The organism is Streptomyces sp. NPDC087845, from assembly GCF_044742755.1.
In the GTDB taxonomy this organism is placed as follows: domain Bacteria; phylum Actinomycetota; class Actinomycetes; order Streptomycetales; family Streptomycetaceae; genus Streptomyces.
Genome location: NZ_JBIUVC010000002.1, coordinates 170099 through 227616 on the forward strand (window position 1 = coordinate 170099; position 57518 = coordinate 227616).

Sequence of the window (57518 nt, forward strand, 5' to 3'; positions counted from 1 at the left end):
CGGAGACGGAGCTCGATCCCGGCCCCACCCGCAGCATCAGCAGCATTCCGGCCGCGGCCACCAAGGGGCCCGCGGTGAGCGGGATGCGGGGCCCGATGCGCTGCCCCAGCTCGCCCGAGGAGGCCGAGAACAGCAGCATCAGCACGGTCGTGGGCAGCAGGGCCGTGCCCGCGCCGAGGGCCGAGTACCCGGCCACGACCTGGAGCTGGATCGCGGACAGGAAGAAGTAGCCGCCGAGTGCCGCGTACACGCAGAGGGTGATGATGTTGACGACGGTGAACTGCCGGGACGCGAACACCGACGGCGGCAGCATCGGGTCCGGCCGCCGCCGCTCCAACCGCACGAACGCCACCGCGAGCGCGACCCCGCCGACGGCCGCCCCGATCACCGCGCCGGACGCCCCCTGTCCCGGCGCCTCGATCAGCGCGTAGGTCACCAGGGCGAGGGCGAGCGCGCCGAACACGGCGCCCAGCACGTCGAAGCGCCCGTGCGCGTGCGGGTCACGCGATTCCGGTACGTGGCGCAGCGCGACCGGCAGACAGACCGCGGCGAGCGGCACATTGAGCAGGAACACCCACCGCCAGCCGGGCCCGTCGACGAGCCACCCGCCGACGAACGGACCGACGGCGGCACCGATCCCGCCGAACCCCGACCACAGCCCGACGGCGCGGGCCCGGTCGTCCGGATGGAAACTTGCCTGGATCAGCGCCAGCGAACCGGGGGTGAGGAGCGCCCCGCCGATTCCCTGGAGAGCACGGGCGGAGATCAGGACGGCCGCGTTCGGCGCGATGCCGCACAGCACGGACGCGGTGGCGAACCAGACGACTCCGACGACGAAGACCCGCCGCCGCCCGTACCGGTCGCCGAGGGCGCCCCCGAGCAGGATCAGCCCGGCGAGGGTCAGCATGTAGGCGTTGACGGTCCACTGGAGGGCGGCCAGATCGGTGCCCAGGTCCTTGCCGATGCGGGGCAGGGCGACGTTGATGACGGTGGAGTCCAGCATGGCCATGCTGGAGCCGAGGACGGTGGTGAGGACGACCCAGCGTCCGGCCGGGGAGGCGACCCGGATGGCTCCTGTCTCTGCGTCAGGCATACGAGCAGCATCCCCGCTCCCCGCCGCCCGGGCCATCGGGACGGCGGGTGCTTTTCGAGGGGGTGCTTTCGAGGGGGTGCTTTCGAAGGGGTGCGGTCAGCCGGTCAGCGCGAGGGACGGGCGGCTGTCCCCCGCGCCGTCCCATTCCACGGGGAACCCGGCCTCACGGAACGCCCGGACGACGAGTCCACCGGCGTGTTCCATCGCCCGGGTGCTGCCGTCCGGGGCGCCCCAGAACGCCAGGGAGAGCCGGCCCGTGGCCCGTGCGCGTGCGGCGTCCTGCCGTATGTAGAAGCAGAACCCGACGAGCCGGGCCGGGCCGCCGCCGCGTGTCCGGGCGGCTTCGGAGCAGTCGTCGAAGCCGTCGGACTGGGTGGTGCCCGCGTCGGCCAGCGCGACGAACCCGGCCGCGTCCAGCCCGTCCAGGACCCGGCCGACCCGCTTCTCGGCGTCCCGCCATTCCGCCCGCGACAGCTTCCGCCCGGACGCCGTCGTGGTGACCCCGGCCGGTGCCGGCGGCTCGATTCCGGCGGCGGCCGCCAGGAGCGCGGCGACCTCCGGAACCCGCACGTTGACGGTGACATGGACGCCGTGGTCCTCGGTGACGTCGGGATCCGCCCCACGGGCGAGCAGCAGCTCGACGGCTTCCGGGGCCGGTGAGAACTCGGCGGCGAGGTAGAGGGCCGTACGCCCGTCGGGGCCCCGCTGCTCGACGGGAGCTCCGGCGTCGAGCAGCACGGCGAGTGCGGCGGCCGCCCGCACCGGATCCGCCTCCGCCCCCATCGCGGCCAGGTGCAGGGCGGTCCAGCCGTACTCGCCGGTCGCGGTGACATCGGCCCCGGCGGCCAGCGCGGCCCGCAGCGCGGCGGCGTCACCGGCGCGCGCGGCTTCGAAGACATCCATCGGCAGCTGCCCCAGACCTGCGGGATCACGGAAAAGCCCCTGGTCCGGGCAGGCCCCGGGCCGGAGCAGGCGCCGGGGCGGCCCGAGTCGGAGCCGGCCGGCACCACGCACCCCCTGTGCGCAGAGCCCGGGCGGCCTCGGTCCAAAGGCGGAGTCCGACCCTACGACACGGCTTCCCCTACGACACGGCTTCTCTACGAAACGGCTCCCCCACGACGCGGCTTCCCTACGAAACGGCTTCCGCACGACACGGCTTCCCTTACGACGCGGCTTCCGCAACGGCCCGGACGCCCCGGATCAGCGCCTCCACGCCCGCCTCCGCCTTGGACCTCGGGCATCCGACGTTCAACCGCACGAAGCCCTCGGCCCCGTACACCGCCCCCGGCATCACCGCGACCTTCTCGCGCTCGATCAGCACCCGCTGCAACGCCTCGTCGTCGGCCACACCCGCCGGGCGCAGATCGATCCACGCCAGGTAACCGGCCTGCGGCGGCTCCCAGCCCAGTTCCGGGAACGCCCCGTTCAGCCGTTCCGCGACCAGCGCCAGATTCCCGGCGACATACGCGCGGACCTCGTCCAGCCACGCCCCGGCCTCCCGGTACGCGGCGATGTGCGCGGTGAGCGACAGCACGGCCGGGGAGGCGAGCCCCTCCGCCGTCTCCATCCTGCGCAGGAACTCCGCCCGGTCGGCCGGGTCGGCGATCAGACCGTACGAGCCGGTCAGCGCCGGGAAGTTGAACGCCTTCGACGCGGAGGAGATCACCGCCCAGCGCCCCTCACCGCCGACCCGCGTCCACGGCACGTGCACGCGCCCCTCGTGCACGAAGTCCGCGTGGATCTCGTCGCTGATCACCGCGACCCCGTACCGCGCGGCGAGCGCGGCCATCCCGCTCAGTTCGGCCTCCGTCCACACCCGGCCCGTCGGGTTGTGCGGCGAGCACACGAGAAGGACCTTGCTGTCGGGGCGGGCGAGCTCGCGTTCCAGCGCGGTCGTGTCTCCCACCGGCACGCCCCTCAGCTCGCGCCCGAGCCCGGTGATCGCCTTGCGGAAACCGTCGTACGTCGGGGCGTGGACGACGACGCCCTCGCCCTCGGCCGTCCACATCTGGAGCAGCTGGGAGAGCTGGCTGAGCACGGACGGCCCGTACACCAGCTGCCCGGTGTCTATGCGGGTCCCGTACCGGGTCGCGTACCAGTGGGCTATCGCCGAACGGAAGTCGTCCTGCTGCCAGGTCGTGTAGCCGAACACCCCGTGGTCGAGCCGGTCCCGCAGCGCGCTCAGCACCTCCGGTGCGGTCTCGAAGTCCATGTCGGAGATGGTGAACGGCAGCAGCCCGTCCACCCCGAACCGGTCCGCGACCCCGTCCCACTGGATGCACCAGGTGCCCCGGCGGTCGACGACGGTGTCGAAGTCATAGTGCGCACTGGAACTCACAGCGATCCCTCTTCCCCTCTCTCGGACACGCCGTGGGCCCGGCACCCCCAGGGGTACCGGGCCCACGGCCACACTTCGTACCGGCCGCTACTTCAGCTTGGTGCCGGTGGAACGCAGGTTGGCGCAGGCCTCCGTGACGCGCTTGGCCATGCCCGCCTCGGCGGACTTGCCCCAGCTGCGCGGGTCGTAGACCTTCTTGTTGCCGACCTCACCGTCGACCTTCAGCACGCCGTCGTAGTTGCGGAACATGTGGTCCACGATCGGGCGGGTGAAGGCGTACTGGGTGTCGGTGTCGAGGTTCATCTTCACGACACCGTTCTCCAGCGCGGTGGCGATCTCCTGCTCGGTGGAGCCGGAGCCGCCGTGGAAGACGAAGTCGAACGGCTGGCTACCGGCCGCCTTGCCGTACTGGGCGGCGACGCCCTCCTGGAGGTCCTTCAGCAGCTCGGGACGGAGCACGACGTTGCCCGGCTTGTAGACGCCGTGGACGTTCCCGAAGGAGGCGGCCAGCAGGTAGCGGCCCTTCTCGCCCAGGCCGAGCGCCTCGGCGGTACGCAGCGCGTCGTCGACGGTCGTGTACAGCTCGTCGTTGATCTCGTGCGTGACGCCGTCCTCCTCGCCACCGGTCGGGGTGATCTCGACCTCAAGGATGATCTTGGCGGCGGCGGCCTTGGCGAGCAGTTCCTGGCCGATGGCCAGGTTCTCGGCGAGGGTCTCGGCCGAACCGTCCCACATGTGCGACTGGAACAGCGGGTTCTGCCCCTGGGCGACGCGCTCGGCGGAGATGTCGAGGAGCGGACGTACGTAACCGTCCAGCTTGTCCTTGGGGCAGTGGTCAGTGTGCAGCGCGACCGAGATGTCGTACTTGGCGGCGACGATGTGCGCGAACTCGGCAAGGGCGACGGCGCCCGTGACCATGTCCTTCTTGTACTGGCCGCCCAGGAACTCCGCCCCACCGGTGGAGATCTGGACGATGCCGTCGCTCTCCGCCTCCGCGAAGCCGCGCAGCGCAGCGTGCAGGGTCTGGGTCGACGTCACATTGATGGCCGGGTAGGCGAACTTGCCTGCCTTCGCCCGGTCGAGCATCTCGGCGTAGACCTCGGGGGTTGCGATGGGCATCTGACCGCTCCTTGGGATGTGCGGGTGTGCGTTGCTGGTTCCCTGACCTGGGGGCGACGTCATCGTCGCCCCCATCCTCCCAGACTCTCGCTCCGGCTCCACCCGGCCTGCCGCCCCACCAGTCCTACGGGTGGTTCACGGGCATACGCCAAGGGCCGGCCGTTTCACGTGAAACAGTCGGCCCTTGACGAAAACAGCAGGTCAGCCCCTACGTCACTCCAGCTGTCAGGCCAGCCCGAGGTCGGCCACCGAGTAGACGTGGACATACGGGAGACCGGCCTCCGCGATGGCCGGAGCCGCGCCACGCTCCACGATCACGGCAACGGCGACGACCTCGCCGCCGGCCTCGCGCACCGCCTCGACGGCCGTCAGCGGCGAACCGCCGGTCGTCGAGGTGTCCTCCACCACCAGACAGCGGCGGCCCTTCACATCCGTGCCCTCGATGCGGCGCTGCATCCCGTGCGCCTTCTGCGCCTTGCGGACGACGAACGCGTCCAGCTCCTGCCCCCGCGCGGCGGAGGCGTGCAGCATCGAGGTGGCGACCGGGTCGGCGCCCAGCGTCAGCCCGCCCACGCAGTCGTAGTCCAGCTCGGCGGTGGCGTCGAGCATGACCTGACCGACCATCGGAGCGGCCTTGCCGTCCAGCGTGATGCGGCGCAGGTCGATGTACCAGTCGGCCTCAAGACCCGAGGAGAGGGTCACCTTGCCGTGTACCACGGCCTTGTCCTTGATCTGCTGGAGCAGCTCAGCACGTACGTCAGTCATGGCTACGAGCTTAAGGCGCCCGCCTCACGGCCCGTGCCGACCGGTTGTCCGGCCCCCGCCGCAGCACCCGCCCGGAGCCCGTGCCCGTGCCCGGAGCCCGTGCAGGGAGCCCTCGCCCGGAGCCCTCGCCCGGTAGCAGCTCCTGGAGGCGGGGAGACCGGCCGGATGAAGCGCCCGGAGCCCCAGCCCGGGTCGGGGCCCCGCCCGGGTCAGAGCCCCCGCCCGGGTCAGAGCCTGCGCCAGCTCCAGGTCGTCGCGATCTCCAGCGGCTCGATCGGAGTGACGTACCGGGGGTCGGTGTTCAGCCCGTTCGGCGGACCGGACTGCGGCTCCACGCAGACCGCCTCGGCCTGCTCGTCGTAGACCACGACCCACTCGGCCCGGCTCTTCACCGTCAGCTCCAGCTGATCCGGCCAGGTGAGCGTCACATCGACGCCGTCCGGCATCCCGAAGCAGTCGTCCCACGGGCCGGGCAGGGGCGGGATGCGGCGGCCGGTCGGCAGATGGTTCTCGCCCCGCTCCTCCTGCCAGGCCGGGTCGAACGCCAGCTGTACGTCCTCGCCACCGCCGCCGAGGTTGCGCAGGAACCAGGGGTGCCACCCGGCCTGCGCCGGGAACGAATCCCCGTACGTCTCGATGCCGAAGGCGAGCATGAGCGAGTCCTCGGCCAGCTCGAACGTCTGAGTCACCCGGCCCGGATACGGCCAGGGGTCGGCCAGGTCGTAATAGAAGGCGGCCTCCCGCTCACCCGTCCGGGCGGGCTGCCAGGCCGTGTCCCTGCCGGTGCCGTGGATGGCGTGCGGCGGGGAGTTCAGCGGCAACCGGTGCGGGACACCGCCGTTGTGGAAGACGCCGTTCTCGGTGCGCCCGCACCACGGCACCATCGGGAAGCAGCCGTACCGCTCCCCCTGCCGCAGCAACTCGGTACCACCGATCCGCAGGCTGCTGATGCGGCAGCCGTTGGCGGGGCTCACGGTCAACTCTGCGTCGCCGACGGACAGCCGGACGTCCTTCTCGCTGCTACTCACCGGACCGACATTACTGGCGCGGCTACCTCCGCCGCCTGAGCGCCCGGCTCACCACGACGGCCGAGGCGAGCGCGAGCGCCGCGGCGGGGGCCACCCAGCGGAGCGTGGCGCCCGCGGTGGTCGAATCGGGTGACGGCACGGGCGCGTACCGGCCGCGCGGCGGCGCGTGGTCGACCTCCTCGGCGCTGCGGCCGATCATGGTCCGCCTGGCGTGCGCGGCCTCGGCCGGCGGGCCGTCGGGGACGGTGAACTCCACCTCCGCCGCGGGGTCGAGCGACGGCGGGGGCACGGGGGCGTCGAAGACGGAGCCCGTGCCCGGGGGCTTCCCGGCGGCGGACGTCCCGTCCGTGGCGGCGTCGTCCGTGGGCGCGCCGTCGGCGTCGTCGGCAACGGCATCGGCATCGGCATCGGCATCGGCATCGTCGGCCGTGTCGTCGGCCGTGTCAGCTGCGTCGGCGATGTCCGGTCCGGCGTCACCGGCGGCCTCCGGGGCAGTGCCACGGGCGGTGGCCGCGCCGGTCGTGTCGGCCTCCTCGGCCGCCTCCTCGATGGCCTGCTCCACCGCTTCCCCGACGGACCGCTCGGCCTCGTCGAGGACCTCGCCCACCGCCTCGCCGCCGGCGGGGCCGCCCGTACCGCCACCCGCACCGCCGCCCGCCAGCGTCTCCGTCACCAGCTGCTGCGCGAAGCGGTCCAGCAGGCGGCGGGCCGCCGCGAGCGCCGCCGCCGGGTCCAGGTCCAGGAGGCGGCCGTCGCCGCTCGCCGTGCCCGTGAACCCGATCGTCGTGCCGTCGCCCTTGCGCGTCAGGCCGATCGTCAGGGCCAGCTTCGCCGCGCCGGTCCCCCGGGCCTCGACGCCCTCACCCGTCACCAGGACCGCACCCCCGTCCGGGCCGTCCGGCGGGGAAGCGGTGAACCGCAGCGCACCGCGGTACGTGATCGTGTGGCCGTCGATCCGGATCTTGAGCCGACCGGTCAGCGGGCCCGCGGACGCGTCGGCATCCTGCTGGAGCCCCGGTACGCAGCGCGCGACGCGGGCGGGATCGCCCAGCGTCCGCCGAAGGGACGGGACCGGAACCGGAACGAACACCTCATGCTCCATGGAAACCGAGCCTACTCAGCCCCGGCCATCCCGTCAGCGATTCCGCGTCGCGAGGCCGCCGGGCGGACGGCGCCCGGTCACCGGCCCTCCCAGTACCGCGGATGCACCAGCGTCGACGGCGGCAGCCCGCACGGCCGGGCGCTCTCCGCCTCCCGCCCCGCGCGCGCCAGCGAGGGCTGTGTCAGCGACCGCAGCCCCGGCGCTCCCGGGGCGAGGCGGAGCTTCGGCGCCCCGCCCCGGGCGGCCAGGACGAAGCCCCAGCCGTCCTCGGCCTGCGCCCGGTGCGTGGCCCGGTCGGGGCCGGCCGCGAAATCGGAGAGCCGGCCGCTGATCCGGTACGGGCGGGTGTGCAGGCCCGCCGCCCTCATCGACGCCTCCACCGTCCAGTACGTACGCGGCCGGGTCACCGGCGGGCCCCCGTGCACCACCAGCCGGCCGCCCGGGGCGAGGGCCTCGGCGATCAGCCCGTAGAACTCCGCCGAGTACAGCTTCGTGCTGGCGGAGATCCCGGGGTCGGGCAGATCGGAGATCACCACGTCGTAGCTGCCGTGCGCCGCCCGCAGCCAGGTGAAGGCGTCCGCGTCGACGGTCGTCAGCCGCGGGTCGCGGAACGCATGGGCGTTCAGCGCCGAGAGCGCGGAGTCGGTACGGGCCAACCGGGTGACGCCGGGGTCGAGCTCGACGAGGGTGACAGCGCGTACGTCCGGGTAGCGCAGCACCTCCCGGGCGGCGAGTCCGTCGCCGCCGCCCAGGACCAGGACGCGGGCGCGCGGCCCGTTCATCGCCGGGTGCACCAGCGCCTCGTGGTAGCGGTACTCGTCGCGCGCGCTGACCCGCAGCCGCCCGTCCAGGTACAGGTCCAGGGAGCTGCGGCCCGTCCCCGTCAGCACGATCTCCTGGACCCCGGTCTGCAGCGCGACCCGCACCCCGTCCCCGTACACGGCGCGCCGTGCCGCCCGCTCGAAGTCGTCGACGAGCGCCGTGGCGGTGGCGAGCGCCGCGATCACGGCGGCGTTGACGAGGATCAGCAGCCACCGGGAGCGCGGGGTGAGGTCCCGCCGGAACACCCACAGCACCAGCGCCCCGCCCGCCGCCGCGTTGACCGCGCCGGTGAACAGCGCCCCGGTGAGCTGTCCGAGCACCGGCAGCAGCAGAAAGGGGAACGCCAGCCCGCCGACCAGCGCGCCCACGTAGTCGGCGGCGAACAGATCCGCGACGGCCCCGCCCGGGTCCTGCCGGTCGACGCGCTGGATCAGCGTCATCAGCAGTGGAATCTCCGCCCCGATCAGGACGCCGATCGCGAGCGAGAACCCGACCAGGGCGAACCGCGACTCCCCTATCCAGGCGAACGACGCGTACAGCACGACCGCCGAGGAACCGCCGACGAGTGCGAGCGCCGCCTCGATCAGCCCGAAACCCACCGCGGCACGGCTGCGTAAACGTTTCGCGAGGAGCGAGCCGACGCCCATCGCGAACACCATCACGGAGAGCACGACGGACGCCTGGGTGACCGAATCACCGATCAAGTAGGAGGCGAGCGCCACCAGTTCGAGCTCGTATACCAGACCGCAGGCGGCACAGATGAAGACAGCGGCCAGCACGAGACATCGACCGGTCCTCGGCCGTACGGGAAGACGCGCCGCACCCCTTCGCAGCGACACATGCTGGTCGATCATGAGGCGAACGCTACGTTACGACGAGGTGGCCGCCTGTCACCCACAAGGATGTAAGTGGCGTGCTCACGACGGAGGTTGGCCCGTGTCAGAGCGCTGCCGCCGGCGTCCGCACGCCGACCCGGGTGCGCGTCACGACCAGTTGGCCCTCCTGCGGGTACGCATGCCAGGTGCGCCACCGCACCTGGCCCTCGGTCCGCTGGGCGAGCATGGCGGTGAAGGCGTGCGGGCTGCCGGGGAACGTCCCGGCGAGACCGTGGGGATGGTCGGCCACGAGCGCGAGGAGCTCCTGCGCACGACCCGCGAACGAGCCTGCCGAGAGCGTCTCGACGCGCGCCGCGAATTCGTACTCCCACTCGCCGAGCCGCTTGGCGACCCCGAGCGGCAGCGGCGTGCTGCTGCCGGGGATGCACGCGACGGTTTCGGAACAGGTGCCGCGGTCCTCCTCCAGGAGCACCTGGTGGGAGGCGCCGAGCAGGCGCATCTGGAGTCGGGCACCCGCGAGATCGAGGTCGAGCACGGCCAGGGCGGGGAGCGGTTCGCGCCCCAGCGCCCAGGCCAGATCGGCAGCGCGGGTGTCGGAATAGGCAGTCTGGAGGGTCGTGAGCATGAGTCGGCTCCGCAAACAAGCGTGGACACATGGACAGGGGACGCCTCCGACGTGATGCACGTGGGAGGTGGGAAGCGCCCGATCAGGTCCAACTCGGGTCCTAGGGCTGAATGTTCTCTCGTCCGAGGGAATCACGAAGCATGCCGCGCCCACAGCGTTTTTGCCCAACTTGAAGTGCTTTCCATCCCCTAGGGGGCCTCCCGGTTCATCTGTTCACCGGAATCGCGCGGAAAGGCCCAACAAAAAGGTGCCCGGCGGGAGTTCACCCGCCGGGCACCTGTCGGACACCGGACCGCACGGGTCCGGCACCGGGCGTGTGGCCCCGCCCGGTCGCGGATCAGCTGCCCCGTGTCAGCTGCCTCCGCCGCATCCGCCCCCGCCGCCGCAGGAGGAACCGCCGCCGCAGGAGGAGTGGCCGCCGCCGCACGAATGGCCCCCGGAGTGACCGCCCGAGTGCCCGCCGCCGCCTCCGCAGGAGGAGCCGCCGCCGCTGTCACCCCCCGCCCACCAGCTGCCGCCCGCGGCGCCGCCACCGCTCGCTCCCCGGCGCGCACTCCGTCCGTGCGCCTTCGCCCTGTTCCCCGCCCTCACGAGGACCGCTACGAACAGCACGACCACAGCGACCGCGAACACCACTCCGAAGATGACTCCCACCGACCTCACGCCCTTCCGTTCCCCCGAAGCGAGGTCCCCCGCTTCCTTGCGCTTCCCCGCGCTTCCTCGCGTTTCCTGCGTGTGTCGGGGATGCCCCCGTCCCCGTACGGCCAAAGCAGACTTGAGCAACTCCAGAGCTTCCGCGCAGGATGGCGGCCATGACACAGGGACGACCGCTGCTCAACCGCCGCCTCGCCGAGTTCGGCACGACGATCTTCGCGGAGATGTCGGCGCTTGCCGTACGGACCGGCTCCATCAACCTCGGCCAGGGCTTCCCCGACACCGACGGCCCCGAGGAAATCCGAGAAGCCGCCGTCCGCGCCCTACGAGAGGGAAAGGGCAACCAGTACCCGCCCGGCCCAGGCGTTCCGGAGCTGCGCGCGGCGATCTCCGACCACCAACAGCGCTTCTACGGTCTCTTCTTCGACCCCGACACCGAGGTCCTGGTCACCGCCGGCGCCACAGAGGCCATCGCCGCCACCATGCTGGCGCTTCTGGAGCCGGACGACGAAGTCATCGCCTTCGAGCCCTTCTACGACTCCTATGCCGCCTGCATCGCGATGGCCGGTGCGAAGCGCGTGCCGCTCACGCTGCGAGCGCCGTCCTTCCGCCCAGACCTGGATGAGCTGCGCGCCAAGATCACCCCGCGGACCCGCCTCCTTCTCCTCAACACCCCGCACAACCCCACCGGGATGGTCCTCACCGCTGAAGAGCAGAGCGCCATCGCCGCACTCGCCATCGAACGCGACCTGCTGGTCGTCACCGACGAGGTCTACGAGCACCTGGTCTACGAAGGCAGGCACCGCCCCATCGCGGCCCTGCCCGGCATGCGTGAGCGCACCGTCTCCATCTCGTCCGCCGGCAAGACCTTCTCCTTCACGGGATGGAAGGTTGGCTGGGTCACGGCAAACGGCCCGCTCGTCGCCGCCGTCCGGACAGCCAAGCAGTACCTGACCTACGTCAGCGCAGGCCCTTTCCAGTACGCGATCGCCGAGGCTCTCCGGCTACCGGACTCGTACTTCGATGGCTTCCGCGCCGACCTCCGCCGCAAGCGCGACCTGATCGGCGCCGGCCTGCGGGCGGCCGGCTTCGACGTCCACCAGCCCCAGGGCACGTACTTCATCACCACCGACATCACCCCCTTCGGTGAGAAGGACGCCTACGCCTTCTGCCGCGCCCTCCCCGAACGCTGCGGCGTCGTGGCCATCCCCAACTCCGTTTTCTACGACGACCCCGACGTCGGCCGCAGCCAGGTCCGCTTCACCTTCTGCAAGAGGGACGACATCCTCCAGGAGGCGGCCAGTCGGCTGCGGCGCCTGGCGTCTTGAACCCGCGCCCCCTTCCTCCGAAATGAAGTACGGACACCAACTCGGCCAGAGGCTTTACGTGCAACCCGGCCCGGCGCGGGCCCGAGCCGCCTGCGCCATTCGGCACCGGCCCCCACGAGAGGAGGGACCGGTGGCGAATGGCGCGGCGTCGTTTTCCGCATGTGCCGGGGCGGGGGGCGCGGAGGAGTCCGGGGGCGAAGGGCCGGGTGCCGGGGGAGCTGTTGACCACGGCGATCAGGTCGACGATCCCGGCGATGGCGAGGACACAGCCCGCGGTGATCAGGGTGCGCCGAGTCAGCCGAGCTCCTCCGCAGTAATGCCTCCGCGTCGGCGAGGCCACGCAGCGCGCGGATTCCACGGGACACACGCCGCACCCCACCGCATCCGGGGGCGGACAGGTCCGCCGTCTCACAGGCCGGTCACAACTTACCTGCACACCGAACCACTTCCGGATCGGACGCGTAATCACCAGTGACACATTTATGCCGCACCTCCTGAGGACATTCATGACGCGCAGATGGTTGCTTATCACCACGATCACCGTATTGACCGTCGCGCTGGCCTTCGTCGTCGTCCAACTGGTGCGCGGCCAGGACTCCGGGAAGGAACAGGCCGGAGCGAAACCCGCCGAGGCGAAACCGGCCGCGTCGAGCCCGACCGGCGGAAAGAGGAACAGCGACGGCCCGATCCCGGCCGGCTACCTCGGCGCCTGGTCCGGCTCCATCGACAACGCCGCAGGCCACTCCACGCGGGATCTCGTCATCAAGCAGGGCACGGTCGGCGAGACCGTCCTCACCCTCACCGCGGACGGCCCCTTGGACGGCGGCGGCTCCTACCACTGCGTCTTCCGGGCAAACCTGACCGCGGAACCGTCCCCGAACGGACCCGTCGAGGTCGGCACCTCCACAGTCGCCATCGGCGAACCCATGTCATCCTGCACCGCAGGCAAACCCACCACACTCACCCTGCTCCCCGACGGCTCCCTGCGCCGCGAAAACACAGACACCGGCGAACAGCTCACCTACACCAAGTCCCACTGATCAGCCCAACAACGCCGACACCGCACTCAGCAACAACAGGGCACCGACAAACCCGCCGGGCGCGGCCGACGCGAAATGCCACGCCCACGGCATCAAGGGCCTTCGACCGGCGCAAATCCTCGTACAGCAGCAACAGCGGTGGCCAGCGCACCGAGATCGCCACCCGCCCCCGTACCGTCCACGCCCGGGACTCCAAGGCGCCCGACGAGCCCACCCTTCACGGTCACCTCCAACGCCAGGTCATCGCTCCACACATGGGCAAACAGACGGTACGCGGGTCGGCACAACGTCGACCGGTGCGCCCGCCCGGTCCTACCACCGGCCCACCCGCAGCAGTACCTCATCCATACAACGTGACACCCACCCCCACACCCGTCACGTTCATTCCGCAGACCCTGCCACCGAGCCCATCCCCCGCCGCACCGGCAACCCCTCCATACAACGTGACACCCACCCCCACACCCGTCACGTTCATTCCGCAGACCCTGCCACCGAGCCCATCCCCCGCCGCACCGGCAACCCCTCCATACAACGTGACACCCACCCCCACACCCGTCACGTTGTGTAACAACCCCTATGAGTGGGAGCGCAGCGAAGCCGCCCGACCAGGGCAGGTTTCTGCACCAGGCTCACCCCATGCGTCCACGTTCTTCGTACAAAGCACCACCGCCACAGAGCCTGATCTACTCCGCCGTGGTGCAGAGCATGGCCGAACACGGGCCCCGCAAAATGAACATGGCCCTCGCAGCACGCATCGCCGAAACCGATCGCCAACTCCTCTACCGCAACTGGCCCGATCGGCTTCAATTCCACACCGTTCAGCAGGACCCGAGCCCCTACGCTATCGCCCTGCCGCCCGCCAAAGGCCATTACAACCACCCGATCGTGGTGGAGCCAAAAGAACTCGGAACCCCGGCCCCAAAACAAGTGCTTGCAAACAGCCCCCGGCCTGCCCGTCCCGAAGGTGCTCGGCATGCCCGCCGTACCGCTCACCAGCAGCCGTAGCGGAGTTGAGCAGATTCCACGGGACACACGCCGCACCCACCGCACACCGGTGAACGGCCACTCGGGAACGGTTGGCGGACGATGCGCCCGCGCCGCCGGAACGTCACAACTCCCCATGCTCCACTGCCCCGGACAAGGCGTCGCCACATCTCCCGCCGCACGCGCGCGCATCCAGGGGCGGACAGGTCCGCCGTCCCACAGGCCGGTCACAACTCACGTGCACACCGAACCACTTCCGGATCGGACGCGTAATCACCAGTGACACATTTATGCCGCACCTCCTGAGGAAATTCATGACGCGCAGATGGCCGCTTATCACCACGATCACCGTATTGACCGTCGCGCTGGCCTTCGTCGTCGTCCAACTGGTGCGCGGCCAGGACTCCGGGAAGGAACAGGCCGGAGCGAAACCCGCCGGGGCGAAACCGGCCGCGTCGAGCCCGGGTGACGACGCCGAGTCGCTGCAGGGCCTCGGCTGGTGGCCCCTGCACCAGTCCGGCACCGCGAAGGCCGGCGAGCACGATGCCGTGGTCAGGGGCGGCACGCAGTGGACCGACGGCCCCGAGGGCGGCGCCGTGCGGCTGGACGGCACCAGCGGATACGCGGACTCCCACACCCGGCTCGACACCGTGGGCAAGGACTACTCGGTCGCCGCGCGGGTGCGCCTCACTCCCCAGGGCATGACCGGCATCCACACCGCCCTGTCCCAGGACGGCGACCGGATCAGCACGTTCTTCCTCCAGTACTCCGGCCCGGACGGGAACTTCGCCTTCAGTTTCAGTGGTGCCCGTACAGTCGCGGAGACGCCCGAGAAGCCGCAGCCCGGCCGCTGGTACCACCTGACCGGCACGTACAGTCAGAAGGATCACCGGATGCAGGTCTACGTGGACGGTCGGCTCGCGGGAACCAGGGTGGCCTCCAGCAGCGTGAAGCCCACTGGCACCGTGGTGATCGGGCGCGGCAAGTTCGATGGAAAGGCGGCCGACCACTGGAACGGTGACATCGCCGACGTACATCTCTACGACCGGGAGTTGACGCCCCGTGAGGTGGGCTCGCTTTCCTCTCGCGAACCGGGCTGACCGGCGCTGACGGGGCGAGTTCACCGCCGCCGCAGGCTGACGGGCACCGTACGGGTGCACGGCGGCTCGCGGCGGCGCCTGCCGGCTGTGCCGCAGCCGGCGGAACCCGTCTTCCCCACAGACGACCGGAGAGGAAAGGCCCTTGTCGGCCAGCGCTTCGACCGAAGGCCTCATACCTGGCCCCCGCGCCGCGGAACCCCACCCCGACGAGTTCCTCAGAGCGCTCTACCACTTCCACGGCAGCGCGTTGCTGCAGTTCGCCGCACGGCGGCTGGAGGGCGACTGGCACCGCGCCGAGGACGTCCTCCAGGAAGTCGCGATACGCGCCTGGCGGCACGCCGAGGAACTCGACCCGACCACGGATTCGGTTCGGCCCTGGCTGTTCACCGCGCTGCGCAATCTGGTCATCGACGGCCACCGGGCCCGCCAGGCCAGACCACCGGAGACCGGTGACCCCGAACTCGCCCACCTGCCGGTGTCCGACGGCGTGGACCACATGCTCACCTCCCAGGTGCTCATCGACGCGTTGCGGGACCTGCGGCCGGCACAGCGCGAGGTCCTGCTGCACGTGCACTACCTGGGACGCAGCGTCAACCAGACGGCCAAGGTCCTCGGCGTGCCACCGGGCACCGTCAAGTCCCGGACGTTCTACGCCGCCCGCGCCCTGCGCGAGGCACTGCACAGCCGCGGGATGTACGCGGGCGGCCTGTACCGCGAGGCCGGATGACACTTATGCCAGACGTCCCGCGTGCCGGGTGATCTCCAGGCCGAGCGGCCCGGTGTCGAGCGATCCGCCCGCACCGGCACGCCAGCGCCACCCCGTGGGTGCCTCGCCGACCACCAGCAGCGCGTCCCCGCGCCGCAGACCGGCCAGTGCCCCCTCCCGTCGCGGGAGCTGCGAGGCCTCCACGACGAACAGGTGCGGCGCCTCGCCCTGGACGGCGATCCGGCTGCTGCCCTCGATCAGCCGGAAGATCTGGGTGACGTCGGGCGAGCCGGGCTCCGGCGCTCCCGAGGCCGCCGACGCCGCCACCGTGGCGAACGCCTCTTCCAGGCTGGCCGCGTTGTGCAGACGCGAGTTCCGCGGCTCGTCGCCGGAAAGAAGCCGGCCGTCGGCCAGGGATCCCACCAGGGTGACCTCGGCGAGCGCCCCCACCGGGCCGGCGAGCGCCTCGGTGACGACGGCCCGCACCAGGCTGCGCACCTCCTCGTCCGGACCCGTCACCGAGACGGGCCCCGTCGCCCGGGAGAGGTCGACCAGCACGCGGTCGGGTCCGTCCAGGCCCACCGTCACCGTCAGCGCGTAAGGCAGGGCCGGTTCGCCCTCCGGGCCGGGGCGGTGCAGATCCTCGGGCGAGATCGTCCAGCGCTCGCCGTCCGCCTCGACGGTCCAGGGCGCGGGGGCGGCCTCCTCGGCCCCTGCCAGCAGCAGTGCGAGCCGCTCCTCGGAGTAGACGACGGCGTACAGGTCGGGCAGCGACCGGCCGGAGCGCAGGCATTCGCCCGTCAGCCGGCGCAAGCCCGCGTTGACCACGTCCAGCGCCTCCCGGCCCACGACGGCCACCGAGGCGGCGACGGGCTTCGGCGGGCGGGGCCGTCGCTCGGTCACGATCAGCGCGGCCACCGCCCCGATCAGCGCCAGCCCCAGCACCACGGCCAGGACGTACCAGATCATTTTCTGACTCCTTGTCGGGACGCCCCGGCGGCGGAGCCGGGACGGTCGGGAACGAGGGCGGCACAGTGGCTGCGCCGTGCACCCGATGGCCACTACGGCGCCCGTCAGCGGATGGTTCACCGGTGCGCCGGGTGAACCATCCGCGGACGGGCGCCGTAGGTCCCGTCAGTGGCACGGAGCCGCCGAGTGCGGCTGCCGAGGCCCCCCATTCACGTCGGCTGGAGGACGTTCTCGTGTCGTTGATGTTGACCGTGGTCGAGGAGGACGGTGACGCCTTCGACGTCCACCTCGACGCCGACCCCGACACGCCCGTGCGCGCTGTCGCGGAGGCGCTGGCCGGGGCGGGAGGCGTCCACCGGCCCCCGGAGGGCCTCGGCCTGTACGCCGGCGACCGGCTGCTGCCCGCCGATATGCGGCTGCGGGACGCGCCGCTGCACCACGCGGCCATCGTGGGCCTGGGCCGCCCGGCGGGCACCGTGTCGGCCGAACCGGACGGGCTGGTGGAGGTCCGTGCGGTCGGCGGGACCGGCGCGGGCGCCGTGCACCGGCTCGACATGGGCGAGTACCGGATCGGGCTGGCCCACGACGGGACCGCCCAGGTGCTGCGCGCCGTACCGGACCGTCCGTTCGCCGTCCTGGCGGTGGGCCCCCAAGGACGCTGCCGGATCACGCCCGACGCCTCCGCGCCGGGCGGCGGCACCCTGCAACTGGACCGCGAGGACCTCGCCGAGGCGACCGCCTGGCCGGCCGGCGCACAGCTCCTCGTCGGAGACAGCCTGCTCGAACTCGCCCTCCCGCAGAAGCCGGACGCGGCCGTGCAGCCGTCGGAGGACGGCACCGGCTGGGACTACAACCGGCCGCCGCGGCTGCGGCCGGCCGAGAACGCCACCCGCTTCACCCTGCCCTCCCCGCCCGCCCCGCCCGCCGCCCGGCCGCTCCCGTGGATCACCGCGGCGGCCCCGCTGGTGATGGCGGGGGCCGGGGCGCTGATATTCGGCCGTATGTCGATGCTGCTGTTCGGGCTGCTCTCCCCGGTCGCGATCCTCGGCAACTATCTGATGAGCCGGCGCACGGGGCGCCAGACCCACTCCGGCAGTGTCGCCGCCTACGAGGAGAAGAAGGCACGCATCGAGGGCGACGCGGCGAAGGCCCTGGCGGCCGAACGCACCGCCCGGCGCCGTGGTTTCCCGGACCCGGCCGAGGTCATCCTGACCGCCGTCGGCCCCCGGCGCCGCCTGTGGGAACGCCGTACCTCCGACGCCGACTTCCTCGAACTGCGCATCGGAACCGCCGATCTGGCCTCCGACGTGGTGCTCCAGGACCCGACGAAGGACGAACACCGCCGCGAGGACCCGCGGACCGCGTACGACGTCCCGGTGACCGTTCCGCTGCGGGAGCACGACGTCCTGGGCATCGCCGGCGAGGGCCCGGCCGCGCGCGCCGTGGCGCGCTGGGCGGTCGCCCAGGCCGCCGTCCTGCACAGCCCCCGTGACCTCCAGATCCATCTGCTGACGACCGGCGAACGGGGCCGGGACGGCTGGTCCTGGCTGCGCTGGCTGCCGCATGTGCGCAAGAAGTCCGGCGACACCCCGGCCAGCATCGGCTACGGCACGGAGACCTGCGCCCGGCGGGTCGCCGAACTCACCGCGCTGATCGTCGAGCGCGCCGGACGGGAGGACCGGCGGAGCCGGCCCGCCGGGCCCGACGTGCTCGTCGTCCTCGACGGAGCCCGCAGGCTGCGTTCGCTGCCCGGCGTGGCGCAGATCCTGCGCGACGGACCGGCCGTCGGCGTCCGCGCGGTCTGCCTGGACGCCGAGGAGCGGCTGCTGCCCGAGGAGTGCCACGCCGTCGTCGCCGAGGAGCCCGGCGGAACCGTACGGGTGGGACGCTCCGGGAGGGGCACCGTCGGGGGCATCCGGCCCGACGCGGTGTCCCTGGACTGGTGCCGTTCGCTGGCCCGCGCGATGGGCCCGCTGCGGGACCCGGGCGGGGCCGACGAGGAGGCCGCGGTGCTTCCCGGCTCCGCGCGGCTGCTCGACGTCCTCGCCCTCGACCCGCCGCAGGCCGCCGGCATCCGGGCGCGCTGGACGGCCGGGGGCCGCTCGACCCGGGCGGCCGTCGGCGTCTCCCTGGACGGCCCGTTCCACCTGGACCTGCGGCGCGACGGCCCGCACGGGCTGGTCGCCGGCACCACCGGCTCCGGCAAGTCCGAACTCCTCCAGACGCTGGTCGCCTCGCTCGCGGTGGCGAACCGTCCGGACGCGATGACGTTCGTCCTGGTCGACTACAAGGGCGGTTCCGCGTTCAAGGACTGCGTCGACCTGCCGCACACCGTCGGCATGGTCACCGACCTCGACGCCCACCTCGTCGAGCGGGCCCTGGTGTCGCTGACGGCGGAACTCACCCGGCGCGAGCACATCCTCGCCGCGGCCGGCGCCAAGGACATCGAGGACTACGTCGAGCTGCTGGAGCGCAACCCGGCGGGCCGCGCGCCGATGCCCCGGCTGCTCATCGTCATCGACGAGTTCGCCTCGATGGTGCGCGACCTGCCGGACTTCGTGAAGGGTCTGGTCAACATCGCCCAGCGGGGCCGCAGCCTCGGCATCCACCTGATCCTGGCGACGCAGCGCCCCAGCGGCGTCGTCTCCTCGGAGATCCGCGCCAACACCAACCTGCGCATCGCGCTCCGGGTGACGGACGCCGGCGAGAGCCAGGACGTCCTCAACTCCGCCGAGGCCGCCGGGATCTCGCAGGGCACCCCCGGTCGCGCCTATGTGCGCCTGGGCCAGAACTCCCTCGTGCCGTTCCAGTCCGGACGGGTCGGCGGCCGCCGGCCCGGTGCCGCGGCGACCTCGCTGCCGGCACCCTGGGCGGTGACGGTCGGCTGGGAACGGCTCGGCGAGCCGCTCCCGGCGCGGCCCCGCGGCGCGGCCGTACCCGCCGAGGTGGAGACCGACCTCACCGGGCTCGTCGCGGCGATCCGCGAAGCGGACCGGGAGATGGGCATCCCCGCGCAGCACAGCCCCTGGCTCCCGCCGCTTCCCGAGGTCCTGGTCACCGGCGAACTGCCGGCGCCCCCGCCCTCGGACTACGACCTCGCGCCCGTCGCGTACGGCGTGGTGGACCTGCCCGCACAACAGGCCCGGCTGCCCCTGGTGATCGACCCGGCGACGCTCGGGCACCTGCACATCATCGGCTCGCCCCGGCAGGGCAGGTCGCAGACACTGCGCACCATCGCCGGCGCCCTGGCCTCCGCCCATTCCCCGGACCGGCTGCACATGTACGGCATCGACTGCGGCAACGGCGCGCTGCTGCCCATCGAGGGGCTGCCGCACTGCGGGGCCATCACCCAGCGCACCCAGCCCGACCGGGTGGCCCGGCTGCTCGCCCGGCTGACCGGGGAGCTGACCCGGCGCCAGGAGATGCTCGCCGCCCGCGGCAGCGCCGACCTGCCGGAGCTCCGCCGCGCCCTGCCGGAGGCCGAACGGCCGCCGCACATCGTGCTGTTCATCGACCGGTGGGAGGTCTTCGACAAGCAGCTCGGCGAGTACGACTCCGGGAACCTGCTGAACTCCGTGCTGACCCTGCTCCGGGACGGCGCGAGCGTCGGCATCCACCTGGTGATGACCGGTGACCGGGCGCTGTTCTCCAGCCGGGTCAACGGCTCCACCGAGGACAAGCTCGTGCTGAAGCTGAACGAGAAGTCCGAGTACGGGATGATCGGCATCACCCAGCGCAACGTGCCCGACGAGATCCCGCCGGGCCGCGCGTTCCGTGCCGCCGACAAGGCGGAGGTGCAGATCGCGCTCCTCACGGAGAACCCGGAAGGCCAGGCGCAGGCCGTGGCGCTCCAGCAGATCGCCGGGCACTGCCGCGAGCAGGCGGCCCAGCTGCCGGACTCCACCCGGCCGTTCCGCGTCGACACCCTGCCGGACCGGCTCACCTGGGAGGAGGCGACCGGTTACGTGCCGCAGCCGCTGCCGTCCGCACGGTGGGCCCTGTCCGGTGTCGGCGGCGACGAACTCAGCGCGTTCGGGCCGGACTTCGCCATCACGCCGACCTTCCTCGTCGCCGGACCCGCCCGCTCCGGCCGCAGCACCGTCCTGGCGACGCTGGCGCTGTCGCTGCTGTCGGCCGGGACGCCCGTCGTCGTCGGCGCGCCCGCCAGGTCGCCGTTGCGCCAACTCGCCGGACGGCCCGGGGTCCTCGCGGTCTTCGACGAGTCCGACATCGACCCCACCGCGCTGGAGGAGGCGCTGGCGTCCTCGCCGCAGGGGGCCGTGGTGATCCTGGACGACGCCGACCTGCTGCTGAAGACGAAGGCCGAGCCCGTCCTCAACCAGATCGCCAAGTCCGGTGCCGAGAACGGCCGGGGCCTGGTGATCGCCGGGCAGACCGACCGGCTCTCCTCCGGCTTCTCCGGCTGGCACACCGAGGCCCGCCGCAACCGGTGCGGTCTGCTGCTGAAGCCGCAGAACATGAGCGACGGCGAACTGATCGGCGTCAAGGTGCCCCGCAGCCGCCTGGGCGCGACCCGCCCGGGGCGGGCGATCCTGCACCTGGGCGACGGCGTGCTGCGCACCGTCCAGGTCCCGGAGACGGTGCTTCCGCCCGCCGGGAGCTGAGCGCCTGTGCGGGGGGCCCGACACCGGCTCTGAGGTTCCACGGCAGAGGGCTCCCGCCCCGGCGACGGCCGGGGCGGGAGCCCTCACGCATGACGGGACGCGGCCCGGATCAGGTCGATCCCTCCACGTAGCTGGGGTCGTGCTTGATCGTGCCCTGCGTCCCGTTGGGGACGGCGCCGTTGATGGCCCAGCCGAGGCCGGCCACTCCGATGAGGTTCGAGCTCTGGTCGATCCACCCCGCCGTCTTCGTCCAGATGTTGGTGATGTCCGGCAGCTGCTTCAGGATGTCCGGTGTCTTCCACACGCCACCGGGGATGTTCTTCAGCAGGTTCGCGACCAGGTCGCCAGGGTTCTTGAACCCGGTGAACGACTTGATGGCCGGGATCACGGTCTTGATGTTGAGCTGGATCGCCTTGAGGTCGCTCGTGACGGTCTTGAGGGTGTTCGCGATCCCGCCCAGATTGGCGATCTTGATCAGGCCGATGCCGCCGAGCACCAGCCCCAGGCCGCTCAGGACCATGTCGAGCACATCCCACTCGCCCGACTGAATACTGTCGACGATGTTCATGATGAAGGGGATGGCAGCGGTGACCAGACTGGCGATCGTCAGGATGAGCCCCAGGCCCTGCAATCCGGGGATGAGCATGGCGATGATGCCCAGGGCGGCGCTGATGAAGCCGAGCACCTTCTTGAAGATGTCCTTGATCTTCTCCCACAGGCTCTTGCCGGGGACCGCCTCGCTCGTCGCCTCGTCCAGGGCGCGGGCCGCCGTCGAGGCGTCCGTCTCGCGCAGCTCCCGCGCGTCCTCGGCGAGCATGCGGGCGGCGTCGAGATCCCGCTGGGCGCTGTCGGCGTTCCCCTGTGCCGCGGACTGGTCGTTCCGGGCATTCTCCATGGCCTGCCGCGCACTGCGCCGGGCCGCCTCGTCGTCCGGCGGGGGTGGGTCCGCCGCGTCCAGGCCGCTGATCACAGACCCCGCCGCGGCTGCGGCATCGGTGGCCCGCTGCAACCGCTCCTTGGCGTCCCGTCCGTCGACCAGGGCGTTGTCGGCCTTGCGCTGATGGTCCCCCAGCTGGTCGGCATAGGTGTCCAGCGCGCGGGCCGCCTTGTCGTACGAACTGTGCAGCTTCTCCACCTGATTGGCCAGGTCCCCGAGCTTGTGCCGGAGTTTGTCCATGGCCTTGCCCTCGCCGAGCTGGCTGTTCTTCAGGCCGCTGACGATGGGGAGCGCCTGGTCCGCGTCGTCGGCGACGGACCGGTACTGGCCCGCGAGCTTCGCGAGCATCTCCGCATCGCCCGGCGTCGGGTCGTCCGAGAACCCGAAGACCGTCTCCCAGTCGGACACCGCTGGCCGCGCCATTGCCGCGCCCTCACTTTCCGTTCTCGTCCGTGCCCTGCGGGCCCTGTGCGGCCGGCACAGCCGTGCCCTTGCTCTTGACTTCCACGAAGCGCAGCGTCCCCGCGATGGCGTCGAACACCTCGAAGAACTGGTCCTTGAGCTCCACATTGGGCGTGGAGCTGGAGACCAGCAGGTATTCCCGGCGGTCCGGGATCGGGAAGAGCGTGTGCAGCAGCGCCGTACGCACCGGCGTGCCCTTGTAGTCGATGTCCTCGATCGAGGCGATCCGCCCGACCGGTCCGACGTCCGGAAGCTCCAGCAGATCCACCTCGCGCGGCGGGTACCCGCTGCTCTGCGGGTCCCCGGCCTGCATGCTCGCCCCGAACAGCACCTCGGCCAGATCCGCCGACTGGTCCTCCGGCACGGGCATCCGCAGCACGACGGACGTGGCGCTGAGCATCGCGTCCCCGCCGGGGAACCTGGCCATCCCCGCCGCCTGGAGCGCCCCCCGGGCGTAGGCCTCGCGGGCGGTCCGGCGGGTGTCGCGGATCAGGCCGTCGACCCGCTCGCGGGAGAGCTGCGGAACCCCCTTCGCCTGGTGCTCGATACGGCGGCGGATGGACGCGTCCCGGGTGCTCGGGTCGAGGTCCAGATACCACCAGGAGCCGGGGTAGCGCAGCTTGTAGTGCGCGGGCGCCCCCGTAGCCCGGTCCGTGACCGGATGCGTCATGACGCATGTCCCTTCTGCCAGCAGGCTCTCGTCAGGTCTTCTTGGAGTCGTCCAGCGTCTTGACGGTCTCGTCGTCCGTCTGCGTGAAGGCGTCGGAGATCTTCTTCGTGTTCTCGGAGAAGACCTTCACGTTGTCCTGCACCTTCTCGTGGCCCCTGCCCCATGCGTGGTCGAAGTCGGCGAGGGAGTCGGCAAGCTTCGAATCGCCCACGTCTTCCTTCGATCCGACGTCGCTGAGCCGCGCGGTGTTGTTGATCCGCTCCCCGATGTCCTCAAGTGACTTGACCGTCTCGTTCAGGTCCCCGAGGGGGACGTTGATGCGAGTCATCGGCTCCTCCTCTCCGGCCGCCGCCCGGTCCCGCCGCAGAAGGGCGGGACCGGACACAAGGGCACGTCAGCCGATGGAGCCGGACGTCTGGTCGTCGGTGTCGACGAACGCGTCGGCGACCTGCTTGATGAACTCGCTGACGCCCTGGAGGCCCTCGATCGCCTTGTCGGTGCCGTTCTTGTACTCCTCCCAGAACGGACGGAACTTGGTCTCGGAGCCCGGCGTCGCGTAGGCCGCCTCGACCATCTCGTCCATCTTGGTGTTGGCCTCGTGGAGGCTCTGCTGCATCAGTTCCTTCTGGTGCTGCAGCCAGGTCGACGCCTCCCGCATCTCTTCCGGGCTGATCTTGATGTTGCCGCCGGGCATGTCGGTTCCTTCTCTCGTTTCGGGTCGCCGCGGTCGCTGAGCCGCGCACACCGGGCTGTACGGGGCACCCGGCGTGGCGGTTCATGTCTGTTGCGGAACAGTGACGAAAGTGGCGGGCCGACGCCCTGATCAGGCCTGCGACCAGGCCCCCACGGCCCACAACAGCCCCTCACCGGGTCCGAAGTGACGTTCCCTCACCGACCGGGACAGCAGCCCCTCACCGAACCGGACAGCAGCGCGACACGGGGAGGTGCGGTCCCGGAGAAGGCAGCGCCGGGCACAGGTACGGCGCCGGATGCCCGACCGGCACGGTGTCACACGTCACTCGTCGCCGTGGTGTCCCGGCTGAAGCGGTTGTAGCCCGAAGGGCGCCCCGTCGCGGAAGAGCCCGGCCCGGAGCGGTGGTCACGTGGACCACCGCCCGGACCGGGCTCTCGCTTCCGTGCGGGACTCAGGCGTCCGGAGCGGCCTGCTCCGTGCCGTCCGGCTTCTCCTCGGCCGGCGTCAGGCCCAGACGCTCCTGCAGCCACTTGTCGAACTCGATCGAGGCGCGCACCCAGCTGACCGTCGACGAGACGAAGTGCTCCAGGCTGACGCCCGTACCGATGAGCATCTGCGCCTCACCGATCAGACGGACCGAGACCTCGGTCTCCTCGGAACCCTCCTCGGGCTCGTGGGTGTGCGTGTAGACCTTGGGCCACAGGGTGCGGCGGTTCCAGTCGTCGATCGCGTCGAGAAGGACCGGACGCTGGTCCGCGGCGTGCGGGCGGTCGTAGAACGTACGGACCGAGAAGACCTGCTGCTCGTCCTCGCCGCGGAACATGAAGTACGTGCGGAAGTCCTCCCACGGCGCCGCGAGGTCGCCCTCGTCGTCGACGACGTACTTCAGCTCCATCTGTTCCAGGAGCTGCTTGACGAGGTCCTGGTCAGGGACGACGGGGCCCTCCGGTCCTGCGGCCTGCGGTTCGGGCTGGCCCCCGAAATTAGGAATCGAGGACGGATCGATGCTCACCGTGTTTTTCCCTTCGTGCGGTTGCCGCCATCCTCTCCCATGGCGGGCGGGGGATGGCAAGCCCGGACGGGCCCGATCCGCCACAAGCTGACACGCGGCCGGTGTGCGGACCGGGCCCGCCGGGCCCCGTACGGGGTGCCGGCGGCACGGGGCCGGGGTGATTACGCCGCGGGGCCGACGCGCAGTCCGTCCCCGGACCGGTCCACCCGGACGGTGTCCCCGTCCTTGATCTCGCCCGCGAGGATCTCCTTCGCGAGCCGGTCGCCGATCGCCGTCTGGATGAGACGGCGCAGCGGCCGTGCTCCGTAGGCCGGGTCGTTGCCCTCCTCGGCCAGCCAGGCCAGGGCGTCCGGGGTGATGTCGAGGGTGAGCCTGCGCTCGGCCAGGCGTCCGGCGAGCCGGTCGATCTGGAGCTTCGCGATGTGCGCGAGCTCGTCGCCGGACAGCGCGGAGAAGACCACCAGGTCGTCGAGCCGGTTGAGGAACTCCGGCTTGAACGAGGCCCGTACGACCTCCAGGACCTGCTCCTTCTTCACCTCGGGCTCGGTCAGCGGGTCGACCAGGAACTGGCTGCCGAGGTTGGAGGTCAGGATCAGGATGGTGTTGCGGAAGTCCACCGTCCGGCCCTGTCCGTCGGTGAGCCGGCCGTCGTCCAGGACCTGGAGCAGGATGTCGAAGACCTCGGGGTGGGCCTTCTCGACCTCGTCCAGCAGGACCACGCTGTACGGGCGGCGGCGGACCGCCTCCGTGAGCTGGCCGCCCTCCTCGTAGCCGACGTATCCGGGCGGGGCGCCGACCAGCCGCGCCACGCTGTGCTTCTCGCCGTACTCGCTCATGTCGATGCGGACCATGGCCCGCTCGTCGTCGAACAGGAAGTCGGCGAGCGCCTTCGCGAGCTCCGTCTTGCCGACACCGGTCGGTCCGAGGAAGAGGAACGAGCCGGTGGGCCGGTCGGGGTCGGCGATGCCGGCGCGGGTGCGGCGCACCGCGTCCGAGACCGCGCGCACGGCCTCGGTCTGCCCGATGAGGCGCTTGCCCAGCTCGTCCTCCATGCGGAGCAGCTTCTGGGTCTCGCCCTCCAGCAGACGTCCGGCCGGGATGCCGGTCCAGGAGCCGACGACGTCGGCGATGTCGTCCGGGCCGACCTCCTCCTTCACCATCGTGTCCTTGGCGGCCTCCTGCTCGGCCTCGGTCGCCTCCGCGAGCTCCCGCTCCAGGCCGGGGATCTCCCCGTACAGCAGCTTGGAGGCGGTGTCGAAGTCGCCGTCGCGCTGGGCGCGTTCGGCCTGGCCGTGCAGTTCGTCGAGGCGCTCCTTCAGCTCACCGACGCGGTTGAGGCCCTGCTTCTCCTTCTCCCAGCGGGCGGTGAGTCCGCGCAGCTCCTCCTCCTTGTCGGCGAGGTCGCGCCGGAGCTTCTCCAGGCGCTGCCTGGAGCCGGGGTCGGTCTCGTTCTTGAGGGCCAGCTCCTCCATGTGGAGGCGGTCGACGGCGCGCTGGAGCTCGTCGATCTCGACGGGCGAGGAGTCGATCTCCATGCGCAGCCGGGACGCCGACTCGTCGACCAGGTCGATGGCCTTGTCGGGGAGGAAGCGCGAGGTGATGTAGCGGTCGGACAGGGTCGCGGCCGCCACCAGCGCGGAGTCCGCGATGGAGACCTTGTGATGGGCCTCGTAGCGGCCCTTGAGACCGCGCAGGATCGCGATGGTGTCCTCGACGCTCGGCTCCGCCACCAGCACCTGCTGGAAGCGGCGTTCCAGGGCGGGGTCCTTCTCGATCCGCTCGCGGTACTCGTCGAGCGTGGTCGCGCCGACCATGCGGAGCTCGCCGCGGGCCAGCATCGGCTTGAGCATGTTGCCGGCGTCCATGGCGGAGTCGCCGCCGGCGCCCGCGCCGACGACGGTGTGCAGCTCGTCGATGAAGGTGATGATCTGCCCGTCGCTCTCCTTGATCTCGGAGAGGACGGTCTTCAGCCGCTCCTCGAACTCGCCGCGGTACTTCGCGCCCGCGACCATCGCGCCGAGGTCGAGCGAGACGAGGCGCTTGTTCCGCAGGGACTCGGGGACGTCGCCCTTGACGATGCGCTGGGCGAGGCCCTCGACCACGGCGGTCTTGCCGACGCCGGGCTCACCGATGAGTACGGGGTTGTTCTTCGTACGCCGCGACAGGACCTGGACGACGCGCCGGATCTCCTGGTCGCGTCCGATGACCGGGTCGAGCTTGCCTTCCCTCGCGGCGGCCGTGAAGTCCGTACCGAACTTCTCCAGGGCCTTGTACTGGCCCTCCGGGTCGGGTGTGGTCACCCGGCGCCCTCCCCTGCTCTTCTCGAATGCGTCCAGCAGCCTCTTCGCACTGGCCCCCTGACCGCTCAGGATCTCACCGGCGCGGCCGCCCTCGGCCGCGATGCCGATCAGCAGGTGTTCGGTGGAGAGGTAGTCGTCGCCCAGCTCCTTCGCGCGCTGCGCGGCATCCGCGATGACGGCGAGCAGCTCGCGGTTGGGCTGCGGAGGGGCGACGGTCGACCCGGTCACGCTGGGCTCCGCGCCCAGGAGCCGCTCCGTCTCGGTGCGTACGGCGACCTGGTCGGCCTCGACGGCGGCGAGCAGGTCGATGATGTTCTCGTTGTCCTCGCCCGCGAGCAGCGCGAGCAGCAGGTGCCCGGGGGTCAGATCGGGGTGTCCGTCCTTCACGGCCCTGCTGGTGGCCGCGTTGATGGCATCCCGGCTCTTGTTGGTCAGCTCGGCGTCCACGTGCGCTTTCTCCTCCTTGCGATGGCTGGCTCTCTCCACAACACTGACTGAGTCAACGTGTACAAAGTTGAGTCTATTCCACTCAACCCCACGGGGCACTTTTCTTCCGGGTCCGAGTCCCGCTCCAGTTCCGGGACCGGGACCGGGACCGGGTCGGATTCCGAGTCAACCGGCCGGAGAGGACCTCCGCCACCGCAGGACGATGTGCGGGCCCGCACTGCCTACGCTGTCCCCCATGGCAGCCGACATAACGAATCCGAGCCCCGAGTACCTCGCGTTCTGGCGCGAGCACCACCTGTGCACACTGACCACCCCCCGCGCCGACGGCACACCGCACGTGGTGCCGGTGGGCGTGACGTACGACCCCGGGGCCGGGCTCGCCCGCGTCATCGCCAACAAGAACAGCCGGAAGGTCGCCAACGTCCTGGCCGCGGGCCCGGACGGCGCACGGGTCGCGGTCTGCCAGGTCGACCGGCGCCGCTGGGCGACCCTGGAGGGCCGCGCGACGGTAAGCGCGGAGGCGGAGGCGGTCGCCGACGCGGTACGCCGCTACGAGGAACGCTACGCGCGCACGCCGGGGCCCAACCCGGACCGCGTCGTCATCGAGATCGCCCTGGACCGGGCGCTCGGCAGGGCGTGAGGGGAACCCGGCGGGGCGTGAGGGGAACCGGGCCGGGCCGAGCGGGGCGGGCCGGGCGGGCGGGAAACCGCGGACTCCGCCCCGGGCAGCACAACGGCGCCATCGTGTTCAGGTCACGATGGCGCCGTTGTGTGGGGGAGTGACTGAGCGACATGTAACGACGGGGGATCGCTCAGGCACTGCGGGGGGTGGCGGAAATAGTCTCTGGCTCGAACAGCTGGTGGTCCCGCCGGTCGAGGTTGACGAAAATCATGTCGTACCGAATCGCGCAGCGGACGGGCTGCGGTGCTCCCCGCGGCTTGCGGAGGCAACGGTAGGCACGTACTTCGTCGTCTTCTTCCCGTGCGACAACGATGGGGTCGCCGAACAGAGTGACCATCAACGAGTCGCCACAACGGGGGATGGCCGTGACGAGATCGATGAAATGCCAGCCTGATCGGTAGGCCGTGGCCATCTCTCGCCGGAAGGTTCGGTCGTCCGGCGGGATGGTCATGCGCTCAGCTGGGTCGGCTCGGACCAGGCGATGTCACCGGGCGCGGCCGCCGCCTCGACGTTCCACGCGATGTCGCCCGGCACGACCCAGGCAATGTCGCCCGGCGCGACCCAGGCGATGTCGTCCGACGCGGAGGCCGGCGCGACCCAGGCGATGTCGTCCGACGCGGGCGCCGCCTCAACGCTCCACGCGATGTCACCCGGCACGGATGCCGCCTCGGCGTTCCAGGCAATGTCGCCGGCGCCCACCGCTCCAAGGCCCAAAGCCGCGACGAACGAGGCGGCAAGCACCGAGCGAAGCACTCGCTTATACATAGTCAGCTTCGTCCTCACTTGTGGATTCTTCTCCCCCGCACCTAAGACGATGTCTTACCTGGGCAGGCGAACACCACCGAGTCAATGCATCATGTTCCTGCATGTTCAGGAACCTGGGGGGTGGAGGTATGACCACAAGAGACACAAAACAGGCGCATCCTCATGGGATCACCGAGCTCTGTGACGCCGGAAAACGCCTCTATGCCAGCGCACTTCGCTCCGGACGCATCGCCCGCAGTGAAGTGGACTCGGCGCCCTGCCTGATGGACTTCACCCTCCTGCACCCGGACCCCGACGACTCCGACTGGCTCCGTCCGGTCCCACCGTCCGCCGCCCTGGCTCAGCGCCTTCACCCCATAGAGCGCGAGATCCAGGAACGCCGGCGGCACTCCGTCGAACTGGCCGAATCCTTCGAACCGTTCATGGACATCAGCGCCCAGGACCCGCCGACGACCCACGCCATCACCGTGCTGGAGGGAGTCAACCGGATCAACGCGGCGCTCGATCTCGCCACGGCCGAGTGCCGTACCGAAGTCCTCACCGTCCAGCCCGGAGGCGGGCGGAGCGAGGACCGCCTCAGCGAGGCCCTGGAACGGGGCCTCTCGGTGGTGGACCGCGGCGTCAGCATCCGCACGCTCTACCAGCACACGGCCCGGCACAGCCCTGGAACCCTTGCCTACGCGGAGCGTCTGCCCGAAGGCAAGGTCGAGATCCGGACCCTCGAAGAGCTCATCGAACGCCTCATCATCTTCGACCGGACCGTCGCCTTCATCCCGGCCCAGGACGACCGCCAAGTCGCCCTGGAACTACGCCACCCCGGGCTGGTCGAGTACCTGGTGAAGGTCTTCGAGCAGCTGTGGACCCGCGCGGAGCCGTTCCTCGAAGAGATCAGGTACGAACAGACGCCCAAGGGCATCAGCGGAGTACAGCGCTCCATCGCCCAGCTCCTCGTCGAAGGAAACGTCGACGACTCCATCGCCCGCCGGCTCGGTATGAACGTACGCACCTGCCGCGCGCACATCGCCAAACTGAATGCCGCGCTCGGCAGCGGCAGCCGCGCCCAACTCGGTTACCTCATCGCACAGTCAGGAATCCTGGACCAGGGCGCCGATCGCGACACACTCTGACGCCAAGTCATGGGAATTCGCCGTTGAACCGGATTTTTCACTCTGCCGATGATCCCAACCGCCGGTGAACGTGCTTCGATGGCACTGTTCACTCGGCATCGAACCTCTGATCGGACGGAGCGATACACATGAGCGCCACACAGAGCACCCTCAGCAGCGATGACCTCCTCGTGTCGGTGGAGGTGCTGGGGAGCATGCACGACCGCTCCGACGGTGCCGACCCGCTCAGCGCCGCAGCAGGCGACATCGCCTGGGACATCGCCTGGCCGAACGTCGCGACCGACGCGCCGCACCGCGTCTGAGAGCCGGCTCCGCAGGACGGCAACGGGGCCGCGTCGTCGCAAGGTCGCGCGGCCCCTCGGCGCCACCAGGGTTTCCGCATCAGGAGGGGCAGTGGACCACGGACTGGTCGCCGGTATCGAAGAGGCACTGGGGTGGGACGGCCCGCGTCGTCTCGGCACCGGGTTCGCCCGGGGCAGCCTCCGCGACCCGGGTCTGGTCACGCGCATGCTGACTCCCGCCCGGCTCCTGGACCTGGCGATGCGCAGGCGGCTGGGAAGTCCGCAGATACGCTGCTTCCAGGACGGCCGGGAACTGCACCCCGGCGCGTACCTGGGCCAGGACACGGGCGGTGCGGGCCAGGCCGGCCTGGTGAACATGCGCCACCTCGGGAACCTCCTGCGCGAGGGGGTGACGATGGTGCTGGACCGTGCGAACGTCTTCGACCCCACGCTCGAAGTGGCCTGCCGGGCCATCCAGTGGTGGTCGGGCGAACGGGTCACGGTCAACATCTACCTCACCACGAACGGCGCCGACGGCTTCGGCCTGCACTGGGACGACCACGATGTCCTCGCCGTCCAGCTCTCGGGCGAGAAGGACTGGGAGGTACGGGGCACGTCGCGCGTCGCGCCGCTCCACCGCGACACCGCCCGGAACAACGACCCCAGCGAGGAAACGCTCTGGACCGGCACCATGAACCCCGGCGACGTCATGCACATCCCGCGCGGTCATTGGCACCGGGCCGGCCGAAGCGGTCGCGGCTCGGGGCACAGCCTGCACATGACGCTCGGGTTCACCACGCGGACCGGGGCGGACTGGCTGTCCTGGCTCGCCGACCGGTCCCGTGAGAACGAGCTCTTCCGTCGCGATCTGGACAACGCGGCCGGCTCGGAACAGCACCAGGAACTCGTCGAGGCGGCCGTCCGGCTCATCGGGTCCCGCACTCCCGCAGACTTTCTGGTGACGCGGGAGCAGGACGTCGCCCCGCCCCGGCACGTCCCCTTCCTGGAGACGTTCGGGCACCTTGCCTCCGTCGTCTGCATCAGCGAGTTCCGTCCCCGGTTCCGTGATCTGGGCCAGACGGTCGAGGTGCTCTCCTCGGGGAAGAAGCTCACGTTCAAGGCCCGGGCCCTGCCTGCCCTGCGTCTCCTGTTGAGCGGGCGGCCGGTGCATCTGGACCGGGCGGCCGGCACGGTGGGGGACGAGGTGTACCCACTGGCCGAGATCCTGACGCAGCACGAATGGTGCGCACCCCTCACACCCGAGCTGTCCTCGGGCTACTCCGGTCTCGTGGCGGACGCGGCCCCCTGACCGGGCGGATCGCACCGGAAGAAGAACCAGGGGACACCGACCCGGTGGCCGTCCCCGTCGCGACCGTTCCCCGTCCGTCACACCAGCCCACAGCCGTTCCCGGCCCGTCACACCAGTCGCAGCCGTCCCCGTCGCAGCAGCAGGCCACGCCTGCGGACGGATGCCGCCGTTCCCGGTCCAGGACGACGTACATGGCGTGCGGCCACGGGCGAGGCCCGCCACCCCGGTGAGGAACGGGTGACGGGCCTCGCTCGTCGTGCGGGTGCGAACCCGCTCAGTCCTTCGGCCGCTTCGGCCGCCAGACCACCAACGCGCTGGTCTGCTGCACGTCCTGGTACGGCACCAGATCGCGCCGGTACGAGGCGTGCACCTGGGCCTCGCGCTGCTGCATCGCCGCCGCCGCGCCGTCGAGGGACGACGAGAGCTCGGCGACGCGCTGCTGGAGGGCCGCGACCTGGTTCTCCAGCTCGATGATGCGCTTGATGCCGGCGAGGTTGATGCCCTCGTCCTGCGACAGCTGCTGCACGGTGCGCAGCAGCTCGATGTCGCGGGCCGAGTAGCGTCTGCCGCGCCCGGCCGTGCGGTCGGGAGAGACCAGGCCCAGGCGGTCGTACTGGCGCAGTGTCTGCGGATGGAGGCCCGAGAGCTGGGCCGCGATCGAGATCACGTACACCGGCGATTCATCGGTCAGTTCGTACGGATTGCGTCGTCGGCCGTCCACCTCAAGCTCCCTTCGCTGCCTGGAAGAGCTCCGCCCGCGGGTCACGGCCCGCAGTCGCCTTCCGGTAGGCCTCCAGTGCTTCCCTGGCCTCGGTGGTGAGCTCGCCGGGCACCGTCACCTCGACGGTGACCAGCAGGTCGCCCCGGGTGCCGTCCTTGCGTACGGCGCCCTTGCCCCGGGCGCGCATCGTGCGCCCGTTGGGAGTCCCGGCCGGCAGTTTCAGGGTGACCGGCGGGCCGCCGAGCGTGGGCACCTTCACCTCGCCGCCGAGCGCCGCCTCCGTGAAGTCGACGGGCACGGTGACCGTGAGGTTGTCGCCCTTGCGGCCGAACACCGGGTGGGCGTCGACATGGACCACGACGTACAGATCGCCGGCCGGTCCACCGCGCTCGCCCGGACCGCCCTTGCCGCGCAGCCGGATCCGCTGGCTGTCCGAGACGCCCGCCGGAATCCTGACCTGCATGGTCCGGGAGGACTTCGCCCGTCCGCTGCCCTTGCAGACGTCGCAGGGGTCCTGGGCGATGAGGCCCCGGCCCTTGCAGTCCACGCAGGGATCGGTGAGCGAGAAGCCGCCGCCGGTGCCGCGCGACACCTGGCCGGTGCCGAGACAGGTCGGGCAGACCCTGGGGGTGCCGTTCTTGTCACCGGTGCCGGAGCACGCCTTGCAGGGCGCCTGGCTGGACATCCGCAACGGGACCGTGGCCCCCTCGACCGCCTCGGTGAAGCTGAGCGTCACCTCGGACTCGATGTCCTGGCCGCGGCGCGGCTGCACCCGCGTCCCCGTACCGCCCCGGTTGAACAGGCCGCCGAAGACATCGCCCAGTCCGCCACCGGCGCCGCCGAAACCGCCGGGTCCGCCGCCCGCGCCCCCGCCCTGGGTGCCTCCGAAGAGGTCGCCCAGGTCGAAGTTGAAGTTGCCTCCGGCGCCGCCGGGGCCGGCCCTGAAGCCGCCGTTCCCGAAGAGGGCGCGCGCCTCGTCGTACTCCTTGCGCTTCTTGGTGTCGCCGAGGACGTCATTCGCCTCGGAGATCTCCTTGAAGCGCTCCTCCGCCTTGTCGTCGCCCTTGTTGGCGTCCGGGTGGAACTCGCGGGCGAGCTTCCGGTACGCCTTCTTGATCTCGGCGTCGGTGGCGTCCTTGGGGACGCCGAGGACCTTGTAGTAGTCCTTCTCGACGAAGTCCTTCGTGCTCATCGACGTCCCTCCTTCCGGACGATCGGCCATGCGACGGGCCCGTTGGCCGGTCGCATGGCCGGGCGGTGGGCCGCGAGGTGGTCAGACGGGATGTCAGACCTCCTCGGTGCCACCGCTCTCCTCGTCGGTTGCCTTCTCTTCCTTGGCCGCGGCCGGTGTCGCACCCGGCTGGGGTTCGGCCACCGCCACCCGCGCGGGGCGGATGGTGCGCTCGCCGATCCGATACCCCGGCTGCAGGATCGCCACGCAGGTCGTCTCGGTGACGTCCGGCGCGTACGAGTGCATCAGGGCTTCGTGGATCGTCGGGTCGAAGGGCTCGCCCTCCTTGCCGAACTGCTGCAGGCCCAGCTTGGCGACGACCGTCTCCAGTGATTCGGCCACCGACTTGAACCCGCCCACGAGCTCGCCGTGTTCCCGGGCCCGGCCGACGTCGTCGAGCACGGGCAGGAGCTCGGACAGGAGACCCGCGACTGCGATCTCCTTGACCGTGGCCCGGTCCCGCTCGACGCGGCGGCGGTAGTTCTGGTACTCGGCCTGGAGCCGCTGGAGGTCGCCCGTGCGCTCATTGAGCGCGGTGCGGACCTGGTCCAGCTGGGCCGTCAGACCGACTGTCTGTGCTGCGTCCCCGGCCGGGGACGCCTCCTCCTCCGGAGAGGAAGGGGCGTCCTTCGGCTCGGCTCCGTCGGGGGTGGCGCCGGAGGGGACGTCGGGCTTCTCCTCGAAGCCCGGAGTCTCCTCGGTCACACCGCACCGCCCTTCGCGTCCTTCTCGTCGTCCACGATCTCGGCGTCGACGACGTCGTCGTCGGCCTTGGCCTGCTGGGCGCCCGGCTGCGGGTCACCCTGCGGGCCGCCGTCGGCCTGGGCGTTGGCGTACATCGCCTGGCCCAGCTTCTGGGAGACGGCCGCGACCTTCTCGGTGGCGGTACGGATCTCGGCGCTGTCCTCGCCCTTGAGCTTCTCCTTCAGCTCGGTGAGCGCGGTCTCCACCTCCGTCTTCACGTCAGCGGGGACCTTGTCCTCGTTGTCCTTGAGGAACTTCTCCGTCTGGTAGACGAGCTGCTCGCCCTGGTTGCGGGACTCGGCGGCCTCGCGGCGGCGGTGGTCCTCCTCCGCGTACTGCTCGGCCTCCTCACGCATCCGGTTGACCTCGTCCTTCGGCAGCGAGGAGCCGCCGGTGACGGTCATCTTCTGCTCCTTGCCGGTGCCGAGGTCCTTGGCGGCGACGTGCATGATGCCGTTCGCGTCGATGTCGAAGGCGACCTCGATCTGCGGGACGCCGCGCGGGGCCGGCGGCAGGCCGGTCAGCTCGAACATGCCGAGCTTCTTGTTGTACGCCGCGATCTCGCGCTCGCCCTGGTAGACCTGGATCTGCACGGACGGCTGGTTGTCCTCGGCCGTCGTGAAGATCTCGGAGCGCTTGGTCGGGATTGTGGTGTTGCGCTCGATGAGCTTCGTCATGATGCCGCCCTTGGTCTCGATACCGAGGGACAGCGGGGTGACGTCGAGCAGCAGGACGTCCTTGACCTCGCCCTTGAGGACACCGGCCTGGAGCGAGGCGCCGATGGCGACGACCTCGTCCGGGTTCACACCCTTGTTGGCCTCCTGGCCACCGGTCAGCTCCTTGACGAGCTCGGCGACGGCCGGCATACGGGTGGAGCCACCGACGAGAACGACGTGGTCGATCTCGGAGAGCTGGATGCCCGCGTCCTTGATGACGTTGTGGAACGGGCTCTTGCAGCGGTCCAGGAGATCAGCGGTGAGCTGCTGGAACTGCGAGCGCGTGAGCTTCTCGTCCAGGTGCAGCGGGCCCTCGGCGGACGCCGTGATGTAGGGCAGGTTGATCGTGGTCTCGGTCGAGGACGAGAGCTCGATCTTCGCCTTCTCCGCGGCCTCGCGCAGACGCTGGAGAGCCATCTTGTCCTTGGACAGGTCCACACCGTGCCCGTTGGCGAACTGCTTCACCAGGTAGTCGACGACGCGCTGGTCCCAGTCGTCACCACCGAGGTGGTTGTCACCGTTGGTGGCCTTCACCTCGACGACGCCGTCACCGATCTCCAGCAGCGACACGTCGAACGTGCCGCCACCGAGGTCGAAGACGAGGATCGTCTGGTCGTCCTTGTCGAGCCCGTACGCCAGCGCGGCGGCCGTCGGCTCATTGACGATACGCAGGACGTTCAGGCCCGCGATCTCGCCGGCCTCCTTCGTCGCCTGACGCTCGGAGTCGTTGAAGTACGCGGGGACGGTGATGACCGCGTCGGTCACCTTCTCGCCCAGGTACGACTCGGCGTCCCGCTTCAGCTTCTGCAGGATGAAGGCGCTCATCTGCTGCGGGTTGAAGCTCTTGCCGTCCAGGTCGATCTTCCAGTCAGTGCCCATGTGGCGCTTGACGGAGCGGATGGTCCTGTCGACGTTGGTCACTGCCTGGCGCTTGGCGACCTCGCCGACCAGCACCTCGCCGTTCTTCGCGAAGGCGACGACGGACGGCGTGGTCCTGGCGCCCTCTGCGTTGGTGATGACGGTGGGCTCGCCGCCTTCGAGAACGCTGACGACGGAGTTAGTCGTGCCCAGGTCGATGCCGACCGCACGTGCCATTTCAATTCCTCCAGCTTGACTACTTGAGTGCAACTGACTCAAGGATGCATGACACCCGTCCCAGTGTCAACAGACTTGAGTCGACTCGACTCAAGTATCGTGCACGCACCTCGCGCGGAGCGGAAGAGCACGAACGACACCCGCCCGCCCTGCGGGCCGCGCAGCCCCCACCCATCATCGCGCCATGGGATCGTTCTGTCACAAACTGCCGCGAGTCACGCAAAACCGACAGCCGGCCCGCTCAAGCCGGCTCAACCCGGCTCGACCCGCTCGATCCGCTCGACCCCAGGCAGGTGCGAACGATGCAGAGGCAGAAACAGAGACAGAGGCAGGCGCAGCGACCGGGGCGGCGAGGACAAGGGCGGGGGCAGGGGCAGGGCCCGTGGGCACCGCGGCGGCAGTGGCGGCCCGCGCAGCGATGGGCGCGGCAACGGCAACGGCGGCGGACGCCGCAGTGGCCGTCGGCCTCTCGGCGGACCTGGCAACGGGCCCGGCAAGGGGCACGGTGGGCAGGGCAGTGGACATGGCAGTGGGCGCGACGACGGGAGAGGCCGTCGGCCAAGCGCGTACTGGATCTGGCCCTCGGCTCGATCCTGCTGACCCTGGCCGCCCCCCTGCTCGCCGCGGGCGCCCTCGCCCTCGCGGCGCGACGGCTCCCGGGCGGCGTACTGACCCGGTCGCCCCGGGTCGGCCTGGGCGGCCGCCCCTTCGTGCTGCGCTCACTGCGCACCCGGCGGCTGCGGCTGGATCTGCTCTCCCGGCTGCCGCACGTCGTACGGGGAGACCTCTCGCTGGTCGGGCCGGAGCCCCTGGCACCGGACGACCACCGGGCACGGACCGCGGGGACCCCCGCATCCGCCGCGCCCCCCGGCGCGAGACACTGGCGACAGGACCTGAAGCCGGGCCTCACCGGCCTGGCACAGGTTCGCTCCCGCTCCGGAATGCCGTGGGACGAACCCGCCCTGCTCGACCAGCACTACGCCGAGCACCACTGGGTGGGACTCGACCTGGCCATCCTGGTGCGAGCCGTGCACGCTCCGCTGCGCCGGGCGGTCCGCGGACTCACCCGGCGCGGCAAGGCACACCTGAGCGACACAGATCACCGCCGGTGCGGCTACAGCGCGGCGGAATAAGTGGATAGTGTCAGCACAGACTGATTAAGTTACTGCTTAGTAATTGCCAGTATTCGCTTGTAGACGCTGGATCCCACCCTCGCAGGCCCGAGGAGCCCCCACATGCAACTCGCCGCGATCATCGTGTCGCTGGTGCTGACTGTCGTCGGCGTTGCGCTCATCGCCCGAGCCGTCGCGCAGATCTACCGGTTCGTCACGCTCGGACAGCCGGTCCCGGCGGGCAGCCGCACCGACAACCCGAAGCAGCGCACGATCACCCTGGTCAAGGAATTCCTCGGCCACACCCGGATGAACCGGTGGGGGATCGTCGGCTTCGCGCACTGGTTCGTCGCCATCGGCTTCCTGACGCTGCCGCCGACGCTGCTCCAGGCGTACGGACAGCTCTTCAAGGCCGACTGGGTCCTGCCGATCATCGGCGACTGGCCGCCGTTCGAGATGTACACCGAGTTCATCGGTCTGATGACGACGGTCGGCATCCTCGTGCTGATCGCCATCCGGCTGCTGAACCTGCCCTCGCGGGCCGGCCGCAAGTCCCGCTTCGCGGGCTCCAAGGCCTGGCAGGCGTACTTCGTCGAGTACGTCATCCTCGTCATCGGCCTGGCGATCCTGACCCTGCGCGGCCTGGAGGGCGCGATCCACCACGTGGAGGGCTACGAGGCGTCGTACTTCATCTCGTACCCCCTGGTCCTCGCCTTCAAGGGCCTCGCGCTCGGCACGCTGCAGAACCTCATCTACTTCACCGCGATGATCAAGATCGGCACCTCGCTGATCTGGATGATCACGGTCTCGCTCAACACCAACATGGGTGTCGCCTGGCACCGCTTCCTCGGCTTCCCGAACATCTGGTTCAAGCGGAACGCGGACGGGGAGTCGGCGCTCGGTGCGCTCCAGCCCATGACGTCCGGCGGCAAGGAGATCGACTTCGAGGACCCGGGCGAGGACGACGTCTTCGGGGTCTCCCAGGTCGAGCAGTTCTCCTGGAAGGGCATCCTCGACTTCTCCACGTGCACGGAGTGCGGTCGCTGCCAGTCGCAGTGCCCGGCCTGGAACACGGGCAAGCCGCTCTCCCCGAAGCTCCTGATCATGTCCCTGCGCGACCACGCGCACGCCAAGGCCCCCTATCTGCTGGCCGGCGGCGGCAAGGACATGGAGGGCAACGAGAAGGCGTCCGAGGAGCAGCTGAAGGACGTCCCGGCGGCGGCTCTCGCGGAGGCCGAGCGCCCGCTGATCGGCACGGTCGAGGAGAACGGCGTCATCGACCCGGACGTGCTGTGGTCCTGCACCACCTGCGGTGCGTGCGTGGAGCAGTGCCCGGTCGACATCGAGCACATCGACCACATCGTCGACATGCGCCGCTACCAGGTGATGATCGAGTCCGCGTTCCCGTCCGAGGCGGGCACGATGCTCAAGAACCTGGAGAAGAAGGGCAACCCCTGGGGGCTCGCCAAGAAGCAGCGCGTCGAGTGGACCAAGGAGGTCGACTTCGAGGTCCCGATCGTCGGCAAGGACGTCGAGGACCTGTCCGAGGTCGACTACCTGTACTGGGTCGGCTGCGCGGGCGCGCTCGAAGACCGTGCCAAGAAGACCACCAAGGCCTTCGCGGAACTCCTCCACATCGCGGGCGTCAAGTTCGCGATCATGGGCGGCGACGAGAAGTGCACGGGTGACTCGGCCCGCCGCCTGGGCAACGAGCCGCTGTTCCAGCAGCTCGGCCAGGAGAACGTGGCCATGCTGAACATGGCGTTCGGCGAGGACGACGAGGACGACTCGACGAAGAAGGCGAAGGCCGCGAAGAAGATCGTCGCGACCTGCCCGCACTGCTTCAACACCATCGCCAACGAGTACCCGCAGCTCGGCGGCGAGTACGAGGTCATCCACCACACCCAGCTGCTCCAGCACCTCATCGACGAGGGCCGGCTGATCCCGGTGACGCCGGTCGAGGGCCTGATCACGTACCACGACCCGTGCTACCTGGGCCGTCACAACAAGATCTACACCCCGCCGCGCGAGATCATCGCGAAGGTCCCGGGCCTCAGGAACGAGGAGATGCACCGCCACAAGGAGCGCGGCTTCTGCTGCGGTGCCGGTGGTGCCCGGATGTGGATGGAGGAGCGGATCGGCAAGCGCATCAACAACGAGCGCGTCGACGAGGCTCTGTCGCTGAACCCCGACATCGTCTCCACCGCCTGCCCGTTCTGCCTGGTCATGCTGACCGACTCGGTCAACGGCAAGAAGAACGACGGCAAGGCGAAGGAGTCGGTCCAGGTGGTCGACGTGTCGCAGCTGCTGCTGGACTCCGTGAAGACCCCGGCCGACCCGGCCGGTGAGACGGAGTCGGCGGACGCACCGGAGCCGGAGCCGGTGAAGTAGCTCGGGCTGCCGTGCGACAGCAGCGGCCGGACCTGCCTCGGGGGCAGGACCGGCCGCTGCTGCTTTCCCGCACAGGTCCCGTGCCCCGCCCCTCGGGCCAACCCTCCGGGGCCCCCAGGATTCCCCCGGAGGTACCCCCGGGATTCCCCTAGGGGATGTCACAGCTCGGCCGCAATGGCGGGCAGGTTTCCCAGGCCCTCTCACCGCACCCGAGCGGACCAGGTACGTTCGATGACGTGGCTGGATTCAGGATCGGACGCGGCCGGGACAACCGCACCCCGCAGCAGGCGCAGCAACAACCGCGGCAGCAGCCGTACGGCACACAGGCACCACCGCCGTACGGGCAGCAGCCATGGCCACCGACGGGAGGCAACGGCGCCCCGCCCCCGTACAGCAACGGCGGGCCGAACGCCGGCTACGGCAACGGCGGCGGCTACGGCGGCAACGGCTACAACGCCGCCGGCCAGGGCGGTGGCAACCACGGCGAACCGGAGTACTTCGGCGACCCGTACCAGCAGCCCCACCACCCCCACGGATCCCCCCAGCAGGGCGACCCGTACGCCAACTCCCCGGGACACACCCAGGCGTTCAGCATCGGCGAGGACCCGTACGGCGACGGCAACACCTACCGCGCCGGCCAGGCTCCCGCCCAGCCGGCCGGCCCGCGGCTGCCGTGGAAGGACCTGCTCACCGGCATCGTGCTGCGCCCGGGACCGACGTTCTGGCAGATGCGCGACTACCCGGTCTGGGGCCCGGCGCTCATCGTCACGTTCCTGTACGGCCTGCTGGCCCTCTTCGGCTTCGACCAGGCCCGGGACGACGCGATCCACGCGACGATCTCCACGGTGGTCCCCTACGTCGTCATCACGGGCATCGGCTTCGTCATCGGCGGCCTGGTCCTGGGCGCGGTCACGCACACCCTCGCCCGCCAGCTCGGGGGCGACGGCTCCTGGCAGCCGACCGTGGGCCTCTCCATGCTGATCATGTCGATCACGGACGCCCCCCGCCTGATATTCGCGCTCTTCCTCGGCGGCGAGAACTCCCTGGTCCAGATCCTCGGCTGGATCACCTGGCTGGCCTCAGCCGCGCTCTTCACCTCGATGGTGAGCAAGTCGCACGACCTGCCGTGGCCGAAGGCGCTGGGCGCATCCGCGATCCAGCTGATCGCCCTGCTCTCGATCATCAAGCTGGGCACGATCTGACGGATCCGGTCGTCCGGGAAGAAAGTGGAGGGGCTCCGACGCGATCGCGTCGGAGCCCCTCCACTTTCGTCTTCCTGCTGTCCCTTTTCGTCCTGGTGTGACCTGGTCGTTGGCCACGGTCGTGGTCCTGGGGCCCGGCCTGCCGCCCAATCCGGCACAGGAGAACTGCGGGCGCTGGAACACGACGAAGGTCCCTCGCGTCGAGGTCCGCGCCTGCGGCCGTGTCGAGGACGACCGCCTTTACGTGATCGCCGAATGGCGCACCACGTCCGGCCCCGGACCGGTGGACGTCCATCTCTGGCTGAAGGACAACACGGGCAGGTCGGTGGTCTACCCGGAACAGGGTTCGCCCACCGGCATCGGCTTCCACGCCATGGCGGCCTGGCCGACGCCACATGACAAACCGCAGTGGCAGGAGTGGGAGGTCCGCCAGGACCTGGTCCACGGCGCCTCGTACGAAGTGTGCGTCTCCGTGCCCGAGAAGAACGGCCCGGCCCCGAACATTTACAACACGGCGATATCGGGACTCCAGTACCGCGTCATCTACCCCTGACCGCACCGCACCGCGCCAACCGCCTGGCACGGACCGCACCGCACAGGCCGCGCCCCGTCATCCGCCGGCGCCGCCCGGCGCTACGCGTCGAGGACCTGCCCAGTGCGCCGAACGACGGGCTTCTCCACGCTCCACGGGAAGTTGATCCAGCGATCGGTCTTCTTCCACACGTATTCGCACTTCACGAGCGAATGCGACTTCTCGTAGATGACCGCGCTGCGCACCTCGGCGACATGATCGATACAGAAATCACGCACCAGCTTCAGCGTCTTCCCGGTATCGGCGACGTCGTCGGCGATCAGGACCTTCTTGTCCGAGAAGTCGATGGCATTCGGCACGGGAGCCAGCATGACCGGCATTTCCAGGGTGGTACCCACCCCGGTGTAGAACTCCACGTTCACGAGGTGAATGTTCTTGCAGTCAAGGGCGTAGGCGAGCCCGCCCGCGACGAACACCCCGCCCCGCGCGATGCTCAGCACGACATCGGGCTCGAACCCGTCGTCGGCCACGGCCTGTGCCAGCTCACGCACGGCATGACCGAAACCCTCGTACGTCAGGTTCTCCCGCACATCAGCGCTCATCCGGCATCACACCTGGGTCCGGTGGAAATTCATGAACGACCGCGACGCGGTCGGCCCGCGCTGTCCCTGGTACCGGGATCCGTACCGCTCGGAACCGTACGGGAACTCCGAAGGCGAACTCAGCCGGAACATGCACAGCTGCCCGATCTTCATCCCCGGCCACAGCTTTATCGGAAGCGTCGCGAGATTCGAAAGCTCCAGGGTCACATGCCCGGAGAAACCGGGGTCGATGAACCCCGCGGTCGAATGCGTCACAAGACCGAGCCGCCCGAGCGAACTCTTTCCCTCCAGCCGCGACGCGAGATCGTCGGGCAGCGAAATGACCTCGTACGTCGAAGCGAGCACGAACTCGCCGGGATGCAGGATGAACGCCTCGTCCCCGTCGGGCTCGACCATCCGCGTCAGATCGGCCTGCTCGACGGCTGGATCAATATGTGGATAGCGGTGGTTCTCGAACACCCGGAAGTAGCGGTCGAGCCGCACATCGATGCTCGAGGGCTGCACCATCGACGCGTCGAACGGATCAATGCGTACACGTCCGGCGTCGATCTCGGCCCGGATGTCCTTATCTGAGAGAAGCACGCCCCGAGGATACGCAGAACGCGCGGGCCCGCCCCAATCCGGGACCGCCCCGCGCGCCTGTCACCGCTCCTACCGCTGCTCGAACACCACCGGCACGGCATGCCGCAGCCGCGCACAACGAGGACAGCGAATGAGCCGCCCGGGACCGATCCGCCCGGCCCCGAGCTGCTGCATCGGGAACGAAGCGGTAGCGAAAACGTGCCCTTCGGCACAGCGGACGACGGTGCGCTCCATGGAGTCCATCAAGTCCCTTCCCCAACAAACCGTGGACGAGAAAGCCACATTAGGGGATGAACAGGACGCCACTCCAGGCGGCACTCCGACCCCTACGCTACGCCTCCAACTCCCGCCCACGACACCCGCATCCACCCTCCCCCACGACAAAAAAGCCCCACGGCTCGAACGCCGGGGACCTGGCATGGGGTAGAGTGTGCAACGATGCGCAGCCGATCACATGGCGCGCTCTGCGGGTGTAGTTTAATGGTAGAACATGAGCTTCCCAAGCTCAGAGCGCGAGTTCGATTCTCGTCACCCGCTCCACGACTAAGGCCCTGGTCAGAGACCAGGGCCTTGTTTGTTGTCTAGACCGCCCAGGGTGCTCCGTGCCCTCCCCGTGCCCTAAGTCGCCATTGGGACGCTGTTTCGCGAGCCGTTCGCGGCCCACTCCAGGAAAGACTGATCCGGGCATCTCGGATCACGAGACGTAATCCTTGTGACCTGGGTCACCGTTCGGGCGGTCAAGCGGGAACTCTCCACTCGACATGGACAGCGGTTCGCACAGCCATGTACGAGCAGCCAGCGTCAGAGCGGAGGTCCCGAAGAGAAGAACGTGCTGATGCTTAGCGTCAGACGTGACGCCTCGTTGAGCCCATGCCGCGCCGCCAAAAGCACGTATGGCTTCTTTTGCACTCGCTCGGAGTGGAGACTTGCCTGCCGTCGGCCTGCGGTGTGCAGAACGTGGCCGTCCGGCCGTTCCTGATCACCTGAGACCGGTCGCAGCTTGCGACGGCCAACCCGTCATGTCTGTCTGCCGGTGCCGGGGAGGGCGGCTCCGATGTCGGTGCGGGCGAACCTCACTCACCGCACGGGGAAGCCGAAGGAGTACCCCTGCTGCTTCAGCCAGGGAAGCACCTCGCGCAGGGCGGCCAAGGTCTGGGAGCGATCCCCTCCCGCGTCGTGGAAGAGGATGGTCGGCCCGTTGGAGATCTCCCTCTTGACGGTGGCGACCATGGTGTCCACGCCGGGACGCTCGAAGTCCTTGGAGTCGACGTTCCAGCCCAGCGGCCGCATTCCCCGGGACGCGGCGAGCTGCCGGCTGTACGGGGTGAAGGCGCCGCCCGGGGCCCGGTAATACTGCGGCCGGACGCCTCCGGACGCCTTGGTGATCATGCGTTCGGCATCCAGGATCTGCTGGGACTGGTATGCCTCGGACTTGGTGTCCATGGCGGTGTCGTGCGAGATCGTGTGGTCGCACAGCCGGTGCCCGGCCGCCACGACCTCCTTGACCAGGTCCGGGTGCGCCTGGGCCTGCGTGCCCACCATGCAGAACGTAGCCTTCACACCGCTGTCCTTCAGCAGTTGCAGTATCTGAGGCGTCCAGACCGGGTCCGGTCCGTCGTCGATGGTGATGTTGACGCCCCGGGGCCCGCGGTCCGAGGCGTGCGCGATGTCCGCCGCCACCTTGGTCACGGTCCGGTCCTGAGGCTGGGCGCCCGGCGCCGAGACACGCGCTTGCGGCTGCCGCCCTCCGGTGGGGTCGGCCTGCGCGGTCCACATCGAGGCGGCAGCGGCCATCACTGTCACCCCGAGCGCCGCCGCGAGAAGCCGACCGTGCCATCCCCTTCCCTTGTGCCTTGCCATGTCCGCCCACCCCTTTGCTGTCTCCGCCGATGCCGTGCCCCTATGAAGACATACGAACGCCCGCGCAAGATCCCTCTGTTACCGATCGCTGACGAATTCGAAGGGGGTCGGCGACAAACGCAGGAGCTCCGCGACAGACGAAGGGCTGTCCCCACGATCCTGAACCATCCCACCGGGGACACGGCCCCGGCGCCCACGCACCGCGACACTCGGGCCGGCGGCCTGCCCCCACGCCCCAACAAACGAAGAAGAGCCCGTCAGCAAGCTGACGGGCTCCCGCGAATGACCGGCACTAACCTGCCATCAGGTCAGATCGTCGGTGTGTCATCGACGATCTCCTTGTGCGGTTCGACAACGAACTTCCAGCCATCGCTGGGCTCCAGGAACCGCACTCGGGTCGGGTAGATGTCCAGGGCACGGCGATCGCGGTTCTGGTTGTTCGTGTTCTTCCGCCCCCGGGCCGGCTCCTCGTACAGGTCGACCTTGACGTCCGGCACCGCGACGGTTTCCTCGCTCCAGCGCTGAACGATCCCCGCGCCGAACGCGTCCCGTGCGGCGGTGTAGAGCGAATCCAGGGATTCCTTGTTCCCGTCGGGCACGAAGAGGGCGAGGTTCAGGAGGACGCCGGCACTCTTGAGAACCTCGATTTCCTCCCCTGCCTTGTCGGCAATCCAGATCCCGCACTCTTCGGCATTGTCCGGGAGAACATGAATTTCCTCACCGAAGATCGTCCTCGCGGCGAAGGACCCTCCCTCGAAATTCTTACCCGGCTTCACAAGGAAAGCCGGGGCGTAGCAGTCGAGAGGAAGGCCATCCATCTCCGCCGAGACGAAGATGCCGTCCTGGAGGCCCAATTCCGAAACCTCTTCGGCCGTAAGACGTCGAGCCGTAACCTTCTCGGTATTCACGCCATTCCCCTTTTTTCGCGGCGTTCTGTAAATCCATGAGGACTATATCATGAAAGCGAACAGCCGGTTCCTTTACGCGCACCTTCGCGCTCACGATAGTACAGTCAACCCTCCGAGTATTTTCTTCCGACAGCACAACAGGCAAATCCTCTCGAATCGTCGGCGAAGCACAACCCCCGTAGAGAAATACGATGAGGCCCAAGAGGCGACTCACCGCTTCGGCAGGGTTTTCGGAACCGAGTCGGTCGCCAAATGAAATGCGGGCGGTCTTGGTCGAATGGCAACCCGACGACCCGGCGACCCGGCGACCCGGCGACCCGATCGAGCGAACCACGGCGGTCACCTCACCGATCAGGCCTTTCTCCTGCTGCTCACGCGCCCTCTCTCGGGCGGCCTGCACCGTCCGCCCAGCCCGCTGGCGACCTCCTTCTGCCGCTCAAGGCCGGAATGCTGGTGAATGAGTGCAGCCTTCTCGGTCGCCTGTCCGGCGCGCGCCACCGTGTCCTTGAGCGTCGCCCCGGATCGGGCCGAAAAAGTGTGCACGGTGTAGCGGAGGCCATAGAGCCGGAAATCCGGCATCCTGACCTCGGTGCGCGCCCTCTGCCACCTCCGTCCGAAGGTGGACCGGCGAAATAGCCCCTTCTCTCCCATGAAAAGCAGACCGTCCGGGCTTTTCTCCCCATACCGGTCCGGGTGACATTGAAGACCGGTCCGCAGGAATTCCGGCCGAATCACCATCCGACCTCGAAACCCGGCAAGGCGCTCCCCCTGCGGCGGCCAGAGGGCCGCCTCGCCGATGAGCGTTCCGTCATCGACGGCGTCCCGCAGGACGTACGCGATCTCCTCCGGCTTGAGGTTGATGCTGCCGATCCCGGCCACGGTCAACGGAATCTCCTCCAGGGCGTATTCGCCCCGCCCTTCGGCGCTGAACTCGGGTCCGGTTCGGTCGTCGAAGGACCATGCCTTGATGCGGGCGAGGTAGAAGAGCTGTCGCTCGTCGTCGGTCTCCAGCGTGTGCAGGAGGCGGACGATGTCGGCCTTGCCGGCGATCTCCTCGTGGATCTCCCGGTGGAGGTCGGTCTCCCGGGACTCGTCGGTGGCCTCGACGCCGCCTCCGGGCAGGGCTCAGTAGACAGGGATGCCGGGCCGGGTGCGGCGGATGACCAGCATCGTGTCGTCCGGGGTGACGGGGACAGCGCGGACTCGCTCGATCATGTGGTGCTCTCTCCTTGGTTGTCGGCGGTCCCAGTGCAGCAGCCGGCCGCCGTCGACGTGTACGGATTGCCCAGTGATGAACGACGCGGAGGGGCCGACGACGATCACCCACTCCGTGGCCTGATCGAACACCCCGAGAAACATTGGTCAAGCGGCAGTCGGGGATTCAGGCCGAGGTGGGCGATGTGGTGATCGGCATGCCGCAAAGTCACAAGCGCGGCCACGGGGAGGTGGCTACACGTGGAAAGGGACGGTGGTGATGACGATCTTCGGCAGCGGGCGCAGTGCGTGTCGCAGCCGTGGGGCGATCCTGCTGTGCAGCAGGCGGTACCGCCAGCGCATCGTGACGATCTCCGGCAGGATGACCGTCAAGGTGAGGTCCGGGCGCTTTGCGTGCAGGGCTTCGATGTAGTGGACCAGTGGTGCGACGATCGCGCGATAGGGGGAGACCACTACTTCCAGCGGGAGGTGGTCGCCCCACAGGGTCCAGTACTCGCGGAAGCGTTCGGCCTCGTCCTCTTCGGGGCTGACGTGAAGTGCGAGTACGGGCTGGTGGAGCGAGGCGGCGTAGGCCAGTGCGCGCATGCCGGCCAAGTCCATGGTCGCGATGGGGACGACCGACAGGTGGCGGATCTCCTCGGGTGTCTCCTCGTCCTCTTCTTCCGTCCGGGCGTCTTCTTCCGTCCGGGAGTCGGGGAGAGCCTCTTCTTCCGTCCGGGCGTCGGGGAGAGCCTCGGGCAGCTGCGACGTTGTCGCCGGGGACTGTGCCGCGCCGCGGCTGGGGTGTGCGGGGATGGTGGGGGTGGGCAACTCAATGGCGTGCGGGTGCAGACGAAGCGCCTTGCCGACAGACTCGTAGTGGCGCCGGATGCGCATCGTCACCACGAGAAACAGCCCGACGGCGAGCACGGCCACCCATGCGCCCTCGGTGAACTTGGTGATGCCGGCGGTGAGGAAGACGACGGCCGACAGCAGGGCACCAGTGGCATTGAAGAACAGGCTCTTGCGCCAGTGGCGGTCACGCAGGCGCCACCAGTGGACCACCATTCCGGCCTGGGACAGTGCGAAGGCCAGGAAGACACCGACGGCGTACAGCGGGATCAGGGATGCCGTCATGCCGCTGAAGGCCACGTAGACCAGCGCCGCCGCGATCGACAGCAGAATGATTCCGTTGCTGAAGGCGAGGCGGTCGCCCAGGCGCAGAAAGATCTGCGGGGCGTGTCGGTCACGGGCGAGCAGGAACAGCACGCGGGGGAAGTCGTTGTAAGCGGTGTTCGCCGCGAGCAGCAGGACCGCGGCCGTGGCGGCCTGCGTGAGGATGTACAGCGGTCCGGAGCCGAAGCTGCGGTGGGCGAGCTGGGAGAGGACCGTCTCCTGGGTGCTGGGCACGACACCGTCGAGTCGGACCATGGCGACCGTGCCGGCGAACAGCACGATGAGCAGACCGACCATCCAGGTCAGCGTGGTGCGGGCGTTGCGCCACTCCACGGGCTTGAATGCCGGCACCGCGTTGGAGATGGCCTCGATACCGGTCATCGCCGTGGACCCGGAGGCGAAGGCGCGCATCACCAGCAGTACGCCGACGCTCTCCGTGGCATTCAGGTGCGGAGTCGCAGTGGGGTGGAAACCACGGCCTGCGGCGTCGACGAGGCCCACGGCGACGAGCGCGAACACCGCGATGATGAAGGCGTAGGTCGGCGCGGCGAACAGTGCGCCGGCCTGCCGGATGCCCCGCAGGTTCCCGGCGAGCAGCAGGGCGATCACGCCGACGCCGATCGGGACGGCATCGGTGGCGAGTGAGGGAACCGCCGAGGCGATCGCCGCGACCCCGGAGGCGATCGACACGGCGACCGTGAGGATGTAATCGGTCATCAGGCCGGCGGCGGCGATCAGCCCGGGAACACGGCCCAGATTGTCGCTGGCGACGATGTACGAGCCACCGCCGTGCGGATACGCGCGGATCGTCTGGCGGTACGACACCCCCACCGCCAGCATCAGGAAGGCGATCGTTGCGGCGATCGGCACGGTGTAGGCGAGTCCCGCGGCGCCGCCGAGCACGAGGACGGCGAGCATGGCCTCGGGCCCGTAGGCGACCGAGGAAAGGGCGTCGGCGGACAGGACGGGCAACGCCACCAGCTTGCGCATCCGCTCCTGCGCGATCGCCGTGCTTTTCAGAGCGGCCCCGAGGACGACGCGCCGCACGTGGTAACCCAAGCGGCCCAGTCGGCCAGGGGGCCGCTCTCCCGCGGCCTCGTCGGGGGCGAACGGTTGTCCGCCGAGCGGCGAGACGCTGACCAGACGATCCCAACCGACAGGCTGGATCTCCGCAGGGGACGGAAATCTGCCCAGATCGGAATCCACGGGCAGTGCCCGGTGCCACGCCTCGGGAGCCGACACCCGCCCCCACTCTCGCCCCACCCGACGCAGCAGCCGCAGCTGCTCCTTGTCGAGCCCCGGCAGGACGGCCGACGTGCTCAGCGCGCCACACCGACCCGCACCACCACCATCACTCTGCGCATGCGTCACGTAACGCAGTGTCTCCTATGGGTGCCTGTCCAAGCTGCACCTTCGCGGCAACCTGGATCCCCCTCACCGAAGGAGCGCCGAAGCCTCGACGGCTTCCTCACCGCTCACCGCGTTTGCGGCCCGTCTGCGGTTCCTCCGCGGGAACCGGGTGTGCGCGGCGGGTGCCGGTACCGATGAGGATCTGCTCGGCCTGCGGGACGTTGCCGGCCCGGACGGCTCTCCCCATCGCGGCGCGGCCATGCGTGTTCGGCCGCCTTCCGGGGCCGTGCGTCCGCCCGGCGAGGTCACCTCGTCACTTCACCGCACTCCGCGTGCCGGGGAGGGGGCGGGCGCGCCGCGCGGCGGCGGAGCCGGACCCGGGTTCGCCAGGAAGGTTCCTGGTCACGCGCCCCTTACGGACCGTCGGCCGGAGTAAAGTGAAGAGACCGGGAGTACTTCGCACACCGGCTCTCACGCCGGTGTCGTTCTCGGCGAGCAACAACACCGGGACGTCGAAGACGAGCCCCGGGGACAGGTCCGCGTCATGACCGCGACCATCGACCGCACGATCGTCAGTGAGCGCGTACCTTCGTCGCAGGCCCGCCTTTCCTTCACTCCGGCAGGATCGCCTCCGGGTCTCCTGGACGGCGCCTGGTGGCCTCGCTCCCGCGATCTTTCCCGCGAACTCCCCGCTCTGACGGACGCGCTGGACGCGCGCTGGGACCGGATCACTCATGTCACGGTGAACCCGACCTACTGGCCCGTGGTGCCACGAAGGGTGCCGGTGACCGGGCACACGGTGCACGTGGGCTGGTTCGCCGAAGAGCAGGACCCGAACAAACTTCTCCTCTTCTCCTACACCGCGGGACGCTGGGACCTGCTGGTGATCCCGCCGGAGACCGACGCTGCCGCCGCCGCCCGGCTGATGTCCGCCGCAGCCACTCCCGGCGGCCTCCTGACCGCCAGCGCTCTCATGGCGAGCGAGGACGCCACCCGTGACGCACGGGAAACGCTGCGGCAGGAAGAAGGGTGGGAGACCGAAGGCGGAGCCGCCTCGGCGGCAGGGAACCCCACCGGGCTCCTGACCTCAGCCCGAGGGAAGTGAGGGGCGTGGAGACGATCACCACCGTGACCGTGATCACCGACTTGGTCATCGCGGAAAGGTTCCTGACCCATCGGCTCCCCACGCAGCAGACCGAGCCCTCTGAACCGCCCGTAGCCCCCCACCGCGAGCACCACGCCGGGGGGCCATGGAGGACACCGACCTTCTCTCTGACCGGGGGCGGTGGGTGTGGCGCGACGGCATCACACCCACCGACACGTCATCCCTGTCGTCCCTGATGAGCGAGGTCACCGTGAAATCACCAGAACTCCCCTCGGCCGGCAACGCCGACGTGCGCATCGTCGCCGAGTCCCCCGAAGTCGCCCGACAGGTCGCAGAAGCTCTCCGTCATTGCTTCGGCGCCACCGAACAGCGCAGCTACCCCGTCGACGACGCGGGCGGAACCCGCCTCCACCTCACCGTCGACACCACTCACACGCCACAGCCGGCACGGCCCTGGCTGGTGACCAGTCAAACCTCCCGGGACGCCCGCACACAGACGGACGAAATCTGAAGCGAGGGCCCGCAACGGGCGGCGGGGCAGGCAAACCTGCCGCGCCTGTCCCACAGGCTCCGCTTCGGTACCCGGCACGAGTGGGCGGCGATCATGGCAACACTGCAAGAGCGGAAGCACTACCGCGACGCGATCATAAAGGCCCTGTACGAAACCACGGAAGGGAACCGCTTCCTTGGCGTTACCGGGGCAAAGCTGCGTGACGGTCTTCAAATCCCTGAGCAGGACCTGGCAGCAGCCTGCGCATATCTGGTGGGCGAAGGGCTCGTCACCGTCGACTGGGCACAAGGAAACACACCCGTGATGGTCACACTGACGCACCAGGGAATCCGGCTCATGGAGGCCGAAGAAGAGGAACAGAGCTGACACCACGCAAAAGACGGCCCCGGGGGCCGAGGCACCCCATCGACGCGGAACGCCCACTTGTGCGTTAAATGTCCCTTGGGAATAGCATGAAAAACGGGAAGAGGTATTCGCCGTTGTCCGTACCGCCGATGGCACAGAGTTTCCGGGGGCCGTAGGGGACGGGGTGTGCCCTGCACCGCGTCCACCCACACTTGTCGCTCTTCGATTCTCGTCACCCGCGCTTGAGAGAGGGCCCGGCCGATTCGGGCCCGGACGATGGGTGATTGGGGAGGACTGGGCACACTGGTGCGGAAGTTGCGTACGAGTGAGCGAGGGGGAACCGGTGGGAAACTGGGCGTGGCGACACCGTAGGTGGCTGTGGGGTTCGGGCTGTGTGCTGGTCGTCCTGGTCATCGCCGGATTCTCGGTCCGGGCGCCGGTGAAGGACTGGTGGCTGGCGCGTGAGGCGTGCGGGGGCAGGCTGCCCCGCGGCGATCTGGACACGGTACGGACGGGCGAGCGGCTCGGGACGGAGCGGGAGTCCTTCGACAAGGACCTCGGCCAGTACCGCTGCGTGCTGAAGAACGACGAGGGCAAAGTCGTGGTCGCCGTGGACGCTTATCTCGGCGGGGCGGACCGGGCCGATGAGATGCGGTCCATCGGCAGTTCCTATGCGCCGCACGCCGTACTGCCGGGCGGGCTGCCCGGTTTCGAGGCCGAGAACAGCCGCGTCTACCTCATGCCCGAGTGCCCGCGCGGCGGCACGGGGCCTGCTCGGGAACACCGCAGACTGCTGGTGGGCACCTGGACGTACTTCGCCAAGAGCCGCGAGGAGAAGGCAGCCATGCTGCGGCTCGCGGTGCGGATGACGAACGAGGTGACCGGGAAGCTCGGCTGCGGTGGCCAGCCGCTGCCCGCGCCTGAGGACGGGGCGGTTCCGGACACGGGCAGGTATGTACCCCGCGCGGAAGCGAAGGGCACCGCCTGCAACGTTCTCGCCACCACCCGCGTCCCGGCGGAAGGACGCGACGGGGAGGTCCGCATCGCCGTCGCCGACGGCGGGGTCGTCGGACGGTGCACGCTGCACGCGCCGAAGCCGGCCGGGGAGGACGCGGACGGGAGCAGCAGGAGACCGGGCAATCCGCTCGTCGAACTGACCAGTTGGCGGGGTGACTGGGGCAGGAACATGCGCGAGATGGGCTCGGGCCCTGCCCCGCTGCCGATGGGCGAAGGCGCCGTCTGGAAGCCCGCGCTGACCGAGGACAGGGCGTGGGCCGTCGCCAAGTGCGGCGGCGAGAATGCCGGCTTCGCCGCGCACTGGGGCTACACATCCCTCTACCGGGATGCAGAAGAGGAGTCCGGGCCTTCGACGGCGGCCGAGCGGCGTGTGCTGTTGCGCGAGTACGTGGCCGCGTTCGCGAAGGACCAGGTGCGGCGCGGGAACTGTACGGGGTTGCAGCTGCCGGCAAAGCCGTGAGGCGTGCTGCCCGCGAGCGATGCTCAGGACTTGCTCGCGGGGCACGTCCACGCCTCCTCCGGCGGATGGCCGCGCACGCCGGGCGGGGGAGTGAAACCCCGCCCGGCACGGCCGTCCGGACCGCCCTCGACGCCCGCCCGGACCAGCACCGTGTCCGGTTCGCCGAGGGCGGGTCCCACGCCGCTCGCCCCGTCGGATCGCGGTGGCCGGCAGTGGCAGCAGCGGCGGCAGCAGCGGTGCGGTCTGCGCGATGTCCCCGATTCCGGCGGCGACTTCCTCGCACAGGGCGGTGATCCGGTCCGGCCTCGCGGCCGGTTCTCCCTGCCTCACGATCCCCTCGTGGTTCGAAACGGACCCGTAGGGTAATCGTGCCGCTGCAGCCCGTCTCGATCTGCCGGGGGGAACATCCAGTGAGTGCGACACCGGACCACGACCCGCTCCGTGACGAGCTGACGGCCGGTCTCCTGGCCCGTCTCCGCCGGTACGAGGAGACGGGCGACCGGCGACCGGTCCTGGCGGCCGAGGCGTGGGCGGAGGCCAGACGGCTCCTGGCGCTGGTGAAAGAGGCGCTCGCCGAGACGGACGTCCTGTACGCGGTGGGCATGCTGCACTGGCTGCGCGCCCGGCTCCTCCCCGAGAACGAGGGCGCTCAGGACCTGGAGATCGCGGTGCCGCTGCTGCGCATGGTGCACATGGTCCGGCCGGACGCCGTGCCGGCCGATCTCGCGGTCCACTTCCAGGAGGCCGACGACGGCGTCGACACTCGTTTCCGTGCCGAACACCGCCTGGGCATCGAGCAGTTGCACCGCGCGCTGGCCACCGGGGATCCTGCGGCACTGGCGGAGGCGGTGCTCCGGTTCACCGAGGCACTCCGCCTCGTGCCCGCCGGGCACGGGGACCGGGCGGGCATCCTCAGCGACCTCGGGGTGGCTCTGCGCAACACCTACGAGCGCGCGGGCGACCTGGACACCCTCGACTCGGCCATCGCGCATCTGCGCGAGGCGGTCCGCACGGCCGCCTCCGCCGCACCGGCGCGAGCCATGTTCCTGTCGAACCTCGGCGGGGCGCTGCTCAACCGGTACATGGCCTCGCGGAGCCGCGAAGATCTGACGGAAGGACTCGACGTCTGCCGGCAGGCCGTCGGCCTGACCCGCGCAGACGACCCCGAATACGCGAAACGGCTGTCCAATCTGGGCGGCGCGCTGCTGAACCAGTACCAGCGCGACCAGGAACCGGCCGCGCTGGACGAGGGGGTGGACGTCCTTCAGCGGGCGGTCGACGCCTCCGTTCCCAGCGACCCGCTCCGGCAGCGGTACGTCTTCAACCTGGCGGGGGCGCTGGCCAATCGGGGCCAGCGGGCCGGAGACATGGCCGACATGGACCGGTCGATCGGTGCGCTCCAGTCCATCGTCAGGGACGTACCGGCGGACCATCCGCTGCGGTTCCCGGCGCTCAACAACCTCTGCCAGGATCTGCGCAACCGCTACCTCCTGACGGACAGCTCCCACGATCTGGACGCCTGCATCGACGCCGGGCGGGCCGCCCTGGGCGCGATCACCCCGAGCCATCCGCTCCACGCGGTCACCGAGGGCGCGCTGGGCAGGGCGCTGTGCGACCGGTTCAACCGGGCCCGCAACTCCGCCGACCTGAAGGCCGCGATCCGGCTCCTGCGGTCCGCCGCCCACGCCCTGCCCGACAGCGCCAGGAAGTCCGACATCCGGACCCCCCTGGGCTCGGCTCTGATGGCCTGGTCCGAGATCTCGGGCGATCCGGCGGACCTGGAGGCCGCGATCCAGGCCATGGAGGAGGCGGCCGGGGGCATTCCGGCCGACCACCCGGCCCGGGAAGAGATGGCCTCCCAGCTGGAGCGGGCGCGGCTGCGCAGGCAGCAGTACGCGGACGACCTCCGCGACGCAAGCGCATGGATCGACCACTGGCGCAGGTCGGAGCAGACCCCCGTGCCCGACGATCCCCGGGACCCGGAAAAACCCAAGGTGCTCAACGACTTGGGCCTCTCCCTGTACGGCCGTTTCCAGATCACCGGCGACGCCGCCGTGCTGGACGAGGCGGTCGAGAAGGTGCGGGCGGCCGTCCGCGCCACGTCGGCCGACGCGCCCCGGCGTGCGGGGCGGCTGGCCAACCTCGCGGTGCTGCTGCGGGCCCGGCACGAGCTGACCGGCGGCATGACGGACCTGGACGCCGCCGTCGGCGCGGCACAGGAAGCCGTCGACGCCACGCCCGGGAGAGACCCCGCCCTGGTCCGCCATCTGTCCCTCCTGTCGGACATCCGGCATCTCCGGCAGACCCGCACCCAGGACCTGGGCGACCTCGGCCTGCACATCGACGCGGCCCGCGCCGCGGCACGGGCCGCCGCCCCCGACGATCCCGAACGCCCCCGCTACCAGGCGAACCTGGCGGCAGCCCTGGGGATGCGCCACGAGCGAACCTGAGCGGCGGCCGACCTGGACGCCGCCATCGAGGCCGGGCGCGCGGCGGGTGACGACCACACGCTCGCGCTGCTGAATCTCGGCGAGGCCCTGCTGAGCCGCTACGACTCGGCAGGAGACCCGGGCGACCTGAACGAAGCCGTACACATGTCCGAAAAGGCCGTCCGGTCCACCGTGCCCGGCGCATCGCACCGCGCGAACGCCCTGGCCGGCCGGAGCAGGGCCCTGCGGCGGCTCTTCGAGCACACAGGCAACCCGGACGACCTGGACGACTGCCTGCGCGTCGCCCGAGAGGCCGTGGCGGCGACGGACCCCCATGACGAGGGGCACCCCGGCGTGCTGTCCATCCTCGCCAACGCGCTGTCCCGGCGCTTCGAGCTGACCGGGGCGCTGGCCGACATCGACGAGTCCGTCGAGACGACGCGCGAGGCCATCCGCCGCGCGCCCGCACACCACCGGGACCTGCCGCTGTTCCACTCGAACCTGGCCTCGGCGCTCCTCGGGCACTACCACGCCCGCAGCGGCCGCACCGATGTACTCGACGAGGCCGTGACGCATGCCCGGCACGCCGCCCGCACGGCCGGCGGCTACCACCACAGCCTCCACCGGTTCTGGGGCAGCCTCGGCGAGGCGCTCGACGCCCGGTACCGGCGCGCCGGGGACGCCACCGACCTCGACGAGTCCGTCGACGCCCACCGCAGGGCCCTCGACGCCACCCCGCCCCTGCGCGTCGAGCGCGCACTCGCCCTGCACAAACTGGGCAGCGCCCTCGAACAGCGCTTCCGGCTGACCGCCGGCCTGCCCGACCTCGACGAGAGCCTGCACTGCCACCGTGAGGCCGCGGCACTGGCCCCGGACAGCGCCCCCGTCCGCGGGGTCGTCCTGCTCGAACTCGGCCGTGCCCTGGTGCTGCGCCATGCGGTGGCACGGGACACGTCGGCGCTCCAGGAAGCCCGCGTGGCCCTTGAGGACGCGGCGCGCAATCCCGTCCTCACACCGAGCGCACGAGTGGTCGCCGCCGAGGAACTCGCGCGCTGCCACGCGGAGACGGGCGCCTGGACCCGGGCGTGCGCCGCCTACGAGTACGCCATCGGCCTGCTGCCGGCGGTCGCGCCGCGGTACGAGGAGCGCAGGACCCAGGAGAACTGGCTGGGCAGGTTCGCCTCACTCGCCTCGGACGCGGCGGCCTGTGCCCTGCGCCTGGACGATCCGGAGCGGGCACTGCGGCTGCTGGAGGCGGGGCGCGGTCTCCTGCTCGCCCAGGCGCTGGAGATCCGTACCGATGTGACCGGACTCCGCCGCGCGGAACCGGAACTCGCCGACCGCCTCACCGCGCTGCGCCTGCGACTGGACGGACCCGGCACCGAGTTCCCCGGGGGGTCGGCGGTGCCTCCGGGCGGCCTGAGCCGGCGGGCCGCCGAGGAGCGCCGGCGCGCGGTAGCCGAGTTCGACGCGCTGCTCGACGACATCCGCCGGCTGCCGGGCTTCGAGGGGTTCCTTCGGCCGCCCACCACGGCGGAGCTGTGCGCCCAGGCCGTGGAGGGCCCCGTCGTCGTGGTCAACACCAGTGACTTCCGCTGCGACGCGCTGGTGCTGCACCACGACCGGATCCAGGTGGTGCCGCTGGCCGGCCTCACCGAGACGGCGGCCCGCACCCGCGGCGAGTCCTTCGCCCAGGCCGTCGACGCGAGCCAGGACCCCGCGCGCACGGTGCTGGAGCGGCTGACGGCCCAGAAGCCGGTGCATGAGACCTTGGGCTGGTTGTGGGACGTCGTCGCCGAACCGGTCCTGGACGCCCTGGGCCTGGTCTCGGAACCCGCACCGGGCCGGCCCTGGCCCCGGATCTGGTGGTCGCCGGGCGGGCTGCTGAGCACCCTTCCCCTGCACGCCGCCGGCCAGCACGGGGAAGGTGCCGGTCCGGCCCGCACGGTCATGGACCGGGCCGTCTCCTCGTACACCCCGACCATCCGGGCGCTCGCCCACTCCCGTGCGCGGTCGGGTCACGGCAGCGGCGGGGTTCTCGCGGTCTCGATGCCGCGGACCCCTGGGGCCGCCGCCCTCGACGGAGCCCTGCGCGAGCTCCGGCAGCTGACCTCCCACTACCCGTACGCGCTCACGCTCACCGGGCCGGAGGCCACGGCCTCCCGCGTCCTCGCGGAGCTGCCGCACCACTCCCTCGCGCACTTCGCCTGCCACGCGGTGAACGACCCCGCCGACCCCTCGGCCGGCCGCCTCCTCGTCCACGACCATCTCGAACGGCCGCTGAGCATCAGGGACATCGCCCGTCTGAACCTCACCGCCGACCTGGCCTATCTGTCGGCCTGCGAGACCGCTCGGACCGGCCCCCGGTTCGCCGCCGAGGCGATCCATCTGACCTCGGCCTTCCAGATCGCGGGC

The 57518-nt window shown here is 70.3% G+C and carries 50 protein-coding genes, 1 tRNA gene and 2 pseudogenes (2 of these 53 running past the window's edge); 23 read left to right on the forward strand and 30 right to left on the reverse strand.

What is annotated here, in order from left to right; genetic code table 11:
• The 9 genes from ACIOMQ_RS06305 to ACIOMQ_RS06345 form a co-directional block, all read right to left on the reverse strand.
• Nucleotides 1–1093, reverse strand: partial view of a DHA2 family efflux MFS transporter permease subunit gene (locus ACIOMQ_RS06305; RefSeq protein ID WP_362193177.1) — the 5' portion only. Its footprint begins 425 nt before the window's first position; only the first 1093 of its 1518 coding nucleotides appear in the window; the start codon lies at nt 1091–1093; its stop codon lies beyond the left edge, outside the window.
• Between the two features lie 96 nt (nt 1094–1189).
• On the reverse strand, nt 1190–1996 hold the full coding sequence (locus ACIOMQ_RS06310) for a DUF6891 domain-containing protein (RefSeq protein WP_402188097.1): 807 nt from the start codon (nt 1994–1996) through the stop codon (nt 1190–1192).
• A gap of 259 nt (nt 1997–2255) precedes the next feature.
• Nucleotides 2256–3431 (reverse strand): MalY/PatB family protein, encoded by a 1176-nt coding sequence (locus ACIOMQ_RS06315; RefSeq protein WP_401757218.1) that lies wholly within the window; start codon nt 3429–3431, stop codon nt 2256–2258.
• Nucleotides 3432–3518: 87 nt separating this feature from the next.
• The gene (gene fbaA, locus ACIOMQ_RS06320; RefSeq protein ID WP_362193168.1) at nt 3519–4550 is read right to left on the reverse strand and encodes a class II fructose-bisphosphate aldolase; all 1032 of its coding nucleotides are present in this window, start codon (nt 4548–4550) and stop codon (nt 3519–3521) included.
• A gap of 225 nt (nt 4551–4775) precedes the next feature.
• Nucleotides 4776–5315 carry an orotate phosphoribosyltransferase gene (pyrE, locus tag ACIOMQ_RS06325; protein WP_362193165.1) on the reverse strand — a complete coding sequence of 180 codons (540 nt, stop codon included), beginning with the start codon at nt 5313–5315 and terminating at the stop codon, nt 4776–4778.
• A 227-nt stretch (nt 5316–5542) separates the two neighbouring features.
• A complete protein-coding gene (locus tag ACIOMQ_RS06330; RefSeq protein WP_402188099.1) occupies nt 5543–6343 on the reverse strand; it encodes an aldose 1-epimerase in 801 nt (266 codons plus the stop codon).
• 22 nt (nt 6344–6365) lie between these two features.
• On the reverse strand, nt 6366–7445 hold the full coding sequence (locus tag ACIOMQ_RS06335; RefSeq protein WP_402188101.1) for a hypothetical protein: 1080 nt from the start codon (nt 7443–7445) through the stop codon (nt 6366–6368).
• Nucleotides 7446–7522: 77 nt separating this feature from the next.
• On the reverse strand, nt 7523–9121 hold the full coding sequence (locus ACIOMQ_RS06340; RefSeq protein ID WP_401986064.1) for a polyamine aminopropyltransferase: 1599 nt from the start codon (nt 9119–9121) through the stop codon (nt 7523–7525).
• An 85-nt stretch (nt 9122–9206) separates the two neighbouring features.
• Entirely contained in the window at nt 9207–9728 is a 522-nt protein-coding gene (locus ACIOMQ_RS06345; RefSeq protein ID WP_362193153.1) for a DUF2617 family protein, read from the reverse strand.
• An 803-nt stretch (nt 9729–10531) separates the two neighbouring features.
• On the opposite strand from ACIOMQ_RS06345, the gene ACIOMQ_RS06350 reads away from it, so the two are divergent.
• The 6 genes and pseudogenes from ACIOMQ_RS06350 to ACIOMQ_RS06375 all read left to right on the forward strand — a co-directional run bounded on the left by ACIOMQ_RS06350 (nt 10532) and on the right by ACIOMQ_RS06375 (nt 15561).
• Nucleotides 10532–11710 (forward strand): pyridoxal phosphate-dependent aminotransferase, encoded by a 1179-nt coding sequence (locus tag ACIOMQ_RS06350; protein ID WP_401262329.1) that lies wholly within the window; start codon nt 10532–10534, stop codon nt 11708–11710.
• Between the two features lie 506 nt (nt 11711–12216).
• Complete coding sequence (locus ACIOMQ_RS06355) at nt 12217–12750, forward strand: hypothetical protein (protein ID WP_402188103.1); 534 nt, start codon at nt 12217–12219, stop codon at nt 12748–12750.
• Nucleotides 12750–12956 (forward strand): annotated as a pseudogene (locus tag ACIOMQ_RS06360) (DUF397 domain-containing protein); the annotation flags it as partial. The gene ACIOMQ_RS06355 and the pseudogene ACIOMQ_RS06360, both read left to right, overlap by 1 nt.
• A 430-nt stretch (nt 12957–13386) precedes the next feature.
• Nucleotides 13387–13755 (forward strand): hypothetical protein, encoded by a 369-nt coding sequence (locus ACIOMQ_RS06365; RefSeq protein ID WP_401986050.1) that lies wholly within the window; start codon nt 13387–13389, stop codon nt 13753–13755.
• A 293-nt stretch (nt 13756–14048) separates the two neighbouring features.
• Nucleotides 14049–14834 (forward strand): LamG domain-containing protein, encoded by a 786-nt coding sequence (locus ACIOMQ_RS06370; RefSeq protein WP_401262324.1) that lies wholly within the window; start codon nt 14049–14051, stop codon nt 14832–14834.
• A gap of 142 nt (nt 14835–14976) precedes the next feature.
• Entirely contained in the window at nt 14977–15561 is a 585-nt protein-coding gene (locus ACIOMQ_RS06375) for a sigma-70 family RNA polymerase sigma factor (RefSeq protein ID WP_362193138.1), read from the forward strand.
• A gap of 3 nt (nt 15562–15564) precedes the next feature.
• On the opposite strand, the gene ACIOMQ_RS06380 is transcribed toward ACIOMQ_RS06375, so the two are convergent.
• Complete coding sequence (locus ACIOMQ_RS06380; RefSeq protein WP_362193134.1) at nt 15565–16509, reverse strand: hypothetical protein; 945 nt, start codon at nt 16507–16509, stop codon at nt 15565–15567.
• A gap of 1964 nt (nt 16510–18473) precedes the next feature.
• Between ACIOMQ_RS06380 and ACIOMQ_RS06385 the strand changes: the two are divergent.
• Nucleotides 18474–19133: pseudogene (locus ACIOMQ_RS06385) on the forward strand (FtsK/SpoIIIE domain-containing protein); the annotation flags it as partial.
• On the forward strand, nt 19125–21134 hold the full coding sequence (locus ACIOMQ_RS06390) for an FtsK/SpoIIIE domain-containing protein (RefSeq protein WP_401755173.1): 2010 nt from the start codon (nt 19125–19127) through the stop codon (nt 21132–21134). The pseudogene ACIOMQ_RS06385 and the gene ACIOMQ_RS06390, both read left to right, overlap by 9 nt.
• Before the next feature lie 109 nt (nt 21135–21243).
• Here the strand turns inward: ACIOMQ_RS06390 and ACIOMQ_RS06395 are convergent, their stop codons facing one another.
• The 6 genes from ACIOMQ_RS06395 to clpB form a co-directional block, all read right to left on the reverse strand.
• The gene (locus ACIOMQ_RS06395; protein ID WP_362193131.1) at nt 21244–22494 is read right to left on the reverse strand and encodes a hypothetical protein; all 1251 of its coding nucleotides are present in this window, start codon (nt 22492–22494) and stop codon (nt 21244–21246) included.
• Nucleotides 22495–22504: 10 nt separating this feature from the next.
• Nucleotides 22505–23203 (reverse strand): hypothetical protein, encoded by a 699-nt coding sequence (locus ACIOMQ_RS06400; protein WP_362193128.1) that lies wholly within the window; start codon nt 23201–23203, stop codon nt 22505–22507.
• Between the two features lie 31 nt (nt 23204–23234).
• Entirely contained in the window at nt 23235–23531 is a 297-nt protein-coding gene (locus ACIOMQ_RS06405) for a hypothetical protein (RefSeq protein ID WP_362193125.1), read from the reverse strand.
• Nucleotides 23532–23597: 66 nt separating this feature from the next.
• Nucleotides 23598–23897, reverse strand: coding sequence for a WXG100 family type VII secretion target (locus ACIOMQ_RS06410; protein ID WP_327274356.1), 300 nt, complete (start codon nt 23895–23897; stop codon nt 23598–23600).
• Nucleotides 23898–24348: 451 nt separating this feature from the next.
• Entirely contained in the window at nt 24349–24909 is a 561-nt protein-coding gene (locus ACIOMQ_RS06415; RefSeq protein ID WP_362193120.1) for a YbjN domain-containing protein, read from the reverse strand.
• A gap of 161 nt (nt 24910–25070) precedes the next feature.
• Nucleotides 25071–27656 (reverse strand): ATP-dependent chaperone ClpB, encoded by a 2586-nt coding sequence (clpB, locus tag ACIOMQ_RS06420; RefSeq protein ID WP_362193117.1) that lies wholly within the window; start codon nt 27654–27656, stop codon nt 25071–25073.
• Nucleotides 27657–27891: 235 nt separating this feature from the next.
• Here clpB and ACIOMQ_RS06425 point away from each other — a divergent pair, with 235 nt between their 5' ends.
• Entirely contained in the window at nt 27892–28296 is a 405-nt protein-coding gene (locus ACIOMQ_RS06425) for a TIGR03618 family F420-dependent PPOX class oxidoreductase (protein ID WP_362193114.1), read from the forward strand.
• Between the two features lie 172 nt (nt 28297–28468).
• Here ACIOMQ_RS06425 and ACIOMQ_RS06430 read toward each other — a convergent pair whose 3' ends face one another.
• Both ACIOMQ_RS06430 and ACIOMQ_RS06435 read right to left on the reverse strand, forming a co-directional pair.
• Entirely contained in the window at nt 28469–28789 is a 321-nt protein-coding gene (locus ACIOMQ_RS06430) for a (2Fe-2S)-binding protein (RefSeq protein ID WP_093899390.1), read from the reverse strand.
• Nucleotides 28786–29121 (reverse strand): hypothetical protein, encoded by a 336-nt coding sequence (locus tag ACIOMQ_RS06435; protein WP_362193110.1) that lies wholly within the window; start codon nt 29119–29121, stop codon nt 28786–28788. The genes ACIOMQ_RS06430 and ACIOMQ_RS06435 overlap by 4 nt, the downstream gene beginning before the upstream one ends.
• Before the next feature lie 110 nt (nt 29122–29231).
• On the opposite strand from ACIOMQ_RS06435, the gene ACIOMQ_RS06440 reads away from it, so the two are divergent.
• From ACIOMQ_RS06440 to ACIOMQ_RS06450, 3 genes are all read left to right on the forward strand, one after another.
• Complete coding sequence (locus ACIOMQ_RS06440) at nt 29232–30230, forward strand: helix-turn-helix transcriptional regulator (RefSeq protein WP_362193107.1); 999 nt, start codon at nt 29232–29234, stop codon at nt 30228–30230.
• Between the two features lie 128 nt (nt 30231–30358).
• Nucleotides 30359–30532, forward strand: coding sequence for a hypothetical protein (locus ACIOMQ_RS06445; protein ID WP_362193104.1), 174 nt, complete (start codon nt 30359–30361; stop codon nt 30530–30532).
• A gap of 91 nt (nt 30533–30623) precedes the next feature.
• On the forward strand, nt 30624–31820 hold the full coding sequence (locus ACIOMQ_RS06450; protein ID WP_362193101.1) for a JmjC domain-containing protein: 1197 nt from the start codon (nt 30624–30626) through the stop codon (nt 31818–31820).
• A 274-nt stretch (nt 31821–32094) separates the two neighbouring features.
• On the opposite strand, the gene ACIOMQ_RS06455 is transcribed toward ACIOMQ_RS06450, so the two are convergent.
• The 4 genes from ACIOMQ_RS06455 to dnaK form a co-directional block, all read right to left on the reverse strand.
• Nucleotides 32095–32541 (reverse strand): heat shock protein transcriptional repressor HspR, encoded by a 447-nt coding sequence (locus ACIOMQ_RS06455; protein ID WP_362193098.1) that lies wholly within the window; start codon nt 32539–32541, stop codon nt 32095–32097.
• Nucleotide 32542: 1 nt separating this feature from the next.
• Entirely contained in the window at nt 32543–33733 is a 1191-nt protein-coding gene (gene dnaJ, locus ACIOMQ_RS06460; RefSeq protein WP_362193095.1) for a molecular chaperone DnaJ, read from the reverse strand.
• A gap of 93 nt (nt 33734–33826) precedes the next feature.
• Nucleotides 33827–34477, reverse strand: a complete 651-nt coding sequence (grpE, locus tag ACIOMQ_RS06465; protein ID WP_362193092.1) for a nucleotide exchange factor GrpE — start codon at nt 34475–34477, stop codon at nt 33827–33829.
• Nucleotides 34474–36327: a molecular chaperone DnaK gene (gene dnaK / locus ACIOMQ_RS06470; RefSeq protein WP_362193089.1), complete on the reverse strand. Its 1854-nt coding sequence runs from the start codon at nt 36325–36327 to the stop codon at nt 34474–34476. Before dnaK ends, grpE begins: the two co-directional genes overlap by 4 nt.
• A 302-nt stretch (nt 36328–36629) precedes the next feature.
• On the opposite strand from dnaK, the gene ACIOMQ_RS06475 reads away from it, so the two are divergent.
• The 4 genes from ACIOMQ_RS06475 (at nt 36630) to ACIOMQ_RS06490 (ending at nt 41585) form a co-directional block, all read left to right on the forward strand.
• On the forward strand, nt 36630–37460 hold the full coding sequence (locus tag ACIOMQ_RS06475; RefSeq protein ID WP_402188106.1) for a sugar transferase: 831 nt from the start codon (nt 36630–36632) through the stop codon (nt 37458–37460).
• Nucleotides 37461–37562: 102 nt separating this feature from the next.
• Nucleotides 37563–39830 carry a (Fe-S)-binding protein gene (locus tag ACIOMQ_RS06480; protein ID WP_362193083.1) on the forward strand — a complete coding sequence of 756 codons (2268 nt, stop codon included), beginning with the start codon at nt 37563–37565 and terminating at the stop codon, nt 39828–39830.
• Nucleotides 39831–40066: 236 nt separating this feature from the next.
• Complete coding sequence (locus tag ACIOMQ_RS06485) at nt 40067–41032, forward strand: Yip1 family protein (protein WP_362193080.1); 966 nt, start codon at nt 40067–40069, stop codon at nt 41030–41032.
• Between the two features lie 97 nt (nt 41033–41129).
• Nucleotides 41130–41585: a hypothetical protein gene (locus tag ACIOMQ_RS06490; RefSeq protein ID WP_401939053.1), complete on the forward strand. Its 456-nt coding sequence runs from the start codon at nt 41130–41132 to the stop codon at nt 41583–41585.
• 80 nt (nt 41586–41665) lie between these two features.
• On the opposite strand, the gene ACIOMQ_RS06495 is transcribed toward ACIOMQ_RS06490, so the two are convergent.
• Nucleotides 41666–42166: a phosphoribosyltransferase gene (locus tag ACIOMQ_RS06495; protein WP_362193071.1), complete on the reverse strand. Its 501-nt coding sequence runs from the start codon at nt 42164–42166 to the stop codon at nt 41666–41668.
• A gap of 6 nt (nt 42167–42172) precedes the next feature.
• Nucleotides 42173–42748 (reverse strand): dCTP deaminase, encoded by a 576-nt coding sequence (gene dcd, locus ACIOMQ_RS06500; RefSeq protein WP_072487843.1) that lies wholly within the window; start codon nt 42746–42748, stop codon nt 42173–42175.
• A gap of 466 nt (nt 42749–43214) precedes the next feature.
• Here dcd and ACIOMQ_RS06505 point away from each other — a divergent pair.
• A tRNA-Gly gene (locus ACIOMQ_RS06505) sits at nt 43215–43288 on the forward strand.
• 537 nt (nt 43289–43825) lie between these two features.
• On the opposite strand, the gene ACIOMQ_RS06510 is transcribed toward ACIOMQ_RS06505, so the two are convergent.
• From ACIOMQ_RS06510 to ACIOMQ_RS06535, 6 genes are all read right to left on the reverse strand, one after another.
• Nucleotides 43826–44608: a polysaccharide deacetylase family protein gene (locus ACIOMQ_RS06510; RefSeq protein WP_362193044.1), complete on the reverse strand. Its 783-nt coding sequence runs from the start codon at nt 44606–44608 to the stop codon at nt 43826–43828.
• Between the two features lie 308 nt (nt 44609–44916).
• Entirely contained in the window at nt 44917–45516 is a 600-nt protein-coding gene (locus ACIOMQ_RS06515; RefSeq protein ID WP_402188108.1) for a hypothetical protein, read from the reverse strand.
• A 351-nt stretch (nt 45517–45867) separates the two neighbouring features.
• On the reverse strand, nt 45868–46401 hold the full coding sequence (locus tag ACIOMQ_RS06520) for a hypothetical protein (protein ID WP_402188110.1): 534 nt from the start codon (nt 46399–46401) through the stop codon (nt 45868–45870).
• 240 nt (nt 46402–46641) lie between these two features.
• Nucleotides 46642–46863, reverse strand: coding sequence for a hypothetical protein (locus tag ACIOMQ_RS06525; RefSeq protein ID WP_401754812.1), 222 nt, complete (start codon nt 46861–46863; stop codon nt 46642–46644).
• A gap of 102 nt (nt 46864–46965) precedes the next feature.
• Nucleotides 46966–48876, reverse strand: coding sequence for an APC family permease (locus ACIOMQ_RS06530; RefSeq protein WP_401755183.1), 1911 nt, complete (start codon nt 48874–48876; stop codon nt 46966–46968).
• A gap of 478 nt (nt 48877–49354) precedes the next feature.
• Entirely contained in the window at nt 49355–49483 is a 129-nt protein-coding gene (locus tag ACIOMQ_RS06535) for a hypothetical protein (protein ID WP_402188112.1), read from the reverse strand.
• Between the two features lie 297 nt (nt 49484–49780).
• Between ACIOMQ_RS06535 and ACIOMQ_RS06540 the strand changes: the two genes are divergently transcribed.
• The 6 genes from ACIOMQ_RS06540 to ACIOMQ_RS06565 form a co-directional block, all read left to right on the forward strand.
• Nucleotides 49781–50341 (forward strand): DUF5994 family protein, encoded by a 561-nt coding sequence (locus ACIOMQ_RS06540; protein ID WP_362193032.1) that lies wholly within the window; start codon nt 49781–49783, stop codon nt 50339–50341.
• Nucleotides 50342–50591: 250 nt separating this feature from the next.
• Nucleotides 50592–50852 carry a hypothetical protein gene (locus tag ACIOMQ_RS06545; RefSeq protein ID WP_362193724.1) on the forward strand — a complete coding sequence of 87 codons (261 nt, stop codon included), beginning with the start codon at nt 50592–50594 and terminating at the stop codon, nt 50850–50852.
• 93 nt (nt 50853–50945) lie between these two features.
• Nucleotides 50946–51218: a hypothetical protein gene (locus ACIOMQ_RS06550; RefSeq protein ID WP_362193029.1), complete on the forward strand. Its 273-nt coding sequence runs from the start codon at nt 50946–50948 to the stop codon at nt 51216–51218.
• Nucleotides 51219–51591: 373 nt separating this feature from the next.
• Nucleotides 51592–52674, forward strand: a complete 1083-nt coding sequence (locus ACIOMQ_RS06555; protein ID WP_402188114.1) for a hypothetical protein — start codon at nt 51592–51594, stop codon at nt 52672–52674.
• A gap of 410 nt (nt 52675–53084) precedes the next feature.
• The gene (locus ACIOMQ_RS06560; protein WP_402188116.1) at nt 53085–55124 is read left to right on the forward strand and encodes a hypothetical protein; all 2040 of its coding nucleotides are present in this window, start codon (nt 53085–53087) and stop codon (nt 55122–55124) included.
• A gap of 144 nt (nt 55125–55268) precedes the next feature.
• Nucleotides 55269–57518 carry the 5' portion of a CHAT domain-containing protein gene (locus ACIOMQ_RS06565; protein ID WP_402188118.1) on the forward strand. The gene runs 213 nt beyond the window's last position, so only the first 2250 of its 2463 coding nucleotides appear in the window; it begins with the start codon at nt 55269–55271; its stop codon lies off the right edge, out of view.

Bases quoted from the DNA above. Each gene is read 5' to 3' on its own strand.
- ACIOMQ_RS06310 (WP_402188097.1), bottom strand. From the start codon at position 1,996: ATGGATGTCTTCGAAGCCGCGCGCGCCGGTGACGCCGCCGCGCTGCGG.
- fbaA (WP_362193168.1), bottom strand. From the start codon at position 4,550: ATGCCCATCGCAACCCCCGAGGTCTACGCCGAGATGCTCGACCGGGCG.
- pyrE (WP_362193165.1), bottom strand. From the start codon at position 5,315: ATGACTGACGTACGTGCTGAGCTGCTCCAGCAGATCAAGGACAAGGCC.
- ACIOMQ_RS06335 (WP_402188101.1), bottom strand. From the start codon at position 7,445: ATGGAGCATGAGGTGTTCGTTCCGGTTCCGGTCCCGTCCCTTCGGCGG.
- ACIOMQ_RS06340 (WP_401986064.1), bottom strand. From the start codon at position 9,121: ATGATCGACCAGCATGTGTCGCTGCGAAGGGGTGCGGCGCGTCTTCCC.
- ACIOMQ_RS06345 (WP_362193153.1), bottom strand. From the start codon at position 9,728: ATGCTCACGACCCTCCAGACTGCCTATTCCGACACCCGCGCTGCCGAT.
- ACIOMQ_RS06350 (WP_401262329.1), top strand. From the start codon at position 10,532: ATGGCGGCCATGACACAGGGACGACCGCTGCTCAACCGCCGCCTCGCC.
- ACIOMQ_RS06355 (WP_402188103.1), top strand. From the start codon at position 12,217: ATGACGCGCAGATGGTTGCTTATCACCACGATCACCGTATTGACCGTC.
- ACIOMQ_RS06365 (WP_401986050.1), top strand. From the start codon at position 13,387: ATGCGTCCACGTTCTTCGTACAAAGCACCACCGCCACAGAGCCTGATC.
- ACIOMQ_RS06370 (WP_401262324.1), top strand. From the start codon at position 14,049: ATGACGCGCAGATGGCCGCTTATCACCACGATCACCGTATTGACCGTC.
- ACIOMQ_RS06380 (WP_362193134.1), bottom strand. From the start codon at position 16,509: ATGATCTGGTACGTCCTGGCCGTGGTGCTGGGGCTGGCGCTGATCGGG.
- ACIOMQ_RS06395 (WP_362193131.1), bottom strand. From the start codon at position 22,494: ATGGCGCGGCCAGCGGTGTCCGACTGGGAGACGGTCTTCGGGTTCTCG.
- ACIOMQ_RS06400 (WP_362193128.1), bottom strand. From the start codon at position 23,203: ATGACGCATCCGGTCACGGACCGGGCTACGGGGGCGCCCGCGCACTAC.
- ACIOMQ_RS06405 (WP_362193125.1), bottom strand. From the start codon at position 23,531: ATGACTCGCATCAACGTCCCCCTCGGGGACCTGAACGAGACGGTCAAG.
- ACIOMQ_RS06410 (WP_327274356.1), bottom strand. From the start codon at position 23,897: ATGCCCGGCGGCAACATCAAGATCAGCCCGGAAGAGATGCGGGAGGCG.
- ACIOMQ_RS06425 (WP_362193114.1), top strand. From the start codon at position 27,892: ATGGCAGCCGACATAACGAATCCGAGCCCCGAGTACCTCGCGTTCTGG.
- ACIOMQ_RS06430 (WP_093899390.1), bottom strand. From the start codon at position 28,789: ATGACCATCCCGCCGGACGACCGAACCTTCCGGCGAGAGATGGCCACG.
- ACIOMQ_RS06440 (WP_362193107.1), top strand. From the start codon at position 29,232: ATGACCACAAGAGACACAAAACAGGCGCATCCTCATGGGATCACCGAG.
- ACIOMQ_RS06445 (WP_362193104.1), top strand. From the start codon at position 30,359: ATGAGCGCCACACAGAGCACCCTCAGCAGCGATGACCTCCTCGTGTCG.
- dnaJ (WP_362193095.1), bottom strand. From the start codon at position 33,733: ATGAGCACGAAGGACTTCGTCGAGAAGGACTACTACAAGGTCCTCGGC.
- dnaK (WP_362193089.1), bottom strand. From the start codon at position 36,327: ATGGCACGTGCGGTCGGCATCGACCTGGGCACGACTAACTCCGTCGTC.
- ACIOMQ_RS06475 (WP_402188106.1), top strand. From the start codon at position 36,630: ATGCAGAGGCAGAAACAGAGACAGAGGCAGGCGCAGCGACCGGGGCGG.
- ACIOMQ_RS06480 (WP_362193083.1), top strand. From the start codon at position 37,563: ATGCAACTCGCCGCGATCATCGTGTCGCTGGTGCTGACTGTCGTCGGC.
- ACIOMQ_RS06495 (WP_362193071.1), bottom strand. From the start codon at position 42,166: ATGAGCGCTGATGTGCGGGAGAACCTGACGTACGAGGGTTTCGGTCAT.
- ACIOMQ_RS06510 (WP_362193044.1), bottom strand. From the start codon at position 44,608: ATGGCAAGGCACAAGGGAAGGGGATGGCACGGTCGGCTTCTCGCGGCG.
- ACIOMQ_RS06530 (WP_401755183.1), bottom strand. From the start codon at position 48,876: ATGCGCAAGCTGGTGGCGTTGCCCGTCCTGTCCGCCGACGCCCTTTCC.
- ACIOMQ_RS06535 (WP_402188112.1), bottom strand. From the start codon at position 49,483: ATGGGGAGAGCCGTCCGGGCCGGCAACGTCCCGCAGGCCGAGCAGATC.
- ACIOMQ_RS06540 (WP_362193032.1), top strand. From the start codon at position 49,781: ATGACCGCGACCATCGACCGCACGATCGTCAGTGAGCGCGTACCTTCG.
- ACIOMQ_RS06550 (WP_362193029.1), top strand. From the start codon at position 50,946: ATGGCAACACTGCAAGAGCGGAAGCACTACCGCGACGCGATCATAAAG.